General features: G+C 55.3%; 42 protein-coding genes and 3 tRNA genes (1 of these 45 running past the window's edge). 18 read left to right on the top strand and 27 right to left on the bottom strand.

The features are described from left to right. Nucleotides 1-189, top strand: partial view of an alpha/beta fold hydrolase gene (locus ACM3N8_RS15920; RefSeq protein WP_241326125.1) — the 3' end only. Its footprint begins 609 nt before the window's first position; 189 of the gene's 798 nt are visible here — the last part of the coding sequence; the start codon falls outside the window, past its left edge; the stop codon is at nt 187-189. A 232-nt stretch (nt 190-421) separates the two neighbouring features. On the opposite strand, the gene ACM3N8_RS15915 is transcribed toward ACM3N8_RS15920, so the two are convergent. Then, complete coding sequence (locus tag ACM3N8_RS15915) at nt 422-1072, bottom strand: hypothetical protein (protein WP_241326126.1); 651 nt, start codon at nt 1070-1072, stop codon at nt 422-424. Nucleotides 1073-1076: 4 nt separating this feature from the next. After that, nucleotides 1077-1277, bottom strand: coding sequence for a hypothetical protein (locus tag ACM3N8_RS15910; protein ID WP_241326127.1), 201 nt, complete (start codon nt 1275-1277; stop codon nt 1077-1079). A gap of 1742 nt (nt 1278-3019) precedes the next feature. Here ACM3N8_RS15910 and ACM3N8_RS15905 point away from each other — a divergent pair. Continuing rightward, entirely contained in the window at nt 3020-3961 is a 942-nt protein-coding gene (locus ACM3N8_RS15905; protein WP_339385751.1) for a hypothetical protein, read from the top strand. 80 nt (nt 3962-4041) lie between these two features. Here ACM3N8_RS15905 and ACM3N8_RS15900 read toward each other — a convergent pair whose 3' ends face one another. From ACM3N8_RS15900 to ACM3N8_RS15885, 4 genes are all read right to left on the bottom strand, one after another. Then, nucleotides 4042-4407 carry a hypothetical protein gene (locus ACM3N8_RS15900; RefSeq protein ID WP_241279025.1) on the bottom strand — a complete coding sequence of 122 codons (366 nt, stop codon included), beginning with the start codon at nt 4405-4407 and terminating at the stop codon, nt 4042-4044. Nucleotides 4408-4721: 314 nt separating this feature from the next. Beyond that, nucleotides 4722-5801 (bottom strand): lipocalin-like domain-containing protein, encoded by a 1080-nt coding sequence (locus ACM3N8_RS15895; protein WP_290019199.1) that lies wholly within the window; start codon nt 5799-5801, stop codon nt 4722-4724. Continuing rightward, nucleotides 5798-8239: an ABC transporter permease gene (locus ACM3N8_RS15890; RefSeq protein WP_290019198.1), complete on the bottom strand. Its 2442-nt coding sequence runs from the start codon at nt 8237-8239 to the stop codon at nt 5798-5800. Before ACM3N8_RS15890 ends, ACM3N8_RS15895 begins: the two co-directional genes overlap by 4 nt. A 27-nt stretch (nt 8240-8266) precedes the next feature. Continuing rightward, nucleotides 8267-8947: an ABC transporter ATP-binding protein gene (locus ACM3N8_RS15885; RefSeq protein WP_043556134.1), complete on the bottom strand. Its 681-nt coding sequence runs from the start codon at nt 8945-8947 to the stop codon at nt 8267-8269. A 197-nt stretch (nt 8948-9144) separates the two neighbouring features. Between ACM3N8_RS15885 and ACM3N8_RS15880 the strand changes: the two genes are divergently transcribed. Continuing rightward, on the top strand, nt 9145-9612 hold the full coding sequence (locus ACM3N8_RS15880; RefSeq protein WP_043141117.1) for a DUF4357 domain-containing protein: 468 nt from the start codon (nt 9145-9147) through the stop codon (nt 9610-9612). A gap of 111 nt (nt 9613-9723) precedes the next feature. On the opposite strand, the gene ACM3N8_RS15875 is transcribed toward ACM3N8_RS15880, so the two are convergent. The 11 genes from ACM3N8_RS15875 to ACM3N8_RS15825 form a co-directional block, all read right to left on the bottom strand. Then, nucleotides 9724-10914, bottom strand: coding sequence for a Bcr/CflA family multidrug efflux MFS transporter (locus ACM3N8_RS15875; RefSeq protein ID WP_290019197.1), 1191 nt, complete (start codon nt 10912-10914; stop codon nt 9724-9726). A 147-nt stretch (nt 10915-11061) separates the two neighbouring features. Continuing rightward, nucleotides 11062-12708 carry a 6-pyruvoyl-tetrahydropterin synthase-related protein gene (locus ACM3N8_RS15870; RefSeq protein ID WP_290019196.1) on the bottom strand — a complete coding sequence of 549 codons (1647 nt, stop codon included), beginning with the start codon at nt 12706-12708 and terminating at the stop codon, nt 11062-11064. A 158-nt stretch (nt 12709-12866) separates the two neighbouring features. Next, the gene (locus tag ACM3N8_RS15865) at nt 12867-14138 is read right to left on the bottom strand and encodes a hypothetical protein (RefSeq protein WP_290019241.1); all 1272 of its coding nucleotides are present in this window, start codon (nt 14136-14138) and stop codon (nt 12867-12869) included. Nucleotides 14139-14338: 200 nt separating this feature from the next. Further along, nucleotides 14339-14911, bottom strand: a complete 573-nt coding sequence (locus ACM3N8_RS15860) for a hypothetical protein (RefSeq protein ID WP_290019195.1) — start codon at nt 14909-14911, stop codon at nt 14339-14341. A gap of 223 nt (nt 14912-15134) precedes the next feature. Next, nucleotides 15135-16553 carry an NAD(P)/FAD-dependent oxidoreductase gene (locus tag ACM3N8_RS15855; RefSeq protein ID WP_290019194.1) on the bottom strand — a complete coding sequence of 473 codons (1419 nt, stop codon included), beginning with the start codon at nt 16551-16553 and terminating at the stop codon, nt 15135-15137. Between the two features lie 108 nt (nt 16554-16661). Next, complete coding sequence (locus ACM3N8_RS15850) at nt 16662-17486, bottom strand: FTR1 family iron permease (protein ID WP_098983841.1); 825 nt, start codon at nt 17484-17486, stop codon at nt 16662-16664. Then, complete coding sequence (locus tag ACM3N8_RS15845) at nt 17486-20473, bottom strand: YncE family protein (RefSeq protein ID WP_416016330.1); 2988 nt, start codon at nt 20471-20473, stop codon at nt 17486-17488. Before ACM3N8_RS15845 ends, ACM3N8_RS15850 begins: the two co-directional genes overlap by 1 nt. Nucleotides 20474-20477: 4 nt before the next feature. Continuing rightward, a complete protein-coding gene (locus tag ACM3N8_RS15840) occupies nt 20478-20927 on the bottom strand; it encodes a hypothetical protein (protein WP_416016329.1) in 450 nt (149 codons plus the stop codon). Nucleotides 20928-21048: 121 nt separating this feature from the next. Beyond that, nucleotides 21049-21534: a YqhA family protein gene (locus ACM3N8_RS15835; RefSeq protein WP_416016328.1), complete on the bottom strand. Its 486-nt coding sequence runs from the start codon at nt 21532-21534 to the stop codon at nt 21049-21051. A 231-nt stretch (nt 21535-21765) separates the two neighbouring features. Next, on the bottom strand, nt 21766-22230 hold the full coding sequence (locus ACM3N8_RS15830; RefSeq protein WP_416016327.1) for a hypothetical protein: 465 nt from the start codon (nt 22228-22230) through the stop codon (nt 21766-21768). 975 nt (nt 22231-23205) lie between these two features. Continuing rightward, nucleotides 23206-24378 carry a hypothetical protein gene (locus tag ACM3N8_RS15825; RefSeq protein WP_416016326.1) on the bottom strand — a complete coding sequence of 391 codons (1173 nt, stop codon included), beginning with the start codon at nt 24376-24378 and terminating at the stop codon, nt 23206-23208. Nucleotides 24379-24876: 498 nt separating this feature from the next. Between ACM3N8_RS15825 and ACM3N8_RS15820 the strand changes: the two genes are divergently transcribed. From ACM3N8_RS15820 to ACM3N8_RS15785, 8 genes are all read left to right on the top strand, one after another. Continuing rightward, nucleotides 24877-27339, top strand: a complete 2463-nt coding sequence (locus ACM3N8_RS15820) for a type I restriction-modification system subunit M (RefSeq protein ID WP_416016325.1) — start codon at nt 24877-24879, stop codon at nt 27337-27339. Continuing rightward, complete coding sequence (locus ACM3N8_RS15815; RefSeq protein WP_416016324.1) at nt 27339-28610, top strand: restriction endonuclease subunit S; 1272 nt, start codon at nt 27339-27341, stop codon at nt 28608-28610. The genes ACM3N8_RS15820 and ACM3N8_RS15815 overlap by 1 nt, the downstream gene beginning before the upstream one ends. Continuing rightward, nucleotides 28610-30061, top strand: coding sequence for a DUF262 domain-containing protein (locus tag ACM3N8_RS15810; protein ID WP_416016323.1), 1452 nt, complete (start codon nt 28610-28612; stop codon nt 30059-30061). Before ACM3N8_RS15815 ends, ACM3N8_RS15810 begins: the two co-directional genes overlap by 1 nt. Further along, the gene (locus ACM3N8_RS15805; RefSeq protein WP_416016322.1) at nt 30054-32111 is read left to right on the top strand and encodes a DUF262 domain-containing protein; all 2058 of its coding nucleotides are present in this window, start codon (nt 30054-30056) and stop codon (nt 32109-32111) included. The genes ACM3N8_RS15810 and ACM3N8_RS15805 overlap by 8 nt, the downstream gene beginning before the upstream one ends. 170 nt (nt 32112-32281) lie before the next feature. Then, on the top strand, nt 32282-38029 hold the full coding sequence (gene hhe, locus ACM3N8_RS15800; RefSeq protein ID WP_416016321.1) for a DUF4011 domain-containing anti-phage protein Hhe: 5748 nt from the start codon (nt 32282-32284) through the stop codon (nt 38027-38029). Between the two features lie 18 nt (nt 38030-38047). Further along, complete coding sequence (locus ACM3N8_RS15795) at nt 38048-41152, top strand: type I restriction endonuclease subunit R (RefSeq protein WP_416016320.1); 3105 nt, start codon at nt 38048-38050, stop codon at nt 41150-41152. Then, entirely contained in the window at nt 41152-41865 is a 714-nt protein-coding gene (locus tag ACM3N8_RS15790) for a M48 family metallopeptidase (RefSeq protein WP_127005517.1), read from the top strand. The genes ACM3N8_RS15795 and ACM3N8_RS15790 overlap by 1 nt, the downstream gene beginning before the upstream one ends. Beyond that, on the top strand, nt 41866-42930 hold the full coding sequence (locus tag ACM3N8_RS15785) for a hypothetical protein (RefSeq protein WP_416016319.1): 1065 nt from the start codon (nt 41866-41868) through the stop codon (nt 42928-42930). It abuts the gene before it with no gap. A gap of 140 nt (nt 42931-43070) precedes the next feature. Here ACM3N8_RS15785 and ACM3N8_RS15780 read toward each other — a convergent pair whose 3' ends face one another. The 3 genes from ACM3N8_RS15780 to ACM3N8_RS15770 all read right to left on the bottom strand — a co-directional run bounded on the left by ACM3N8_RS15780 (nt 43071) and on the right by ACM3N8_RS15770 (nt 44114). Then, complete coding sequence (locus tag ACM3N8_RS15780; RefSeq protein ID WP_201956133.1) at nt 43071-43226, bottom strand: hypothetical protein; 156 nt, start codon at nt 43224-43226, stop codon at nt 43071-43073. A 244-nt stretch (nt 43227-43470) separates the two neighbouring features. After that, nucleotides 43471-43845 carry a hypothetical protein gene (locus tag ACM3N8_RS15775; RefSeq protein WP_416016318.1) on the bottom strand — a complete coding sequence of 125 codons (375 nt, stop codon included), beginning with the start codon at nt 43843-43845 and terminating at the stop codon, nt 43471-43473. An 80-nt stretch (nt 43846-43925) separates the two neighbouring features. Then, complete coding sequence (locus ACM3N8_RS15770) at nt 43926-44114, bottom strand: DUF3283 family protein (protein ID WP_416016317.1); 189 nt, start codon at nt 44112-44114, stop codon at nt 43926-43928. A 116-nt stretch (nt 44115-44230) separates the two neighbouring features. Here ACM3N8_RS15770 and umuD point away from each other — a divergent pair, with 116 nt between their 5' ends. After that, nucleotides 44231-44674: a translesion error-prone DNA polymerase V autoproteolytic subunit gene (gene umuD / locus ACM3N8_RS15765; protein ID WP_416016316.1), complete on the top strand. Its 444-nt coding sequence runs from the start codon at nt 44231-44233 to the stop codon at nt 44672-44674. Further along, the gene (gene umuC / locus ACM3N8_RS15760) at nt 44655-45914 is read left to right on the top strand and encodes a translesion error-prone DNA polymerase V subunit UmuC (protein WP_416016315.1); all 1260 of its coding nucleotides are present in this window, start codon (nt 44655-44657) and stop codon (nt 45912-45914) included. Before umuD ends, umuC begins: the two co-directional genes overlap by 20 nt. A gap of 25 nt (nt 45915-45939) precedes the next feature. Here umuC and ACM3N8_RS15755 read toward each other — a convergent pair whose 3' ends face one another. Beyond that, nucleotides 45940-46596, bottom strand: a complete 657-nt coding sequence (locus tag ACM3N8_RS15755; protein WP_416016314.1) for a hypothetical protein — start codon at nt 46594-46596, stop codon at nt 45940-45942. Nucleotides 46597-47188: 592 nt separating this feature from the next. Here ACM3N8_RS15755 and ACM3N8_RS15750 point away from each other — a divergent pair. Further along, nucleotides 47189-47695 carry a hypothetical protein gene (locus ACM3N8_RS15750; RefSeq protein WP_416016313.1) on the top strand — a complete coding sequence of 169 codons (507 nt, stop codon included), beginning with the start codon at nt 47189-47191 and terminating at the stop codon, nt 47693-47695. 45 nt (nt 47696-47740) lie between these two features. On the opposite strand, the gene ACM3N8_RS15745 is transcribed toward ACM3N8_RS15750, so the two are convergent. From ACM3N8_RS15745 to ACM3N8_RS15720, 6 genes are all read right to left on the bottom strand, one after another. Further along, nucleotides 47741-49441 (bottom strand): DUF927 domain-containing protein, encoded by a 1701-nt coding sequence (locus ACM3N8_RS15745; RefSeq protein WP_416016312.1) that lies wholly within the window; start codon nt 49439-49441, stop codon nt 47741-47743. 80 nt (nt 49442-49521) lie between these two features. Further along, complete coding sequence (locus tag ACM3N8_RS15740; RefSeq protein WP_416016311.1) at nt 49522-50415, bottom strand: toprim domain-containing protein; 894 nt, start codon at nt 50413-50415, stop codon at nt 49522-49524. A 2-nt stretch (nt 50416-50417) separates the two neighbouring features. Further along, on the bottom strand, nt 50418-50702 hold the full coding sequence (locus ACM3N8_RS15735) for a helix-turn-helix transcriptional regulator (RefSeq protein ID WP_416016310.1): 285 nt from the start codon (nt 50700-50702) through the stop codon (nt 50418-50420). A 276-nt stretch (nt 50703-50978) separates the two neighbouring features. Next, entirely contained in the window at nt 50979-52229 is a 1251-nt protein-coding gene (locus tag ACM3N8_RS15730; RefSeq protein WP_416016309.1) for an integrase domain-containing protein, read from the bottom strand. Nucleotides 52230-52510: 281 nt separating this feature from the next. Further along, nucleotides 52511-52586 (bottom strand) — tRNA-Asn (locus tag ACM3N8_RS15725). Nucleotides 52587-52590: 4 nt separating this feature from the next. Continuing rightward, nucleotides 52591-52666 (bottom strand) — tRNA-Asn (locus ACM3N8_RS15720). A gap of 580 nt (nt 52667-53246) precedes the next feature. Between ACM3N8_RS15720 and dauA the strand changes: the two genes are divergently transcribed. From dauA to tssI, 4 genes are all read left to right on the top strand, one after another. Next, the gene (gene dauA / locus ACM3N8_RS15715; RefSeq protein WP_290019192.1) at nt 53247-54983 is read left to right on the top strand and encodes a C4-dicarboxylic acid transporter DauA; all 1737 of its coding nucleotides are present in this window, start codon (nt 53247-53249) and stop codon (nt 54981-54983) included. A gap of 183 nt (nt 54984-55166) precedes the next feature. Further along, nucleotides 55167-55254, top strand: a tRNA-Ser gene (locus ACM3N8_RS15710). A gap of 729 nt (nt 55255-55983) precedes the next feature. Then, complete coding sequence (gene hcp1, locus ACM3N8_RS15705; protein ID WP_416016308.1) at nt 55984-56502, top strand: type VI secretion system effector Hcp1; 519 nt, start codon at nt 55984-55986, stop codon at nt 56500-56502. Nucleotides 56503-56786: 284 nt separating this feature from the next. After that, the coding region (gene tssI, locus ACM3N8_RS15700; protein ID WP_416016307.1) for a type VI secretion system tip protein TssI/VgrG at nt 56787-57671 on the top strand (885 nt) is incomplete at its 3' end.

The raw sequence follows: 57671 nt of genomic DNA, 5'->3' as shown, positions 1-57671 counted from the left end.
TATGTGATGGGGGAGGAGGATCATATGTTCCTGGCGCCGGTGCGCGAGCAGGTGGCCCGCGATGCCTACAGCCAGCTCGAGATCATAGAAAACTGCGGCCACGTCTGTAACGTGGAGCAGCCTGAGCACTTTAACCGCCAGTCGTTGGCGTTTTTGTCCAGTCAAGCAACTGCGGCGAGCACCATCTAATGAGTCAAGGACGCCGGGGCGGGTCAGTAAATAGATCTGACAAAGTGAGACTTGGTAGCGGGAACCTTAAATATCACTTTCGTTCATCAAGTAATAATAGATAAGTGCCCCTGTGTTATCTCGAAACTGTTCCGTTTCTAGAACTATGAAAATTTGAATATGTATCGAAATTCGAACCTACTAGTCTGTAGACACCATATCATGGCAGCTTGTTTTTGAAGCACTTACTACATTAGATATTAGAGTTCGACAGCTCACTTTTAAGGCGCGTGACTAACTCAACATATTGAGAGGATAGAATAATAAATTTTGCTCTGTCATCATCGCTAACTTGAGGCTCCCAGCCATAAATTGCACCTTTATTATTTATCCATGTGTTTCTTATCTCTCTAGTATCGATATCATGTAACTCCCAATCAACTAGGTGATCATTACCAAAAAAAACTTTAATAAAATCATTTATGTATAGTTCTACCTTGTCACTCCCATAAAGCCTAAGCGTTTGCATATTACTTATTAGATAAGGAAATAGTTTATTTTCAGTATCATACTTGACAAGTGAAGCTATATTGTTTTCGATTTTCTGAATGCTATAGTCAGTATTTGAATATTGAACCATTTGATTTAGTGAAATTAGTTTTATTGAAGCAGATGATACATCATTGCTCATGTTCATCAGAAACTGTGAATATGCATTGGCTTTGTTTTCATAGTTCCTTTGCTCTTTAAATTGAGTAAAAACAATTGGAGCTGATAATTTAACTCCAATAATTGAGCCAACTGATGATAGTAATGCGGTTACTAATACTATTGCTATGGGATGTTTTAACCATTCGCCTCTACTTTTAGGTTTGATATATTTTCGCTTATTGAGTCCACTCATGCTTTCACCTATTTATCACCCTGCAAATAACTCTACCATAAAGTTCTTTTTCATTGTTGTTAAATTCGACATCCATTCCTACTCGAAGCTTACTGACATCGTAATCTAAAACTCTCATCATTATATTTTTTTCTATTCCATTTTCATGAAAACTCACCAAGACAGTATATTTGTCACTTTCTATTTTAGCAATAATACCTTTCATTTATGTCATATCCATTTTTAGCTCGGTAGGTTCGATTAGCGAAGCATAATCGGACTTTCGCAGATTTATCTTGGTCTTCTAAGCCAATGAATCATAGAAACCATATATAACAGGGCAGTTAATGGGCTAGCTGAAGAGGATATCAATTATATGTCAGTTTGTTTAGTGAAAACTCACCCAATGAATGTAATTTAAATTATTTTTTGAAGGCGATCAGATTTACAAGCGATTAATACCCCGTCACTATCCAGATAGCCAAGTCCTTGGTCATCTCCCTTCACAGTTGCAGCCCCCTTCCTAGTAGTCAAGCGCCCCGTTATGGCCTGATTGGGTTGGCGCGCTTGAATGCGTAGCTGGCACACACCAAGTTTTTTAATTGATGTTCAACTCAGCCAATGTGCAATAAATAATAAACCCACAGGAATGGCTATCAGCATTGCTAGAGTGCCAAGGTAACCATTGCCTTGGCTTGATGACGAATAGGGGTTATTACTTGGGGTTTCTAGATTGTGCAACCATTCAGTATGGCAATTTGAACAGTAGAGTTTTAGTGTGCCCATGTTCCATGCGCGTATAGTTCGATTATCAAACGGAACATTGCAGCGGCAACTAGAACAGGTAAATAACTTACTTGAAGGTATTTTGGAATAATTAAAAATAGCAAAAAAATGACTGCAGGTAATGCAATTATCGCCGATATTGTTACAATATTTTTATAGTAATTAAAGCCAGCTAAAGCTATAAACACTATAGTAATGATTAACAATAAAAAATCTAGAGGCGTTTTCCTGACTGGCTCAAGGATGATTTTTCTATCACTTGATTGACTCTTAATGTGAGGGTTTTGTTTGGCGTGCGATTTTATAGAGATAAGTGTCAAGCTTTTATAGTAAACTACAGTGACTCTCATGCATTGTTGACTATCTACTGTAGCTTCAAACCATACATCATCATTAATTTGTGGTTGTTTGAATCGTTGGTTTATAGCGGAGGTATGAAAGAAATTTTTTCTGAATTATCGTCAGATTTAATAAGGCCAAAACCTTTACCGTCATTCCATTGAGTAATTTTACCTTTCATTGAACCCCCATAAGTATCTAATAGCCATTCAACAACTCCTTATATGGAAGGCTTCCATATAGTAAAGGATTTCTGTTACATATATATCCAGGAGTACTTCTGAAGAACTGAAAGGATCATTGATATTTAAATACACTAGGCAACCCCACGTGATCCATGCTGTGGATATATGGAACCTGTTTTACAATCTTATTGTGAGTTTCGCTAGTATCCGTTTGTTACGCTGCATATCAGAAAATTACATGGCTACCGCACGGGGTTTCAGCGCCCCAAATGCTGCTTTTAACCGGATTGAATCGAGGAAATCCATATAGGGCTCCTGGCTGCCTTTGGGGATCAGAGGGCCGGATGAGTAGCCTATCAAACGCAGACTCACTTTGTTGAGTGAAAACATAGCCAACCCGTGGGTTTTGAATGAAATCTTGATGGCGGTCAGATTTTGACGCTTAAGTCACGAGGTAAGTGGGGGAGGGGCGCTGGGCTCACCTTCCTTTCGAGCCGCTTGGGCGGCAAGTCCCGGTTTTGTTCCTTGCCCATCAATGCCTTGTAACAGCTGGTTACAGATCTTGAGTCGACCGGCGAACCCTCCCTCCAGTAAATTCAGCGGCGATTGAATTCACCTCACATAACAAAGCAATTGCAAGGAACAAGCGTCAATGAGAATGCACCACAAAGCCATGCTGGCCATCGCCTGCACCGCCGCCCTGTCCGCCTGTGACAGCGAGAAAGCCGCCAACAGCATTGCCAAGCGCGCGCCGCTGCCACTGCCCGATGCCGGCGTCTATGAGGCGAACCTGCTCAGTCGCGACGGCGATCAGGGGCCGCTCAAGATGATCAAGGGGCCGAGCGGGTTGGCGTTGGTCTACCCCAAGGGCGACAGCGAGCAGCGCTGGGGTGTCTGGGTCGAGAACGATGGCAAGCCGGTCACCATCTCACAATGGACCGGTCAGGCGGCCCGGAAGGAGAACAAGGATGGCATCTATCCGGTGCTGCTGGAGCGCACCTCGGTGCGGGGCAAGCGGCTCGATGCCCAGAGCAACGACCACAACCTCATCAGCTTTCAAGACCAATCGGTCACCGATCTGGCTGGCAAGGAGGTCAAGCGCTGGACCTTTGACTTTACCCGCGTCGGCACCAAGTTCCGGGATCCGGATCAGAGCACAGCCCTCTATCGCGACTGGAGCGGTCACCTTGCCGTGAGCAAGCTGACCACCCGGGTGATCACCAGCGACAGCTGGCTGGTGGAAGATGACGCCGGCCTTGCCGATGCCATGGTGGGCCTGATCCGCAGCACCAACAACGGCGGCTCTCTGACCCTGGATATCGAGTTCCCCAGAGCCGGTTGTACCCTGACCGGCAAGGGCAAGGCCGATCAGCACAATGGTCTGAGCAAGCTCAGTCTGAGCGGGTTTGGCAAGTGCAGCTTCAAGGCATCAAGCGATCTCAGCCCGCTCGAAAACAAGTGGGTGCTGGGTCTGGCCAAGGCCAGGGATGGGGCGCAGGCCTACGCTGCCGCGTTCGAGATGCCGGGTACCCGCAAGGCGACCCTGGTGGTGGGCTTTCCCGAGCAAAACGGCCTGATGGTGATGGGCGAAAAGTTCTGACAGCATTACGTTCTTAATTAAGACCCTAGGATATGCCTAGGGTCTATTTGGCACAATCTTAAAATATTTGAGGGAAGGATTTAGACTTTATCCAGTGCTTTGGTGTCTGAAGCGTATTTGCACATGACTGTTGTGTTATCAGCTGCATAGTTGTAGCTGGTTTCAATATAACTGCCACGATCGCCAGTCAAAATGATATTTACCTTGCTGCCTGGGTTAGGGTAGTGGTTATCACCATCACCACCATACCAGTGTCCTTTATTAAGGTCGTAATAATAGATATTCCCCAGCACTCTGATTTTCAGTATGAATCGTTCAAAACTGGTCGCTACGTTTGCAACCGCAGATTGGCCGTTCTTGATGGTCAGGGTCATGAATTGGTACGGACTTGCTTCGATAATTTCTACATCAACACCCAAGGCATTCACTATGGTTAAACTTCCCATACTATTACCCTCTAAAATTTAGTTATGATGCTATGTATTTGATTTCGCAGTGACCTGATGGAAACCTTAAATCACTATCAAACAAGCTGGTAAAATTAAAAATGCAAAAACCTAGCTATATATCTAATGGCCGATAGATGTTCCACATTTTATATATAAGTATCAACTGCAAAGTTTGACACTTTGCATATTGGAAATCTCTGCTACTTTATCCCATGACTGAAAATAGCTTTGTTATCAGCCTATTGGCTATGGTGAAGCTAAAGTCATCCCAAAACTAGATGCACAATCGCAATGCTAAATATCTGCTCGACTCAATACCCCGTCATCTCCAGATAGCCCAGCCCTTGGGCATCCCCTGATACCGTCACCGCCCCCTCCCAGTAGTCAAAGCGGCCTGTCATGGCCTGATTGGGTTGGCGCGCCTGGATGGTTAGGTTGAGATCCCCGGCGCTTAGCTGCCACTCGATAGGGTAGGGCTGGCCCTTGGGGCCGCGCCAGGTCTTGCCTGGGGTGAGGCGTATGCTGTCGGGGGAGAGCACCCGGCTGCTGCCGTCCTGTTCAATCAGGATGCCGTAGCGGTTTTCGGGCTGGTTTTCGGGATTGGCGCGGCCCGATTTGGTGCGCAGGCGAAACAGCATCAGCTCGCGGCCATCGGCAAGTTGCAGCGAGAACCAGTCCCAACCTGACTGCCAGTCGGCCAACACTGAGCTGCTCCACTCGTGATCAAACCAGCCTTGGCCTGTGACGGTGCGGGCCTCGCCATCGAGGGTCAAAGTGCCGGTGAGCGTCAGCCTGGGGTAGGAGTAGTAAAACGAAGCGTTGCCTGTGCTCTTCTCGCTGTAACCCTGCTTGCCCTGCAGCACCACCGGCTTGGCGGCGCTCACCTTGAGATCAAGATCCCCCGCCTTGCTCTGCACCTTGAGGGTAGCGGGGAAGAGTGCCTTCCCCTGTGAGGTCAGCCCCCATTCCCGCAGCCAATATTCGCCGCCGCTGGCACCCGCGAGCCCCGGTCCCTGGCGGCTGGTGCGCTCATCCTGTTGGTGGCTGCCTTTGCCGAGGTCTGTGATGGCAAACTGGGCCAGCCAGAGCTGAGGGGTGAGCCAGGGGTTGTTCGACGTTATCGCTTGCTCTATGCCTTGCCGAAACAGGGTCCACTGCAGGCCATATTCGCGCCCCTGTTCATCCTTGAGGTTGCCGGTGAGATACCACCACTCGGATCTGTAGTCGGGGTGGGCACTGTGATCGGCGGGCAAGCGGATGGGCTGGCCCGGCAGGGCCTTTTTGAACTGATCGCTGCCGCCGCCGAGGATGGCGCCCAGATCGTTGGCCCAGGCCGCCCCGCCATAAAGGGTGCAGGTGAGCAGCAGTAGCCAGACATTGCGTTTTTTCATACCAGTTTCCTCGCGGCAAACCAGGACGCCAATGCGCCACACACAGGCGCCAGCAACAGAGCTGTGACGGCATGCAAGGGGGCGGCCTCGAAGGCGAGGCGCCAGCCAAAGGCGCGGGGGTTGACCACCTCGATCAGCACCCAGGCCAGCCCATAGCCCACCGGCAGTGCCAGCAGCGCGGTGAGCAGCCCGAGGCCAGCTCCCTGCCACACCAGCAGGCGACGGCAGTGGCGCGGGCTCAATCCCAGACTCTGCAAGGTCTGCAATTCACCGCGCCGGGCCAGCCCCAGCACCATGAAGGCCGAGCCTATGCCGACGAAGGCGATGCCCAAAATCAGCAATTTAAGCAACTCGGTCACCACAAAGGTCTGGTCGAACACCTTGAGGGCGGCGGCATGGATGGCGGGGGCGGGCAAGAGGTTGACCCCCTCGCCAAAACGGGCGCGCAGCCGGTCGGCCAGCTGCTCAGGGTGGGCACTGAACAGGGCGAGGGATTGCACCTTCCCCTCTTCGAAGGCGTGCAGGAGTTGCCCCTTGTCGCTGCCGTAATCCTGATAGACGCCGGTGACGGTGAGCCGCCTTGGCCCCTGTTCGCTTGTGATGCTGAGCGTCTGGCCCACCTTGACCCCGAGCCGTACCGTCAGCGGTTCGCTTGCCAGTACTTCATCGGGGCCCTCGGGCCAGCGCCCGGCCAGCAGGGGATAGGCGGCTTTAAGCTCGGGGATAAAGTCCATCTGCGCCCACTCGATGGGCTGGCCCTGCCAGCGGGCGGGGTGCACGGCGCGGCGCGATGCTTGCGCCACCTCAGGTTCGGCCAGAATGGCGGCCAGGGTCGCCTCGCTCAGGGCGCCCTTGTTGCCTGCCACCCCCTTGGGGGCCGTGACATAGAGATCGGCGGCCAGACGCTGGCCCAGCCAGATCTCCACGCTCGAGCGGAAGCTCGACACCATGACCCCTATGCCGATGGCTGCGGTTATGGCCAGTTGCAGCGCCATCACGGCGATGGCGGTGCGATCCAGATGATATTGGGTCTCGGCCACCCCGAGTCGGGCGGTCAGGAGGTGGTGGCGATCCGGCGCCCCCATGGCGCAGCGCAGCCGCCCCAGCAGCCAGTGCAGGGCGTCCGGCAGCCAGAGCGCCATGGCCAGCAGCCAGCCCCCGGCCACAAACAGGGCGCCACCCAAGCCGGTTTGTGGCAACCAGAGGCAAAGTGCGCACAGCAGCAGTATGGCGATGGCCAGCCCCCGGCGGCGCCAGGTATGTCGCGGCGGGTGGCTGTTGCCCTCACGAAGATCAAGGGGGGATTGGCGCAGCAGCTGCCACCAGCCGGGCAGGTTGGCGGCAAACGTCCCGGCAAGGCCTATCACCAGCGCCTTGAGCAGGCTCAGAGGGGAGAGGCGCAGCAGATCGATGGGATTGGGGCCATAGAGATCGGCCAGCGCCTGGGTCAGCTGCCCCATGAGCGCCAGGGCCAGCAGGCTGCCGAGCAACAGCCCGAGCAAGGTGCCCAGGGTGGCGAGGATCAGCAGTTCGAGCGCCAGCCAGCGCAGCAGCCGGCTCGGCGGCAGCCCCAGAATGATCAGCTGGGCCAGCTGGGGGCGACGCACGCTCTGCACGAAGCGCTGGGCGTTGAACACCAGAAACAGTCCCACCGCCATGGCGAGCAGGGAGAGGGCGGTGAGGTTGAGCGCCAGGGCATCGCCGAGCTGGCTGGCATCGAGCGCCGGGCTGATGGGCTCGAGCCAGAGCGGCTGATGGGGGCGATAGGTTTGCAGCAGAGCTTGCAGAGCGCGGGCCTCGGCGTCACTGAGCTGGAAGACGATGCGATCGAGTCGACCCTCTTTGCCAAGCAGGGGCTGGGCTAGGCCTATGTCGGTCACCAGCAGCCGCTCCATGGGCACGGCACCTGGCTCGAAGGTGCCCGCCAGAGTGAGGATCAGCGGGCGATCACCCTCGCCACCGCCGCCCAGCACAAAGGTGCGGGATTGGCCCGGTTGCCAGTCAAGCCGCCTGGCCTCCGGCGCCGCCAGCCAGACGCTGTCGGCGCGGTTGAGCGAAAAGGCGGGTTCGCTGGATGGGCCTTCACCAAACAGCCGGCGAAGGGGGCCGGGGTTGAACAGATCCATCCCCAGCAGCTGAAAACTGCGCCCCTGCTCGTCTTTGAGCCAGGCGTGCAGCTGCGGCATGGCATTGAGGCTCGGCTGGCTGCGCACCAGTTTGACGTAAAGCTGCTCATCCAGACCGCCGCTCGGGGCCAGCCGGTAGTTGGCTTCCCCTGCCAGCTGGCTGCGGGCGGCGACAAAGTTGGTGCTGGCACTGTGGTTGAGCAGCTCGATGGCCACCACCAGCGAGACCCCCAGCATGAGCCCGGTCAGGCTCATCAGCAGCAGCCAGGGATGGGTGCGATAGAGGCGCAGCAGCGCCTTCAACGGCAGCATGATGCGGCCTCGCGATCGCGGCTGGCGTCACTCATGGCGTGCGCCCTTGAGCTCGACAAGTTGGCCCCCTTCGAGGCGCAGCACTCTATCGGCCAGGGCGCCATAGGCGGGGTTGTGGCTCACCAGCAAGAGCCCGGCGCCGGTTTCGCGCACCGCCTCCATCATCAGCGCCATCACCTGCTCGGCGTTGTGCTCATCGAGACTGCCGGTGGGCTCATCGGCCAGCAGCCACTTGGGCTGGTGAATGAGGGCGCGGGCCAGGGCCACCCGCTGGCGCTGGCCGCCGGAGAGCTGCTCCGGCCAGGCGTGGCGCTTGTGGACGAGATCGAGCCGGGTGAGCAGGGCGTCAAGGGTTGTCTCATGGCGGGGCAGGCCGTTGATGGCGAGCGGCAGGCAGAGGTTCTCCTCCACGTTCAGGGTCGGCAGCAGATTGAAATCCTGATAGACGATGCCAAAATGCCGGCCGCGCAGGCGGGCCCGATCGTCCGGGGACTGGTTGTCGAGCCGGGTCTGCCCCAGCCAGATCTCCCCCTCATCCGGGGGTATGAGCCCGGCGATCAGATTGAGCAGGGTCGACTTGCCACAGCCGCTCTGCCCCAGCAGCAGGGTGATCTCGCCAGCGGCCAGGGTGAGATCCAGGTGATGGAACAGCGGCAGGCGTTCGCTGCCGTTATCGAAGCTCTTGCAGAGGTTGCGCAGGGTCAGCATGGGATAACCGCTTGATGGTCAATGGCTTTCATCATGCCATCTAGGCTACCACGGGCGGGAATGATCAACACGCCTCACGACGGTTCAAGAGGGCCAGTTAGTGATCAAGCCTGCAAAAGAGGTGAGGATCCTCGCTGGATCCCGCTTGCCAGAGGTGGTTAGAATAGGGGCTTCCATGGGTCACAGGATGAGCAAGGATGTTACACAAGCAAGTCAGTTTTATCATCGATAGCAAGGGCAACAAGCAGGCTGCCGTCGTCCCCATCGAGATTTATAACGAGCTGATGACCCTGCAAAAGGCGCTCTCCGACAACAAGCCGGGGGAGCGCGAGCTGTACCACTTCAACGGCAAGGGCGCCGAGGCCCACGGTTATCCGGTGGGCAAGCGGCAAAATCCGGGCTTCATGGTGCTGGCGGGCTCCACCGCCAATGGCGAGGATGCCGCCTCCCTGCGTGAAGCCGTGATCGAACTGCGTCAGGAGCTGCTGGGCAAGGGGATCCTGGCCCCTCGCAGTGAAGGAGGGTTTGTGTTCACCGCCGATCAGCTGTTCAACAGCCCGAGCCTGGCCGCCAGCCTGGTGGCGGGCAACAACCGCAGCGGCCTGGATGCCTGGCAAAACAGCGCCGGCTACACCCTCAAGCAGTCGGGTTTCGGCAAGAAGTAATTCCCCGGCACGCCAGCTGCGCCTCCCTGCCGCTTGCGGGGACTGCACAACGGACATGAAAACGCCGCCCTCTTTGGTGATCAAGGAGGGCGGCGTTTTTGTGTCAGGCGTTTATTTCTTGCCGGTCAGCAGCCAGTAGCTGATGGCCGAACCAAAGCCGCAGCCGGCGATGGCGATGGCCATGGGCAGCGGCGATTCGGGCGGATTGAGGTTGACCAGAATGCCCACCAGGGCGCCTATGCCAAAGCGCAATGTGCCGGCCAGGGCCGAGGCCGTGCCTGCCGACTGGGGGAAGTGACCCATCAGTCCCGTCATGGCGTTGGCCCCCACCAGGCTGATGTGACCGACGAACAGCACCACAGGGATGACGATGCCCCACAGGCCCCCGGTCTGGCTCCAGGCGTTGTAGATGAGCAAGGCGCCGGCACAGGGCAGCATCAGCAGACCGTATTGCAGCATGCGCTCGGCACCCACTCCCTTCACCAGCCGGCTGTTGACGAAGGTGACCACCATCATCAGCAGGATATTGAGGCCGAACAGCCAGCCATAGTGCTCGGTCGGCACCTTGAAATACTCGATGTAGACGTAGGGCGAGGCGCTGATAAAGGCGAACATGCCCGAGCTCGACAGGGCGCCACACAGCACATAACCCATGGCGCCGCGATGGGAGAGCACGCCCCAGTAGTTGCGCAGCACCTGCCCCAGCCTGAGCGGCTGCCTGTGTTCAGGCTTCAGGGTCTCCTGAATTTTCCACTGCATCACCACGCAGATGAGCAGGCTGATGCCCACCAGCAGCCAGAAGATCACCCGCCAGTCGCTGTGGGCGCTGATGTAACCGCCTATTACGGGGGCCACCAGGGGCGCCAGCGTCATCACCAGGATGACGAACGACATGGCCCGCGAAAACGCATCCTTCTCGAACAGGTCGCGCAGCAGGGCATTGACCACCACTGAGCCGGCCGCACCGCCCGCCGCCTGCAGCATGCGCCAGGCCAGCAATTCGGGCAGGGAGTCCGCCATGGCGCAGCCCACCGAGGCGATGGCAAACATCACCAGACCCGCCAGGATCACCGGCTTGCGGCCATAGCTGTCGGCGAGCGGCCCGTAGAACAGCTGGCCGATGGCGAAGCCGCCGAGGAAGGCGCTGATGGTGAGCTGGGCACCGTCTATGCTGGTGGCGAGATCCCGGGCGATGGCCGGAATGGCGGGCAGGTACATGTCCACCGCCAGCGGGGTCAGGCCCGCCAGGGCGCCGAGCAGGATAAACAGAAAACGGGGAGAGAGGGCTACGGGTTGGGGCATAGGATGTCCGATCGTGAGCAAGTTCGCGTGAAAAAAAGTAACAAGTAGTCAGTCTATCAGTTTTGGCTGGTTTGGGCAGGGCTATGCCGTCCCCCGTCACGCTCTGGCTGTGATGCAAGGCGGCGTATTGCGGTCCAGGCTGCCGGATCACTGCCGTTTCGGCGCCTGACAGCCTCGATAGGCGAGCAGTAGCCAGCAGAGCCAGCCCAGCAGGGAAATCCCGCCTCCCCACCGTTCTGGCCAGCGCGCCGTCAGCCTCAGGCTGAGCCTGTGCTGGCCGGCAGGCACCCAGACTTGCAGCAGCCCCTGCCGGTTTGCGCTGACCGCCAGCGTCAGCGAGTCATCCAGCCTGGCCTGCCAGCCCGGGTAGTCATATTGGTGCAAGATAAGCCTGGTGGGCCTCTGTGTCCTCACCGCCAGTTCCAGCCATCTGGGTTGCCAGCGTACCAGCGTCCACTCGGCGCCTTGCTGCTCAGTGGTGACCGGGGGTTGAAACTCCTCCTTCCAGGCGAGCAGAGTCGGGGTAAACCGGCCACTGGGCACCTGAATGGGGCGGTATTCCCGGGCACTGCGCTTGCTGTCGAACTCGGCATCGATCACCGTCTTGAGCGGTGCCTGGGTGAGGGGGGCGTAATAGACATAGGCGAGGCTGGAGACCAGGGTGATCAGCAGCAGGCTCCACCAGATCCCTTGCCATGGCTGCTTGACCGGGGTTCCCAGCGCGACCACCGCCACCGTGGCCAGGGTGAGGATCAGATTGCACCGCCAGGGAAATTGCAGCCGCTGCAGCGGTGGCAGCAGGTGCCAGATTGGCTGGCTGAGGGGCAGCATCATCAGGAAGGCACCCACCCCCAACACCCCCCAGCACAGGAGCTCGGGGTGGCGTGGCTCACGGGCCGCTGCCCAGGCGAGCAGCAACAACCCCATGGTCAGCAGGCTTTGCCAAGCCAGATGGCCGCGAAAGCGCCAGTCGCCCCAGCCCGAGGGCAAGCGGTCGAGAAAGTTGCGCCTGAAGTCGAACATGCCGCCACGCATCAGCTCCATGGAGATGGCCCCCTGATCTAGCAGGGCGGGTAGCAGCAGGGCCGCGGCCATGGCCAGCCCCAGCACTTGCGCGGCCAGGGTGATCCGAAGCGGAAACGATGTGCGTGAGCGCCAGGTTTGCAGCAGCGCCCGCAGCGTGATCAGCGCCAGCATCAACAGCAGGCTGGGCAGGTGGGTGAATGCCAACAAGGCCAGCGCCAGTGCCAGCAGGAGGAAGCCGCCTCGCCGGCGCTGGCCGGCGAGATCCTGCCCCAGCAGTACCAAAGGAGCCCAGACGAAGGCCCAGAATTCGGCCAGGGCGAAGCGGGCATAGAGATCCATGGCCAGATGATAAGGCAGGGCGAGGTAGAGCAGGCTGGCGGCCAGGGCGCGACCGGGGGCGCTAAAGCGACGAAGCCAGAGGTAGGCGAAGAGACCGGACAGCAGCAGCGCCAGGCTGGCGCTCCATAGCAGGGGGTAGATGGCCTGATGGGCGAGCGGCTGGGGGCCGGCGAACAGAGCACTGACGTAGTAGGGCAAGGGGGGATAAAAGAAGAAGGTAGGGCTGCCAAAGCCGCCGTTCATGGCCATCAGCCAGCGCGGGTAGAGCTCCCCCTGCCACAGTTGCAGCGCAAAATAGTGGCCGGAAAGCAGATGATGAAACAGATCATGCCCCTGGCTGCCCCCCCGCAGCCAGAGCGGCAACAGCAAGACCCCGCAGGCCAGCACCAGCGTCAGAGGGATGAGATACCATTCGCTAGGCTTCTTCATAAACAGACTCACTTGTCTCGGATGCGAAGTGAGTGTAGTCGACGCTGGCCGCCTGGCAGGTGGGTCGAGTGGCTGACTAGGGGGCGACGGGTACCTGTAGCTCGAGCCAGAGGGCGGCTAGGGGGAGACAGGCTCTTGTATCCCGAGCCAGAGGCCGGCTAGGGCGAGACAGGCTCCTGCATCCCGAGCCAGAGGCCCGGTTCGGCGTGAAAGCGGGGGGCAAGCCAGATCTGCCGGTTTGGTGCGGGCAGATCGCCAGCCAGGATGGGCCGTCGGCTGAGGCGGCAAGCCCCTTGCGCCAGTGCGAGGCGGGCATCCCCCTGGTACCAGCCGTCGGTGACGGGCAGGGCCGTGGTCTCTCGCAGTAGCCTCACCCCCCACTGGGTCACCAGCGCCGGGCACACCCGCTCGGCCAGTTGAGTCGCCTTGACCATGGCGGGCGGCAGGGGCGGGGTGAGTGTGGTCATCAGCAGCGCAAGGGCTCCCAGCATGGCCGGCAGCTCGCCCCGGCGCGGCAGCCTGCCCGCCAGCAGCACAAGGCCGAGCAGGGTGAGGGGCGCCAGATGGCGGGGATTGTCCGGGTTCTGGCCAAACAGGGTCCAGAGCAGCAGGGCCAGCCAGCCGAGATACCAGACCTGCTTGGCAGGTGCGGCCTTGCACCGAACCGCAGGCCAGAGCGGTATCAGCAACAGCCCGATTGCCAAGGGCCAAAGCGGGGTCAGTTGATCATTGAAGGTGCGGGCCCAGCTCAAAAGCCGGTCGCCATGGGCCGCCGCCGTGTTGCCCCAGAGGGTAAAGTGGCCGTCGGTAAAGCGCCGCCCTTCGCTGAAATAGGCCAGGCCATCGGCCTGCCAGACAAACAGCAGGCTGGAAAATCCTACCAGCGCAATGGGGAGTATAAATCTGAGTCGTTCCCCCTTGTGTTGCATCCCGAGCCAAAGCGGCAGCAATGCCAGCACGAAATAGGAGGGGCGCAGGGCCAGCAGCAGCCCTACCAGCAGGCCGGCCAGCGTTATCTTGCGATGCTGCAAGGCCAAGAGAGCCCCGAGCCATGCCGCCAGCGCAGGCCCGTCCGAGAGGCCGGAGAGCGCCAGGGTCGGGGTGAGCGGCAGGGCCAATATCAGCAGCCAGACCGGCGTCAGCAGGCTCGGCCGCTGCCACAACCTGACCGCAAGCAGCGCAGCCAGTGGTGCCAGCAGCCCTGTACCCATCAAGCTTGCCCACTGCACCGCGCGGGCCGGTTCGTCTACCAAAAGATTGATAAGCCGCGCCAGCCAGATAAAGGCGGGGTAGCCAGGAAAGTGGGGGGAGAACTCCAGCACGCTGAAGCGCGTCACCCCGTGGGCAAAGTTCAGGGCATCGTCGGAATCGAGCGCCACCGGAAAGGCCAGCAGCCAGCCAAGCCAGGCCAGCTGCAGCAGCGCAAGCAGCCAGAGGGGGGGGGAGCCAGGGGAAGTCCAACGCCGAGACCTTGCCTTCCCCCTCATCCCCAACCCTTCTCCCGCCGGGGGAGAAGGGGGCAAACCGGCGTCCGGGTGCATTTATCGGCAGGCTGTGCGTAGGGTGGGTAGAGCGAAGCGAAACCCACGGTTTGTCACAGCGAGATGGCGCAATGATGGGCAGAGAGTCATCAGAGCGGTGCCAGCACGGCCATCAGCGCTTTTTCAGCCTCGGCAAAGGCGGTGGCATCGGCAGGCTTGGCACCCACCCCGAAGACACCCGGGTTGCCGATGGCATCGAGCACCCTGGCCAGCGCCTGCTCGGCGGCCTTGCGATCCCCTTCACTGAGAGAGGGGAGGATCAAATCCAGGAAGCGCTTGCTCTTGACCACCAGCACCTTGGCGGTCTGGTAGTCGCCGAGGTTCTGGCTGGCCCCCTCGAGGCGACGCTCGATCTCGGCCTTGTAGGCGCGGTTGAGCAGGGCGGCGGTAGCTGCGGCATCTTTGGCCTTGATGGCGGCAGCCAGCGGCGCTTGCAATTCGACCTTGTGGTGCTCTTCCAGATAGGTCAGCTCCTCGGCGATGTCGCTCAAGGTGGCGCTGGCATCTTTGCCGTCAGTAGCGGCGCCGAGCAGCGCTTCGCGTGCATCGATCAGCGGCTCCTTGCCGGCGGCGGCGTAGGAGTAAGCTTGGGCTTGTCCCATGCCGGTCAGCAGCGGGCCCGTCAGCAAAGCGAGGGCGAGTAAACCCGGGCGTATGATCATCCTGTTCTCCTTGTTATGCCAATGGCGCGGCGGTCAGGCCACGCGCTGGGTTTCGATTCCGGTATTGTCGCTGCGATGATTGAAGGTGTTGCGGCGTCTGTCTGCCTGTTGAACACCAGTCATCGTGCTCACGCCACGCTCTGGGTTTCAATCACGGTATTTTCGTTGCGATGATTGAAGGTGTTGCGGCGTCTGTTTGCCGGTTGAACAGCTTTAATCGCTCTCACGCCACGCTCTGGGTTTCGATCACGGTATTTTCGTTGCGATGATTGAAGATGGCGTGGCGTCTGTCCACCCCGTCGATCACCATGTCGGCCGCCATCATGCCCATCTCCATGGCGGTGTCGGTGAAGATGTAGCGAAACGTCCCCTGGCGGCCGGTCATGATGAGATTGCTAATCGGCATCAGCGCCTGGATGGCCGCGTTGCGGCGGGCCTGATAGCCGAGATCCATCAGCGGATAGGCGTACTCGCTGCGCGCCTCGAAGGTCTCGTCCCCCAGCTTGGCGGTATCCACCCCCAGGCTGGCGAGATCGGCGGTGACCCGACCGCGCAGCTCGGCCAGCGGCGCCTGCCAGGTGGCGTCTCCCGGATTGCAGGGGATCTCCAGCATCACGGATGTTTTCCCCACCGGCGCCATAAAGGGGCTGCGCCGGCGCGGCTCCTGCAAGCGGGTGGCCAGGATGTGGGGATCCGAGAGGTACTGCCAGGTGTTGTCCGACAGGTTCTCCTGATTGAGCGGCATGTTGACGAAGCGAAGCGAGCGGTAGTGGAGATCGCACGGCAAGCCCAGATGCTGACAGGTGAGCGGCAGCGGCAGGGTAGAGATCACCTGATCAAAGGATTCGCTTTGCTCAACACCCTCCTGTTGCCAATAAACCCGCTCAATTCGGCCATCAGCCTGCTCAAGGCGAGTGATGGTGGCGCCGGTTTTGAGCTCGACGCCTTCTGCCACCAGCCGCTCACCCAGGGTGGCGAAGATCTGGCCGAAACCATACTTTGGATAGCGATACTTGCGGGCATAGGTACGCACCGAGAGGTTGCCCTTGCGCCTTGGCAGCAGGCGGCGTGCCACGTCTTTGAGATCGATGAGACTGATGCGCTGACCGGCCCAGTCGGCGGAGAGCCGGTCAGGGTTGATGCCCCACAGCTTGCCGGTGTAGCCCTCGAAGAACTGGCGATAGAGGGTGCGGCCGAAGTGGCTCTGGATCCACTCGGCAAAGCTCGCCTTGTCAAAGTCGTCCGGCTTCTTGGCAAAGGGCAACAGCAGCAAGTCTTTCACCGCGCCAGCCATCAGCGGCAGGGGGGCTGTCTTGATCAGATTGGTGAGGTTCAAGGGGTAGTCATAGGTGCGCCCGCCAAAGCGGATCACGCTCTTGCGATCGGCGTGGAGCAGATCGTCCCCCATCAGCTCGTCGATAAAGGCGAGCAGCTCGGGGTTCTTGGTGATGAAGCGGTGACCGCCGTAATCGAAGCGATAGTCGCCATCCTTGCCGGCAAAGGTCTGGGTGGCGCACATGCCGCCCACCACGGGCTCCTGCTCGAACAGGGTGACCGCAAAACCGGCTTGGCAAAGACGCCAGGCGGCCATCAAACCGGCAGGGCCTGCGCCCAGTACTGCAATCTTCTTGCTGTCGCTCATGACTGTGTATCCGAAAAATCTGGCTGAAGAGAAAAGGGGAAGAGGGTGAAAAAAGCGGCCCATCCCGTGAGCCGCCTTGCCGTATTCATATCTCGCAAAGAGGCGGGCTTACCCCTGGACTTTGTGGCGATAGTTGCGATGCCAGATGGTGACGAAGATCACCAGGTAGCTGGCCCAGGTCAGCAACTGCAAGCCGGCCGGTGAGGCATTGTAGCCAAACAGGGCGCGCAGGAAGGTACCGAATACCCCCTGATCGTCGAGAATGTGACTGATGTTGAATACCGGCGTCGTCCAGAGGGTGATGACCCCCGCCGCCTGCAACATGTTGACGGCGGACGACAGCAGGCCTGCGGCTATGATGATGATGAGCAGGCCGGTCCAGCGGAAGAAAGGGGCCAGCGCCACCTTGCGGGTGGAGCGCAGCAGGCCCCAAACCAGCACCACAGAGATCAGCAGTCCGCCCAGCGCCCCCATCAGTCCCTCGTGCAGATCCACCCCTTGCCCTGAGTAGACCAGGGCCGAGAAGAAGAGCACGGTTTCAAAGCCCTCGCGCATCACGGCGAGGAAGGCGAGCAGCACCAGGCCAAAGAGGTTGCCGCCATCGATGGCCGCATCGATGCGCGCCGTCATGGCCCCGACCTGGGACTTGGCCTGCTTCTGCATCCAGACCGCCATGTAGGTGAGCACCAGAGTGGCGAAGATCAGGATCCCCGCCATCAGCAGGTGGTTGTAGCGCTCGCTCTCGAACTGGCTCACCACCACCTGGAACAGGAAGGCCACCACCAGAGAGGCGACGAGGCCCAACCCCACCCCCAGATAGATGAACTTGTTGTAACGGCTCGCCCCCAGCTTGGCGAGATAGGAGAGGCAGATGCCCACCAGCAGAAAGGCTTCCAGCCCCTCGCGCAGGGTAATGAGAAAACTTGCAAACATCAGGATTCAGGCTCCGTGTCAGGCGTAGGGGAGGTGGGTTGCAAGGTGAGTTGCAACCGGTTGAGCAGCACTATGGGTGGCTCCGGGAGGCTCGGCTCGGCGGCGCGCACCGCATCATTGACCCACTTGGGGTAGGTGCGGAAATTGAGTTTGATGTCGGCCTGGAAGGGCCCACGGGCATCCGCCGGCAGAGGCCAGGCTTCATCGCGCCAGCCATCGGCCGGGATGCGGGTATCCGCCAGCAGCTTGGCGTAACGCCAGAACTTGAGCCCCACCGGCTTGCCGTCGGCATCGCCGAACACCTTTCTGAACAGCCGCGCGTCCTCGGGCACGGCGCCAGCCACCGGCTGGCCGCTTTTGAGCACCCGCTTGCCGCTGGCGTCGGTGACGGTCAGCTCCAGCCAGAGCTCGCGAAAATCGGCGACCCCGGTGGGCAGGGCGTGGCCCGCGCCGGTATTGGCAACCCGCACCACCAGTTGGCGGCGATCGGCAGCCCCTTCGATGCGGGCGGAGAGCGTCGCGCTGGATCGCAACAGCGCCAGGCTCTCTTGCTCGAGTTCAGGGTTGCGCAGTCCCACCAGCTGATGCTGGGCGCCGGTGAAGTTGTGGCGATAGAGCCGCTCTTTCACTGTGCCGTTTTCGGTGGACTGGCCGGCCACCGGTGCGCCGCCATTCCCCGGCTCCGGGTTCATGTGACAGTCGATGCAGCTGCGCAGCTTGGCGGGATCGTCCGCCTTGGCGAAGCTGGAATTCTCCCACTCATCCCAGGTGTTGACGATATTGGCGCCTGTGCCCGGGGCAAACTCGTTGTGGCAGGATTTGCACAGGGCCGCATCGCGGTAGAAATCCTTCTGGTAGGAAGCCTTGTGCATGGCGGGGCGCGCGTTGATCTGCCGCTCGGCCAGCCAGTGCTTGAGGCTGCCGCCGGCGGCATCCTCGAACACATAGCTCTCGCGGTCTTTCAAATTCACGGTAAAGGCGCTGTTGCCACCGGCATCCTCGAGCCGGGTGATGCGATGGCAGAGCACGCAGCTTGTGCCTTCTTCCACCACGGGCTCGCCTTTCTGGTGGGCCGCGATCAGCGAGGCGCCGCCCTGCTCGAACATATGGGAGCCCTTGGGCATATCCTGCTGGCCGTTCATCACCTGCTGGGGCATGTGGCAGCCCTGGCACCACTGGCCGAACGCTTCGCCCTCGGTCTGGCGGGCCAACGCCTGCACCACCTTGTAGTAGGGGTGGGAGTTGCCCATCAGCCTGTGGTTGCTCTCGCTCCAATCCTGGAACGCTTGCTGGTGGCAGTTCTGGCAGGAGGCGGAGTTGAGCCACTCCTTGGGATGGGTGGTCGGCGCCTTGGCCGGATCCGTGCGCGGGGCATCGAGCCGCAGCCAGTTGGCGAGATAGGGGAGGTTGCCATCGGCGGTCACGAAGGCGTGCAAGTCTTCCATCATGGCCTTCACCTCGGGCTGGGGCCTGGCGGGGTCAACTGCCTCGGCGCCATCGCGGGTGTCATGGCCCATGCCGCCCTGGGTCTGCTGGGTCATGCGCAGGTATTCGCCGATAAAGTCCCCCGCCACCATGTTGGCGAGGTTGGCGTGACCATTGATGGCGTTATCGCTGCTCTGCTGGCGATGGGCGGCCATCAGATAGCGGTTGGTGAAGTTGAACCCGTCCAGATGGCAGGAGTTGCAGCTCATCCAGTTGTCCCCCGCCATGGGGAAGCGTGAGTTGGAAGCTGTGTTGCCCAAGTTGAACAGCCGCTCGCCGCGCTTGAGCGCCTCGGGGCGGGGATCCGTCTCCACCAGTTTGGCGAAGTGCGGCTGATCGACGGTGACCCGGGCGAAGGGGCCGCTGCCGCCGGTGTTGAGACGGGTGAGATCCTGCCCCATGGCGTTGTGCACCAGTAGGTGGTCGCCATCGATCAGCAGATCCCGCGGATTCTGGCCCGGCAGATGGCGAAGGAGCTGGGTCGCCTTGGCGCCCCCCTGAAACTTCTTGCGGCGGTGGCGGTTGCTGTTCTGCTTGCCGCTGCGCGACAGGTCGAACACCAGCAGATCCTCCGAGCCCGCCAGGGTCAGGTAGATCCGCTTGCCGTCGGCGGCGAAGCGCGCCGCGAACGGGTTGGAGACGATCTGGCTGCGGTTGCCGACGCTCGGCAGGTTGATCTGCAAAAAGAGCTGCTTTCTTTCATCTACCCGCTCTTTCTCCTCATCGAGATTTATGATGGAGACGGCCGGAAAGACGGTGCTCTGAAACTGGAAGGGGTGGTCGAAACTCCACAGCACATGTGGCAGCCAGGCTTCGCTGCCATCGGGGGAGATAGTGATGCCATCGAGCAGGCGCGGCAAGCCCTGGGAGTCGCTCGGCGTATCGCTGTGGGTCTCGGCCAACGTGATCAGGTGCGGCTTGGGCAGGGTGGTGCCGTTGGCTCCGCTCTCGAGCTTGCCGAGATCATAGATGGCGAGCTGGCCCGTCATGGCGTGGGTGAGCAGCAGGCGGTCGTCGTTGGTCAGCGCCAGCCCGCGCGGGGTTTCGGCACTGGCCGCATCCAGCTGCAGTCTGCCTGAGGTGTCGTAGGCCTGCAGGCGAGCTGATTCGAACAGCGTGACCCAGAACCACTGCCGCTTGGCATCGAAGATGATCCCGTAGGGTCTATGGCCGGTGGGAATCACTTTCTCAAGGTCGAGATCTTCGTCCAGCAGCAGCAGGCGATCGCCGCTGTAATCGGTGACCAGCAGGGTGCCGTCATCGGTGCGGGCAATCTGGCGCAGATCGCCCCCCAGCTGCACCTCCTTGAGTCGCTTGCCGCTATCGCGCTCAAGGAGAGTGACCGAGCCTGCGCTCAGGTTGGCGGTGACGAGGCGCGGGCTCTGCCCCTCCTCATAGGCGAGCATCCCGGCGCCCATCTGCTGGGAAAACGCAAAGGGGCTGACCAGCAGCAGGAGGGCCAGCAGGACTGACAAAAATGCACAGAACGATGACTTCAACATGGGATCAGGCGCGCCATTTCAAGATGGTCCAGCGCCAGGCGTGTCGCAGCACCAGAGGAGTTAACGCCAAAGCGCTCAGCCAGTGGGCCCAGCTGGCGAGGCTGCCCATGCTGTCGCCCGGGGTGCCGTACAACAGCAGCAGCAGACCGCTGGCCAGACACACCAGCAGCAGCCCTTCGATGATACGACCAGTGATCCGCAAGAAGGGTTTGTGGCTCTTGTTCAGCAGGCTGCGATGAGAGAGCCAGAAGGCGCCAAACAGCAGGGGGAACAGGGTGAGCGAGAGCATCACATGCAAAAACAGATTCCAGCGCGCCAGGAACCAGAGCGGGGTCAGCGGCTCCCACAGCAGCAGGCCGGAGAAGAACATCAGATAGAGGGAGCCCTCGGCGGCCTGATGGTGATAAGCCAGCCACTGCCAGCAGTGTCGGGGTGAGAGAGAAATGCTTGTCATAGGTGCTCCAGCGCCCGGGCAATACAGCCCGGGGGAGCAAGTTTACAATGGGGTAAAGGTAATGAAAAGAGTTATCAATTCCGGTCTTGATGAATCAATCCTGAATGAAAACAGGGGCTGGCTACTTGTGGTCTGCCAACCTTTCTGTGATTGCATAGATAAGCGCTGCCACCGAGAAGGCCAAAAAGACAATGACTGACCACTTCATCTCGACTTCATTGCCGGTGCCATCGTCCAGAAAGGCCTTGAGCACTTCGATCCCGGCGATAGTCACCAGGGAGTTGATGACGATGAGCTTCAGGGAGGCGAAGTTGATCTTGCTGAGCCAGTTGTTGCCGAGCGCCTCGCGCTGCTCCTGAGTCTGAATAAACTGCACATAGCCGCAGATGGCCACCAGGATCAGCATCTGCGCCACCAGTACGAAGTCCACCAGAGTAAGCACCCCTGTGATGAGGTCAAGATAATGGATGTCGATGATGCCGCGGCACAGCGTATAGAGCTGCATGGCAAACTTCACCATCAAGAGCGCCACGCACACCAGAATGCACACATAAAACGGGAACATCATCAACCGGCTGCCATTGAGCATAAAGTTGAATCGACGCATGAGAACTCCTGAGTAGGGTGAGATTGGGCTGATTATCGCCTGAGTCAGGCGACGAATGCATGTTTTACTGATAAAGCCTGCATGGCCGCTTTCTCGGTAGAAGGTGTCACATTGATGGGGCCTGCCCTGACATTCGATGGGCCACTGTCACAGATGGCAAGCGCTCGGTACTGATGCAATGCAGTCAGAATGCAGAACAGGCGCCCGGTTGCGGGCCGGGCACCTCGGTTATTACTCGATATTGATGGGGCCCTTGGTGCCCGCATCACTGTCGATCCAGACATCTTCCCCCTTCAGACGGCGATCGCCCTGAATGGTAAATGTGATGGTGCCCTGCTTGAACAGCAGTGCACCGTCAGCCCGCTTTGCCTTGACCTGTTTGCCATTGACCCAAACCTGCTCTTTGCCATCGATACGGATGGTGGCAACTGTGGCTCCTTCGTTGCTTTTTGCCCCCCATTGTCCAGCATAGGGTGTGGTATCTGCTGCGGCCTCCGTGCTCGCGGGAGTGGCTGCCTCGCCAAAACCAGCCTTGGCATTTTCGGCCTTGCTCTTGGTGATATCGCACCCTTGCAACTCGGAGGCCTGGGTGCAGCCGGAGTTTTCGAGTTGCTGGCGGTATTTGGCACTGATGGCGTGGGCAGGGGACTGGATCAGCAGGGCCAGCGCTGCCGCCGTAATCATGGTTTTGTGCATCATATTGCTCGCTTCTGTTGTCAGGTTATTCACCTCGTCCACTTTAGTACTGCGCGTGACCAAGGGCTACCTGCTTGCGTCCGTCTCCTGATCGGGAGGCGAGAGCCAGCTTTGCAATGGGGTGCTAGCCGTGATGGAGAGGAAAGGAGGGGGAGTAAGTGGAGGATGTGGCAGACATGAAAAAGCCCAGCCAAAAGGCTGGGCTTTAGAAGATGGCTCCCTCGACATCATCTGAAATAGCAGTGCAACTCATTGTAATTCAACTGTATTTGTGGTTATGAAATTGATTGTTGGTACTGTGCTTGGTACCAACTTTTTAGGTACTTTTCAGGAATCAAATCAGTCCCCAAATAGGTTTCCCGCAAGTTTCAGGCTGCTCTTTCTTGTGTCACGGTGTCATTCTGTCACAGCCTTCAAGTAAATCGCCTTCGAAGTGTAGGCTACGTTGCATATTACTGGTTAAGTTGTTGATTATTAAGGGTGGTGCTTTGGGGTGGTTGAGCTGCTGGCATTTGGGGTCGTGATGCGAGTGACACCGGTCGCGAATGAGAGGGCGTCAGAGTGTCATGTGGTGACAAATGTCCCTTGTTGCATGCCATATCCTCCACCTGGCCTGACGCTGCTCAGTGCCCCAGAGTGCTTGCTGGCCAAGTGATATGGGGGCGTCATTGCCCCTTTTGTTCATAGATTGCGCTATGGGCCTTGGAGGCGCTCTGGGCAAACAGGGGCGGCCAGCTTTGCTGACAAGGGAGGGGGGGTGTAGATGATGAAAACTAACCGGATGTTAGGGCGGCGTGGCATCCTGACCAGCTATCGAGCAAATCAGGTAAGCAAACGAGCTGGAGTGCTGTCTGTATTGAGGCTGGAGTTGACGAAGCCAGCTTGGCCTTCAAACGATGGTCAAGCTGGCCGTTTATTGTGATGCAGATGGGAAGGTGAGTCTTTACAGACTCAACTGCCTATTACCATAATTTGTCAGCGAGCATGGTAGGCATCAAAGATTCTTTTTGCATCAAGCTTGGCCTGTTCATCGAGTGCTGGACTCAAGGCTCTGAGAGCGGAACGTCCTTGCCGATTATTCCAATCGGGAAAGAGGTACGACGCCTGTTCTTCTGTATCGCATTGTAGGAGCAGATAGTCGTGGTATTTATGCTCAATCTTCGGCTCGCAACTGCGCCACCTATTATCTGAAAACAAGCGAGAGAAGTAGGTATTCACGGTAGCTCTATACAGGAGATCGTGTTGGTAACAGGATGATACAAGCCTGTGCTTGATACCGTTATGTTTGGTGGCAGCCAGCCATGCCTGAACTGCGTCATCATGGTAGCTGGACTCCATCAGCATTGGTGCAACCAACGTAAGATTCCTACCACTGATGTACTTGAGGTTTACGCCTTGATCGTCGTGCCTAATCCAATCTGCCAGTAAATCTTTGGTATCTTCATCGTCAAGTGCAATGGCATCGAGCAGCAAATCTATGCGCATGCCTTTTCGCCATCTAGTGTACGCCTCGGATTTTGCAATTTGCAGCTGTTCGCCGTGCAGCTCAGCACCACCAAGGTACAACCGGTAAGCCTCATCACGACGTTCCAGCGTAGCAAAATCCAGGTATGCTTCGGGTTCTTGTAACGGGACAGACAAATGGTCAGACAAGGCCACGAGAAGAGCGGGGATGTACTCTCTCTCAGCTATGCGTCTGACCTGCTTGACCAGACTGTCAACGACCTCGTAATTTTCCCCATTGGGGTGGTCGATGAGGGGGGCCAAGCGTGCTAATTGGTGCAGAGCATAAGCCGGTATATAAGACGGTCTATAAGGTGGATTTTCGTCTTTGTTGACCTCATCTTCTTCGAGGAGGGTCAGCACATGGACTCGATGCTGGCGCATGATGTCAACGATAATGTGGGCTGGTATCTCTTGGCCAAGAATGTCTTTGGCTCGCTCCTGGACACGCTCGATATTGGTAGACATGGGTGTCTCTTGAACGTCGGCATCAACCAGCACGATCGACCTGTGCGTCAGCGCGGCATACGATCCAAAACCCAGAGCTGCAGCTAGCAACTCCAGCGTTTGCTGATGAGTGATTTTGGTACCAGAAAAGAGTTGTAGAGCACTGCGTGCGTCACGAGCGAGATTCGTTAGGTTCATAGTTGCATCCTCGAACCTTGGGTTTTCATGCCGCACGTTTAACCATCCAAGGTCATGATATCAACTACGAGAAGGTTAAGAATCATCAGGCCTGTTTCGACTCGTGCGAAGGTCATGCTGGCGAAGCAAGAATACCCTACAACAGACGGTATGATTTTCGCAAATCCATTTTTTGGGGCTCACAGGGGAGTGTTAGGAAGATCATAACCTCCCATAATGGGTAGTCTTCAGCCCCCATAACATCTGAAAGCCATCGAAGTTCAGGCAACTGATGCTAGGCCAGTCATGCGCCATCAGTGCCCATCTCTGGGTGAGTGGTGTCTTTTAGAGCAAATAGCCAAGTTGAGGGGCCAGTTGTGATGTATGGCATGGCCTCACCGAGCTCAACTGGTTAAACTTCTTGTCAATTTTTTGTGGTGCCAACATGGCGGCGTCACCCATTCACATCGTTTCCATGCGCCCTTGGCGCACACAGACTCTTATCGGAATACCTGACTCATGGCTATCAAGAAGAACGAACTCTACTCCTCCCTCTGGGCTGGCTGCGATGAGCTGCGCGGCGGCATGGATGCCTCCCAGTACAAGGACTATGTGCTGACCCTGCTGTTTGTGAAATACGTGTCCGACAAGGCCAAGGGCAACCCGTACGCCATGATCGAGGTACCTGCCGGGGCGAGCTTTGACGACATGGTGGCGCTCAAGGGCAGCAAGGAGATAGGCGAGGGGATCAACACCATCATCAGTGCGCTGGCGACCGCCAACGATCTGCAAGGGGTGATCACCATTGCCGACTTCAACGACGAGGACAAACTCGGCAAGGGCAAGGAGATGATCGACCGCCTCTCCAAGCTGGTGGCTATCTTCGAGGGGTTGGATCTGTCGGCCAACCGTACCGAAGGGGATGATCTGCTGGGTGATGCCTACGAATACCTGATGCGTCACTTCGCCACCGAGTCGGGCAAGTCCAAGGGACAGTTCTACACCCCGGCCGAAGTGTCGCGCATTCTGGCCAAGGTGATTGGCATCAGCCGTCAGACCCCGCAAGATGCCACCGTCTACGACCCCACCTGTGGTTCGGGCTCCTTGCTGCTCAAGGCCAGTGACGAGGCCGGCCCCAAGGGACTCAGTATTTACGGACAGGAGATGGACAACGCCACCAGTGCGCTGGCGCGGATGAACATGATCCTGCACGATAACCCCACCGCCAAGATCTGGAAGGGCAACACCCTGGCCGCTCCCCAATGGAAGGAGGGTAACAACCAGCTCAAGACCTTTGACTTCGCCGTGGCCAACCCGCCCTTCTCCAACAAGAACTGGACCAGCGGTCTCGATGCCGAACACGACGAGTTCGGCCGCTTTGTCTGGGGCGTGCCGCCAGAGAAAAACGGCGATTACGCCTTCTTGCTGCACATCATCAAGAGCCTGAAGAGCACCGGCAAGGGTGCGGTGATCCTGCCCCACGGCGTGCTGTTTCGCGGCAATGCCGAGGCGCGTATCCGCGAGAACCTGCTCAAGCAGGGCTATATCAAGGGGATCATCGGTCTGCCCGCCAACCTCTTCTACGGCACCAGTATTCCCGCCTGCATCATCGTCATCGACAAAGAGAGCGCCCACTCCCGCGCCTTCAATGCTCTGGCTGGCAATGAGCAAGGGCTGTTTATGATCGATGCCAGCAAAGGCTTTATCAAAGATGGCAACAAGAACCGGCTGCGCGAGCAGGACATCCACAAGATTGTCGATACCTTCACCCGTGGCCTGACCCTGGAGGGTTACAGCCGCTGGGTGCCACTTAGCGAGATCGCCCGCAACGACTACAACCTCAATATCCCGCGCTATATCGATGGCAGCGAAGGGGAAGATCTGCACGATCTGGCTGGGCACCTGCAAGGTGGGATCCCAGAGCGCGATATCGCGGCACTTGGCCCTTACTGGCGAGTATTCCCGACCCTCAAGGCGACCCTGTTTGCACCGCTGCGACCCGGCTACAGTGAGGCGCGGGTCGCCGCCGCCAAGGTCAAGGGCACCATACTGGCCTGTGAGGAGTTTGCCCGCTTCAAACAGGCGGCGCTGGCGCCGTTTGATAAGTGGTTTAGCGAGTGCCAGTTCGGCGAGTTTGCCAAGGGTGACTCGCCCAAGGCGCTGATCGACGAGGTGAGTGAAGCTCTGCTTGAGCGCTACCGCGCGAGCGCCGAGGCGACCGGTGAGCTACTCGACCCCTATGCCATCTATCAGCTGCTGATGGACTACTGGCAGAACCAGCTGCAAGACGATCTCTATGTGCTCTCCCAGGATGGCTGGCCAGCGGGCCGGGTGCTGCGCGAGCTGATTGCCGACAAGGGCGAAAAGATCAAAGAGAGCCCGGATCTGGTGATTGGCAAGGCCAAGTACAAGGCCGAGCTGATCCCGCCCGCCTTGCTGGTGGCCCGCTTCTTTGCCAATGAGCAAAAAGAGCTCGATACCCTGCAAGCCGCACTGGATGAAGCGAGCCAGGCACTGGAGAGCTTTATCGAGGAGCAGAGCGGGGAAGAGGGCGGACTGGTCGAGGCGATGAATGACAAGGAGAAGGTGACCGCTGCCAGCGTCAAAGCGCGTATCAAGGCCGCCACCGACAAGGAGGAGTTGGCTGTGCTCAAGCAGGTGCAGCAGCTGTTTGATGCCGAAACCCGCGCCAAGAAGGCCCACAAAGAGGCCAGCGATGCCCTCGATAAAGCGGTGTTTGCCCACTACCCCAAACTGCAGGATAACGAGATTAAAACCCTGCTGGTGGAAGATAAATGGCAGGCGAGCCAGCGTGCTTTGCTGGAAGCCGAGATTGAGCGGGTTACCCAGCAGCTGGCTAACCGGGTCAAGGAGCTGGAGGAGCGTTATAGCAATTCCCTGCCACAACTCACCAAAAACGTCAGCGAGCTGGAGGCCAAGGTAGCTGCCCATCTTAAGGCGATGGGGTTGGAGTGGGCATAATGGCGGAGCAGATGGTGCAGCATAAAGCAGATGAATTGTCCGCCAAGCAGACTATTCCGGTGGGCTATACGCAGACCGAGGTGGGTGTTATTCCAGAGGATTGGGATGTACGTGAGCTTCAAGAGGCAGTGGAATTTCTTGATGGTCAACGAAGACCGGTCAAGTCTGGTGACCGAGCTAAAATAGCCGGGGTTTATCCTTATTACGGAGCTTCAGGTATTGTCGATTATGTCAATGATTACATATTCGATGAGGAACTGATTCTTCTTGGTGAAGATGGTGAAAATATTTTAAGTCGTAATGTTCCTCTTGCGTTTAAAGTATCAGGGAAGATATGGGTTAATAACCATGCCCACGTTTTGAGGCCTAAAGAAGGTTTCCATGTTGGCTTTTTAACTGAGTATTTGGAAAGCTTAGATTACTCGTTGCTTAATAGCGGAACCGCACAGCCAAAACTCAATAAACAAACTTGCCAGAAGATTAAAATAATAAAACCAAGGCATGAAGAACAAACCGCCATTGCCAATGTGTTGTCGGATAGCGATGCGCTGATCAATGCGCTGGAGCAGTTGATCGCTAAGAAACAGGCCATCAAGACCGCCACCATGCAGCAACTGCTGACCGGCCGTACCCGCCTGCCGCAGTTCGCCCTGCGCCCCGACGGCACCCCAAAAGGTTATAAATCCAGCGAACACGGACAAATACCAGAGGATTGGGAGGTATGTGAGCTTCAAGATGCGGTGATATTCCTTGATGGTCAACGACGACCGATAAAATCAGGTGAACGAGCGAAGATGGCAGGGGGTTATCCTTATTATGGCGCCTCAGGGATTGTTGGATATGTCAATGATTACATTTTCGATGAGGACTTGATTCTCCTAGGTGAGGATGGTGAGAACATTCTAAGTCGTAGCGTTCCTCTTGCATTTCAAGTGTCAGGGAAAATTTGGGTTAATAATCATGCGCATGTTTTGAAGCCGCAAAATGACTTCCATATTTATTTCTTGACGGAGTATTTGGAAAGTCTGGATTACTCGTTATTTAACAGTGGGACGGCACAGCCAAAACTCAATAAAAAAACTTGCCAGAGAATTAAAGTAATAAAGCCTAAATACGAAGAACAAACCGCAATCGCCACCATTCTCTCCGATATGGATAGCGAGCTTACTGCGCTGGCTCAGAAGCTGGCCAAGGCCCGTGATGTGAAGCAGGGAATGATGCAGCAGTTGTTGACCGGCCGTATCCGCCTGCCGCTATCCAAGGAGGCATGATGGAGAGCATCAATAATCAGGTGCGGTCGGTACGCCAGTTGCTGGCCATTCCCCAACTGGCCATCCCAAGCTATCAGCGACCTTACCGCTGGGGTGCCAAGAATATCTCGGATCTCTTCACCGATCTGGCGACTCATCAGGACAAGAGCGCCTACCGGCTGGGCTCAGTGGTGTTTCATCAGCACACCGATAGTGAGCAGGGCGAGATGCTTGATATCGTCGATGGCCAGCAACGCACCCTGACCCTGATGTTGACCGTCAAGGCGCTGATCGAGGTGCTGGATGGCGAAACTCGTAGTGGCAAAGAGAAGAGTATCCGCTTCCAACGTCAGGATCTGCGTGAGCAGTTGCAGGCCTTGCGTGGACCTATCGATGCGTTTATGCAGCGCCAGCGCTTCCCCAGCCGGGATTCGGAGTTCAACCTCAGACGCAACTATCTGGAGCTGCGTCGGCTGGTGGCCCGCCCTGAATTTGACGAGCAGCAAATCGACTTTCTGCTTAACCGCTGTCAGGTAGTCTGCTTTGTGCTGCAGGATATCTCGGAGGCGTTCCAGTTCTTCGATTCGCAAAATGCCCGGGGGCGCGATCTGGCTCCTCACGATCTGCTCAAGGCATTTCACCTGCGCGAGTTTGCCGGTCATGAGGCCAACCTCAAGGCCGAGGCGGTCGCCCATTGGGAGCGCCTGCCAAGCGACGAGCTGGCCAATCTATTCGCCCTCTATCTCTATCGGGTACGTCAGTGGGCCGAGGGCAAGTCGGCCCGCTACTTTGGCAAGGGGGAGGTGGATCTCTTCAAGGGGGTCAATCTCGACCGGGTGGGGCACTTCCCTTACGTGGAGTCGCTGCGTATCGCCCACCACTTTGTCGATGAGTACAACAGCCAGTACCAGCGCAAGATAGATGGTCAGCGCATGACGTTTCCCTTTCATCTCGACCAGATGATCATCAATGGTCGGCGCTTTTTCGAGATGGCCGAGTACTACCAGACGCGGGTCGCCGCCATCGTGGCCGAGGAGTCTGATTCCGGCAAAACGCAATCAGCCACCCTGCTCGGCGAAACGCTGACGCCGATGGCCAGCAAGGTGCTCTCGACCTTGGGCAGCTACGAGCGCCGCCACCGCACCGGGGATCGTTATGTGCGGGCCATGTTCGACTGCGCCCTGATCTTCTATATCGACAAGTTCGGCAGCCAGGGGCTGTCACTGGCCATCGAGAAGTGCTTTATCTGGGCTTATCGCTGCCGCATTCGCCAGCAGGTGGTGCAACTGGCGACCATGGATAACTACGTGCTGGAGCACAATCTGGTCCGTGCTATTCGTGATGCCCGTCTGCCGGGAGACCTGCACGGCTTCCCTTTGCCGAGCATGAGCAGTCGAGAGAACAAGAACAATCGCAACGGCGCCGAAGATGAACTGGTCGGGCTGTTTCGGGAGATGAAATATTATGAGTGATGCAGGCGTTTGCCCCTTTTCCATTCGTGCTCTGCTCGAAGACAGCCCCCGCTATCTGGTGCCCATGTACCAGCGCAACTATGCCTGGGGCGAGGGAGAGATCACCCAACTGCTGCAGGATGTGCTGGATTATCAGCAAAAATTGGTCAGTGGTAAGGGGCCGCAAACCTACTATATCGGCACCCTGGTGGTGTTTGCCCGGGACGATGGCAGTTTCGAGGTAATCGATGGCCAGCAGCGCTTTACTACCCTCTCTTTGCTGGCCAATTGGCTCAAACACCACGCGAAAGATTCGGTGGATATGAGTTGGTATCAGACCATCAACCTCGCTTTTGAGAGTCGCCCGATATCGAGTCATACCTTCGAGCGCTTGTGGCAGGGTGTTGCCCCCCACGATTTGCGGGGGAGTGCCTTCAATGAAGGTCTGGTGAACGGTTTTGAATTGATTGGCAAGGCAATGGCGGATCTTGGTTTGGTGGGGGCTAAACTGGCAGCCTTTTGTGACTACCTCTTCACGCATGTGCAGATCTCTCGTATTGAGGTACCCAAGGATACCGATCTCAATCACTTCTTCGAGGCGATGAACAATCGCGGCGAGCAGTTGGAAAAGCATGAAGTGATCAAGGCGCGGCTGATGGAGACGCTGAACCAGATACCCGAGGAAGAGCATCGTCGCCAAAGTATTCATATCCTGACCCGGGTATGGGATGCCTGCGCCAATATGGAGCGCTATATCCAGTACGGCTTTACCCCGCAAGAGCGCCACCGTCTGTTTGGTGAGAGCGACTGGGGCCAGTTTGTGCCCCGTGATTTTGCCCATCTGCTTGATCTGCTAGGGTCCCCTAACACGGCCGACGCTGCCGATAAAAACGGTGCCACTGCCGGTAGCCAGGGGCGCACCTTGTTGGCCATTTTGCAGGATGACAAGCTCGATGGTGAGCAGACGGTGGAGGAGGAGAGCGCAGGCTCCGAACGCTTTAACAGCGTCATCAACTTCTCCAACTTCTTGCTCCATGTGCTGCGACTCGTTAGCCGCGACCCGGGTGATACGGAGGGGGTGCCGCTTGATGATAAACAACTGGTTGATCAGTTTGAGCTGCGAGTGATAAGGCAACCGGATCCAGTAGCGGCAGTTAAGCGTTTTATCTATGGCCTGTTAAAGAGCAAGTATCTGTTTGATCAGTTCATCATCAAGCGCGAGTTTGCCGATGGCAAGGATGGTTGGAGTCTGAAGCGGCTGCACTGGTATTCGGAAAAGAGCGTCAGTTACATCAATACCTTTGACAAGGATGAAAATGAGAATGGTTTCTCTGGTGTTAACCGGCGGATCCTGATGTTGCTGTCGGCGTTTCATGTGTCGACCCCGACCCTGGTTTACAAACATTGGCTGAATGGTGCACTGAGATATCTGTTCGACAATTGTCACCCTGATCAACCGGTAGAGGCAGGAGCTTATCTGTCCTACCTAGAGAGTCAGGCTCGCCGCTTTGTCTTCCAGCGCTTTTTGGCGCCGGGTGAAGGGGCTTCCTATTACCAGATGCTCTACCTTGATAACGCCCTGTTGCCTGCCATCAATGTGGATGAGAGCTGGCACAAGGTGATTACATCCAAACTTCGCTTCGGTCATATCGAGAACAACTTTGTCTTCAATTTCCTCGACTACCTGCTGTGGGTTACGAATCGAAATCAAGATAAAGATCGTGATATGGAGTTGTATCGCCGTTTCGAGTTTACATTCCGCAGTTCGGTGGAGCACTTCTCACCCCAGCATCCGATGGATGGCTATAAACCGGTTGAGCAGAGTGCACTCCATTCGTTTGGCAACCTTTGCCTTATCAGCCACAGCAAGAACTCGCGCTTGAGTAACTTCCAGCCGCAACAGAAGCAGGAGCACTTTGAAGCGAGCCTTGCCAACAACCAGATTGATAGCCTCAAGTTGCTCGCAATGATCAGGCTTATGAAAGAGAAGGGTCGCTGGCAGGAGGATGAGATAGCTGAGCATCAAAAGCAGATGTTGCAAGTGTTGTTATCCAGCCAGATTGTGCAATAACAGGCTGAATCTATTTATTAAATTTGGCCGACATCAACTAATGACAGTTAAGTTGATAGTATGATGGGTTGACAAGGAAGGGGGGCTAAACGCCCCCCTTCTTTACGGCAGTTTGCCGCTATCCTGTCGTGATACATCAGCGTAAAACGTTTCACCTGTTGACCCTAAGAATGGAGAAGATTATGTCGATTGTAGATACCTCTGCAGCAGAGACGCTCAATCAAGGAGAGCCAGATTTTGTTCTGACTTCCCTCGAGGCTATGCGTAAGAAGTTGCTGGATCTTACGTCTCGGAATCGACTACTGAACTTCCCAATCACACATAAAGGGTCTTCACTGCGCATTGTTGATGAATTACCTGACCAGCTCTATGAAACTCTCGGTTCGGAAACGCCGATGGAGTTTGCTCCCGTTCCAGATCCAACCAGGCAGCAACTGTTAGACCATGGCTATCTCAAAGTTGGGCCGGATGGTAAGGATGTACAGCTAAAGGCAAATCCAAGTGCCAAGGATTGGGCTCAGGTATTGGGGATATGCTCCGATTTTGACTTACCCAGTAGCCACAGAAACCCAGTTTCAGAGTCAAACAGGGGGCTGCTGGAGCAGGCTCATCAGTTTATTTGCCAATATGTGCAGAGGCAAAATGGTAAATTGACTGGGATCCGAACTGAGTATGCCAAGCAAGGCATCAATATATCTGTATTGACGACGGCCTGCCGCTTGGCGGGCTATGAAGGACTTGAGGATTTTGAACGGCAGGCAAAAGCAGGGAATGAGCTCTCTATATCGTCTTCCAATCCCGGTCATGATGATAACCGGATACAGGTCCTGTTATATCCAAATGAACTTGAAGCTTGTTTGCGTGCCATTTACGGTAAGGCCCAAACTGCTTTGGAGGAGAGTGGTGCCAATATCCTGTATTTGGCGTTGGGTTTCCTCGAGTGGTATGAAAGTGACTCATCTGAAAAGGCTCGTTACGCCCCTTTATTCACGATTCCGGTGAGATGTGAGCGTGGCAAATTAGACCCCAAGGATGGGCTTTACAAATTTCAACTCCACTACACGGGCGAAGACATTTTGCCCAATCTCTCCTTGAAGGAGAAGCTACAGGCTGACTTTGGTCTAGCCCTTCCCCTATTCAATGAAGACGCTACACCCGAATCTTATCTCGCAGCGGTGAAGAAGGTAGTCGAGCAGCACAAACCCAAGTGGTCAGTGAAGCGTTATGGCTCACTGAGCTTACTCAATTTTGGCAAGATGATGATGTATCTTGACCTCGATCCGGCTCGTTGGCCTCAGGACAAACGTAACATCTTGTCTCATGACGTGATTCGTCGCTTTTTCACCAGTCAGGACGCTGCTGATAATAGTTCCGGTTCAACCGGCGGCTTCGGTCAACATGAGTATTGTATCGATAGTTATCCCGATATTCATGACAAGATCCCACTCATAGATGATGCTGACAGCTCGCAGCACAGCGCACTGATCGATGCCATCCACGGTCATAATCTTGTCATTGAGGGGCCACCCGGTAGTGGCAAATCACAGACAATTACCAACCTGATTGCCGCGGCCCTGCTCAACGGCAAGAAGGTGTTGTTTGTAGCCGAGAAAATGGCTGCTCTGGAGGTCGTCAAACATCGCTTGGATCGTGCTGGCCTAGGTGATTTTTGCTTGGAGCTGCACAGCCACAAAACGCATAAGCGTAAGGTTCTGGAAGATATTGCTGCACGTATAGCTCACCAGTCCACAATACCTACGACAGAAGAGATCGATGCCCGGATTTTGCGTTATGAAGATCTCAAGCAGAAGCTCAATGAATATGCCGTATTGATTAATACCCAATGGGAAAAAACCGGTAAAACGATCCATCAGATATTGAGTGGTGCAACCCGTTATCGTCACAAATTGGATATCGATGCAAACGCGCTCCATATCGAAAATTTTTCAGGTAAAAAACTGGATGCAGTCACCCGGTTAAGGCTAAGCGAACAAGTTGTCGAGTTCAGTCGTATTTATAAGGAAGTAAGAGAGCAGGTTGGGTCTGATGCAGAAATTTATGATCATCCCTGGAGTGGTGTGAATAACACTAAAATACAGTTGTTTGACCGGGATCGAATAGTCGAACTGCTACAAGCTTGGCAGACATCAATTAGCGAGTTTAACGATGACTATCAAAGATATCTAGACAAGTGGTCTTTGAAAGATGAGAACCTTGATACGATTCAGCATATTGAGCAACTTATAGAAGATCAGGCCCATCTGCCTGCACTCGACGGATCAGAGTTGTTTGCTGCGCTCCCTGAGTTGGATTCATCAGATGCCATCGTGCGGGTGCGTCATTACCTACATAGATTTGATTTGCTACAAGGGCATTATGAGGCCTTGAGCCAAGTCATCGAGCACCAGAAACTGCGTTTGTTAGAGCAAGGGCAGCAGTGTGACTTTCCTCGAGACGAGTTGGCAAAATATGGTGTTGCGGAAGATTTCACCCTTCGTGACTTGGTTAGATGGCTTGAGTCCATTAAGTCTATTCATGCTGAGTTGTCAGCAATTTACGAGCAACTGAGCGAATTCAAAAGTGCCTTACCTAGTGATATCGCATCATACATTGATGATTCACAGGCAGGATTGCTGTTCTGTGCAGAGTTGCTTTCCATTATTGGCGCCTTGCCGACAGAGCTTATCAAGGCTCGTGACCCACTCTTTGATGACGATGATATTGATGCAGTACTGCTTGAGTTAATGCATCAGATCGAAGCATTGCGCCCCTTGAGAGATAACTTATCTGACTTGTATCAACTGGACAGGTTGCCTTCCCATGAAACGCTCGCGCATGCTGTTGCTGTTATCCAGCAAGGAGGCTTCTTTGCATGGTTCAAGAGTGATTGGCGTCATGCCAAGGCTTTGATCATGGGGCTATCTCGCCAACCTGGAACCAAGTTTGCCGAGTTGAAGCGTTGGGCGGCTAATTTGGTCAAGTACTCGGAATTACAGCAGCAGTTCGAGCAAAGGGCATTTGGTGATCACCTAGGTAATGCCTATCGTGGACTGGACACAGACTGTGGACAGCTAATGCAATTGCGTGATTGGTACAAGAAAGTCCGATCTTGTTATGGCATTGGCTTTGGCAAGCGAGTTGCGATAGGAACGGGATTATTTGGTCTGGATGGCGAGATTGTAAAAGGTGTACATCTGTTCGAGAAATCTCAGATCAGCTCGAGATTAAGGGCCTTGGTAAATCAAGCTGAGTGCGAGGCCAAATTGCTGCCGCGTATTTACAGCCTTCTGAGTGAGCCTGCTTCTTGGTTAGGTGATCAAGGTGTATTGAATCAAGCATGCCAGCAGGTGCAAGACACATTGATCGCTTTGCAAGGGTGGTTTGTCAGCCCAGAGATGTCATTGGGGCAGATGACACACTTTGCCGATCTTTTGCAGAAAATAAATGTATTGCAGGCATCCCTTGAAAATGACAAATCTCATTTGGGGGTATTGTCACAATTAAAGCCCTTGGCTTTCGGGGTACATAAAGACAATCAACAAACCTTGAGTATTATCAACAGTACGTTGGAGTTTGCTGGGAAACTGGTTGAGCAGATAAGTTGTGCAGCCTTGGCTACCAGGATCAGGGCACTGGAGAGTGGTAGCGACTACGAATTACTCCGTCGTGATGGTGCGCAAATAGCTATGGTGTGGTGTGAGCAGGTCCAGCATGCTGCGTCATATGCGCAAGAAACGATGCTGGATATAACTCAATGGAGCAAGTCGACAGATGGTTCCCTTCGGACATTATTAGAGAGAAATGCAAGGGCAATACAACAGCCTCTCTGGTTGAATGGATGGGTAAACTTTATCCGTTGTTACGAGCAAATGCATGAAAATGGCTTGCAGCGTATCTGGTCTGCCGTGCTTTCTGGAACACTCCCTATTGAAAAAGTCGAGCTAGGTTTGGCATTGGCACTTTATGACCAATTGGCCCGAGAAGTTATTACTGCTCATCCAGAATTGACGCAGGTTTCAGGCTCCCAGCGTAATGCATTGCAAGAGTCTTTCAAAGAATACGATAAAAAACTGATTGAATTGCAGCGTCTGCGAATTGCAGCAAAGATTGCTTGCCGTCATATACCAGAAGGGAATGCTGGGGGTAAGAAAAGTGAATATACGGAACTTGCCTTGATCAGAAACGAACTGGGTAAAAAGGCCAGACACATTCCAATCAGACAATTGGTTAATCGAGCGTGCAATGCTCTGGTTGCTATTAAGCCTTGTTTTATGATGGGGCCAATGTCAGCTGCTCATTACCTCGAACCTGGACGGATGGAATTTGACTTGGTTGTGATGGATGAAGCATCTCAGGTGAAACCAGAGGATGCGTTGGGCGTCATTGCAAGAGGAAAGCAATTGGTTGTCGTTGGGGACCCTAAGCAGTTGCCGCCAACCAGTTTCTTTGACCGTAGTGCTGATGGTGAAGATGACGATGATGCTGCAGCTTTGAGTGATACCGACAGCATCCTTGATGCGGCCTTACCGCTGTTCCCTATGAGGCGTTTGCGTTGGCATTATCGTTCACGGCACGAAAAGCTGATTGCTTACTCTAACCGACATTTCTATAACAGTGATTTGGTGATATTCCCCTCCCCAAATGCTGAGTCGCCGGAGTATGGGATCAAATTTACTTACGTGTCGAAAGGGCGTTTCTCTAACCAACACAATATCGAAGAAGCCCAGGCAGTTGCTGAAGCGGTACTTCATCATGCGCAACACAGACCCGGTGAGTCACTAGGGGTTGTTGCTATGAGCTCCAAGCAACGCGATCAGATTGAGCGAGCGATCGATGAACTGCGCCGCAACAGGCCTGAATTCAACGATGCAATCGATGGCTTATATGCCATGGAAGAACCGTTGTTTGTTAAAAACCTCGAGAACGTTCAGGGGGATGAGCGTGATGTAATCTTTATTTCGTTTACCTATGGACCCTCTGAACATGGAGGAAAGGTTTATCAACGCTTTGGCCCAATCAATTCTGATGTCGGTTGGCGTCGTTTGAATGTGCTCTTTACTCGTTCGAAGAAGCGGATGCATGTGTTTAGCTCAATGCGCTCTGAGGATGTCGTGACTAGTGAAAGCAGCAAACTCGGGGTTGTTTCGTTGAAAGGCTTCCTTCAGTTTGCCGAAAATGGCAAATTGGATTCAGTAGTTACCCATACAGGGAGAGCTCCTGATAGCGACTTTGAAGTTGCTGTAATGGAGGCACTCAAGCGTGCAGGGTTTGAATGTGAGCCACAGGTGGGAGTTGCCGGATTCTTTATTGACCTGGCAGTGAAAGATCCTGGTTGCCCAGGTCGGTACCTAATGGGCATCGAGTGTGACGGTGCGTCCTATCATTCTGCTAAATCTGCCCGTGACCGTGACCGCTTGCGCCAAGAGGTGTTGGAGCGTTTGGGTTGGAAAATTAGCCGTATCTGGTCCACAGACTGGTTCATTAACCCTGACGAGGTTCTGTCACCGATCATCCGCAAACTCCATGAGCTTAAGACATTGGCTCCCGAAGTGGCCCTACCTTCATACGAGTATGTTGGGACGAGTGAGCAGAATGATGAGGGCTCATTCGAGTTGGTCAATTCCTTTGTGCCAGGCTTGGGACTGAAGGAGCAACTCAGACATTTTGCCAAGCATGTGATTGAGGTTGCGTTCCCCGATGTCGATGAGGATCGTCGTTTATTGCGGCCAGCCATGCTTGAGGCTTTGCTAGAGCATCAGCCTCTATCACGTTCTGAGTTTGTTGAACGCATCCCTCACTATCTGCGGCAAGCGACAGATGTAGATGAAGCACAGCGTTTTCTTGATCGGGTACTGGCATTAATTGATGGTGCAGAGGCGGAAGCGCAAGATGCTGAGTTTGAACCTGAATTGGCATAATCAGAGGTAATAAGAACAGTGACAACTGTCGGCCAACTTGAACGAGCTACCCAGCAGCGAGTAGTGCGATTTTTTATCGAGGCGCTGGGCTATCGCTATCTGGGTGACTGGCACACCCGGCCCAACAATCGTAATGTCGAGCCCGCTTTGCTGACCAGTTGGTTGGCTGGGCGTGGGGTGGATGCCGCGCTTATTCCCCGAGTGTTGCGTCAGCTCGAGCGTGCTGCCAGCTTGGGAGAAGGGCGCCAGCTCTATGATGCCAATAAAGAGGTCTATCGCCTGCTGCGCTACGGTGTAAAGGAAAAGGCCGGGGCAGGTGAGCAGAATCAGACGGTCTGGCTGGTGGACTGGGCCAATCCAGAGGCTAACGACTTTGCTATCGCCGAGGAAGTGACTGTCGCGGGGGAGAATACCAAGCGGCCGGATCTGGTGCTCTACGTTAACGGTATTGCGCTTGGTGTGATCGAACTCAAGCGATCTACTGTCTCTATTGGTGAGGGGATCCGGCAGAACCTGGATAACCAGCAACAAGACTTTATCCGCAACTTTTTCACCACCCAACAGTTGGTTATGGCGGGTAATGACAGCCAAGGCCTGCGCTACGGCACCATCAAAACCCCTGAGAAATACTATCTGGAGTGGAAAGAGGCTGATTCTTCACTGGACGGAAACCCGTTGGATCGCCATCTTGCACAGCTCTGCGACAAGAGGCGCTTTCTTGAGTTAATTCACGACTTTATCGTGTTCGATAGTGGGGTGAAGAAGACCTGCCGCCATAACCAGTATTTTGGTATTACGGCGGCCAAGCGCTTTATTGCACGCCATGAGGGCGGGATCATCTGGCATACCCAGGGCAGCGGTAAAAGCCTGACTATGGTGTGGCTGGCCAAGTGGATCCGAGAAAATGTTGCTGATAGCCGAGTCTTGATCATCACAGACCGTACTGAACTCGATGAGCAGATAGAGAAGGTATTTGCCGGGGTTGAAGAGGAGATCCTGCGTACCAAGAGTGGGGCCGAGCTGGTACGCCGTCTTAATGAAGCACACCCTTGGTTGCTTTGCTCTTTGGTGCACAAATTTGGCCGACACACGGAAGAAGAAGGTGAGACGGCTGAGCGAGATGACGATGAATTTATCGCCGAACTAAAGGCAAGCCTGCCAGCTGATTTTGCTCCCAAGGGCAAACTCTTTGTGTTTGTGGATGAGTGCCATCGTACCCAGTCTGGCAAGTTGCATGGGGCCATGAAGAGCATATTGCCCGAGGCACTTTTTATTGGCTTCACCGGAACCCCCCTGATGAAGAAGGATAAGAAGAAGTCGGTGGAGGTGTTTGGACCCTTCATTCACACCTACAAGTTCGACGAGGCGGTGAGCGATGGGGTGGTGCTGGACTTGCGTTATGAGGCCCGTGACATAGACCAACGGGTCAAGTCTCAGGCCAAGGTTGATGAATGGTTCGAGGTGAAGACCAAGGCGCTCTCCCGGCTTGGTCGCCAGCAGCTTAAAGAGAAGTGGGCCTCGATGCAGAAGTTGCTCTCGAGCCGATCACGGCTTGAGCAGATCGTGGCCGATATCCTGCTCGATTTTGATCGCAAACCGCGTCTGGCTGATGGCCGTGGCAATGCTATGTTGGTGTGTTCCAGTGTTTATCAGGCTTGCAAAAGCTATGAGTTGTTCAGTCAGGCGGGGTTTGCAGACAAGTGTGCCATCATCACCAGCTATCAGCCTAATGCCAGTACCATCAAGGGGGAGGAGACTGGGGAGGGGTTGACCGAGAAGTTGGCCAAATACCACATTTATCGCAAGATGCTGGCGAACTTTTTTGGTCAGAGCGAGGATGAGGCTGGAAAGCGAGTTGAGGAGTTTGAGGCAAAGGTCAAACAGCGTTTCATCGATGAACCTGGTCGAATGCGGTTGCTGATTGTAGTCGACAAACTGTTGACTGGTTTCGATGCGCCTTCGGCTACCTACCTTTATATCGATAAAAAGATGACCGATCACAACCTTTTTCAGGCTATCTGTCGGGTCAACCGGCTCGATGGTGCCGATAAGGAGTATGGCTATATCGTCGATTACAAGGACCTGTTTCGTTCTCTTGAGAAGACCGTCAAGGATTATACCGCCGAGGCGTTTGAAGGTTATGACAAGGAGGATGTGGCTGGGCTACTCAAAGATCGCTTGGCCCAAGGTCGGCAGGATCTTGACGACGCTCTGGAGGCAGTGCGAACACTCTGTGAACCGGTCAAGGCACCTCGTGCAGATTTGGACTACCAGCATTACTTCTGTTGCGACGCAGGTGCAGATGAGGATGAGTTGATCGACAAGGAAGCTCTGCGTCTGACACTTTATCAATATGTCGCCAAGCTTATCCGAGCATTCACAGCCTTGGCTGGTGAGATGGAAGAGGCTGGGTATAGCTCGAGCCAGGCAACTGCCATTCGCAATGAGGTTGAGCATTACACCAAAGTGCGCGACATGATTAAAGTGGCCAGTCATGATCGCGTAGACATGAAGCAGTTCGAGCCCGCGATGAGGCAGATGCTGGATCTCTATATTGATGCCGATCCCAGTGAAACACTGATGGACTTTGAAGAGTTGGGATTGCTGGAGCTGATCATCGAACGGGGAGCCCAGGCGTTGGATGGTGCCCCAGAGGGCTTGCGTAAAGATCCCGAGGCTATGGCTGAGGCGATTGAAAATAACGTGCGACGGACCATCGTCGACGAGAATCCGGTTAACCCCAAGTACTACGAAAAGATGTCGGTGCTCCTCGATGAGCTGATTGAACTACGTCGTTCCCAGGCAATCTCTTACCAGGAGTATCTGGAGAAAGTGCGAGAACTGGCTATGAAGGTGAAACGTCCAGCCAGTGGGGGGGCACAAACCTACCCAGCGAGTGTCGATACATCGGCCAAGCGTGCGCTATATGACAATTTGGGCTGCGATGAAGTGCTGGTGACCAAGATCGATACAGCCGTCAGATATACCAAAAAGGCTGACTGGCTCGGTGATCGCTTCAAAGAGCGGGAGGTTGCCTTTGCTATTGCCGAAGAGATCAAAGAGTACGATGTGACAGTCGCAGATGTGATGACGTTGGTAAAAGCTCAGCCGGAGTACCACTGATGGCGTTGGTTACCTTTGGTGAGCTGACGTTCGAGTTGCAGCGCAAGGGCATCAAAAACCTGCACATCAATGTATTGCCCCCTGATGGACGGGTGCGTGTATCCGCGCCTGCTTCTTTGTCAGATACCGCCATTCGAGTTGCAGTGGTGCGACGACTTGCTTGGATTCGACAGCAGCAGGCTGCGTTTGTTGCACAGCCGCGTCAGAGCGAGCGCAAGATGTGTAGTGGAGAAACCCATTATTTATGGGGACGAGGTTACCGGCTGGATGTGATTCAGACCGATGGGGACCATAGTGTCAAGTTGCAGGGGGGCTGGATCCGTATGCGAGTGCCCGCTCATTACGATGCAGCTCGTCGCGAGGCATTGTTGCTAGAGTGGTATCGTCAACTTTTACGCCAGCGTCTTCCGGTACTTATTACCAAGTGGCGGGAGATGCTCAAGGTTGCACCTTCTTTTGTCGGTATCAAACGCATGAAGACCATGTGGGGTAGCTGCAAAACAGATACTGCTCGTATCTGGATTAACCTCGAATTAGTCAAGAAGCCTCCTGAATGTCTGGAATTTATTGTTGTTCACGAGATGGTGCATCTGTTAGAGCGCAAACATAACCAGCGATTTATCTCCCTGATGGATTTGCACTTGCCAAATTGGAGAGAGCACCGAGAGAAGCTGAATAAGATGCCACTGGCGTTTAACCGATGGGGTTATTAAATGTTTCTTTATGACCCGGAACAGTATATTGAATGGCTTGGTTTTTCTTCACAAGGGGATTTTTTTAGAAGCGTGTTTACTTCCCCTCGCATAAATAAAGAGAAACTGTATCCTCCATGTGCTAAAACACTAAACAAGTATTTTTCATTATCAGGGGATGAGTACCACAGTACTCAGTCAGAAAAGTTCATCCAAAGATTGAAAGGTATCTCAGTTGCTAGGGGGGTTAGTGCGGATTTTTTTGATACGCCATCCGAACCCATACTAATATCGCAATTTGCCATTCGTTATAAATGGCCAAGCATATTCAAAGGCTTTCAAATTACAGGGTATTACCCACAAGCGTGTGCGCAAGCAGAATATTTCCTATGTGAGTTGCAAACTTTATTGGATAGCCTAGATGGTCTTAGTGGGCGAAATCGAATCAAGAAAATTTTAGAGAACGACTGGCTGAGAGCTAGTCTAATGGAGTTGAATGTAGAGTTGAAAGTCAATGATGGCGATTTTAATATAGTGCCTGAACAAAATAGGGCCCTGTTTAGAACGCTACATTATTTAAATATATATCTATTTATTAAGCTGCTAGCGGCGTTTGATGCTGATTTTAATCGCCATGTGTTGATGGAGCACAAACAATCGATATTTCTTAAAATGATGCCCACATTCCCACTGGAGAAATGGGGGCCTCACAGGTCAGGATTGTTTGAACCTCTTTTGGCTCGTTTTGCATCCAAGTCAATAGGCTATCAGGCTTTTGCCAAGTATGCGGGTTGCAATGAAGATTCTATCGCAACCAGTTTACGTCAGTTTTATGCAAGAAAAAGAAATCTAAAATTTAAAAAGATTAGAGAATGGCTACGTGGGGCACTTGAAGAGTTAGCTAGGACAGAAGACTTTGATGTCGAGGAAGTTCTAGAATATTGTGAGCCGATGTGGTGGGTGGCGGATATATTATCTGGATGGATTCATGTAACGGGTGATCAAGAACTGGACCATGACGTAGTCACATGTTTTAGCCATTACAATCGCTTTTATAATGAAGCTATAGGTAGCAGGGAGCCATAGGCTCCCTGAAAAAGTCATTCATCATCTTCATCATCAGGGCGCTCATCGTAGCCCCGACTCTGCCAATAGGCATCATGCTCGGGGTTTAATTGACGCGAACGGTTATCGTCATCATCCTTTTTAGACATGTGATTTCCTTACTATTTCGTTGTTGGTTTTAGCGGGGGAACTGCAACAGTTTTTTGTGCACGAGCGGTGAAGCTATCTTTACTCACCCCACCTCCGTTAGTTCGCGCTTCAGCACTCTGGATACGTGATACAGCTTCTGGGGTCATTGGCTTTTTGTTATTGCTCATGATGGTTCTCCTTGTCATCTCCAGTGGACTTACTGGATAGCGACAATGTATGAAAATAAACGCCATCTGGCAGGGGGCAAAAAATGGAAATTTTTCAGGGTTATGGTGAGTCGCATTAGAAGGTGAATTACGTACCGCTCAACCTATTTAGTCTAAGAGTGGAGCCTGGTGGTCGATAAGTGTCCCGCATCGAAACAAGCTCGGGACACTGTCATTATTTGGGTCAATATATAACCAGGTTGTGCTATCTGAGCATGACCTTGCCTGATGGTATCTGACCTGCGTCTTCAATACTCAAATAGCGTGGGCCTTGTACGCTGGCCAGTGACTTGAATAGCCACGGATGAGGCTTTAGCCAAGCTTTGGTGTCTTCGTAAACGTCTCCACCGACCACGAAGTAACGACCATCACAGCCGTCATCGTGTAGTTCATTGACATCAGGTGTTGAGAGTTTCAGCTGGCAGCCTTCGATGACAACCACGACCTGAGACTTGTACACCCCAATGACGGTGGAGATTTTGTTGGCCATATCACTTGAAACCCGCCAAGCGCTAATGGCGCCCTTGTAAGCGCCTCGGCTGGAGTAGGTCTCTACCAAGTTGACTACCAATACCGTCACAATGCGTACCTCGTTAAGTTGTTTGGAATGCGGTTTGTTGCTAGTGACCTGTATAGCCACCGATGAACGTTTTGATAGGGTCAGCGAGACTTGAAGTAGGCGACCTTTTCAAGGAAGTAGCGGCTCAGTTCACCTTGATGTTGGTTCGCTTCGCTTTCTGCGCTGGCCAAGTAACCGTTGCGCTCCTTCCATACAGCATATGCGGCGGCCTTCTCAACCTCGACCCGTTCTTGCTGCTCTTTCGGTAGGGCACACAGATTGTGACTCATACTGACCTCTTTGTTATTTGTCGGCGCCATGGTACGCCATCACTGGCATGGGGGACTTGCGCTGGTTCAAAGGTGGTGCGCTATAATGCCTGTATATAAATACAGGTGTTGTTGCCATGAAGTTGTTAACCCCAGACCCATCACCCGCCGAGGTGACCATACCGCTGTTCTTGCACCGCGCCTCTTGCGGCTTTCCCAGCCCAGCCAGCGACTATCTGGAAGGGAAGTTGGACCTCAACACCCACTGCGTGCCGCACCCTGCAGCAACCTTCTATCTGCGTGCCGAGGGGGAGAGCATGATTGGGGTCGGCATCTTTCCCGGTGACTTGCTGGTAGTCGATAAGAGCCTGACCCCGCGCCATGGTGATGTGGTGATTGCACTGTTCGATGGCGGCTTCACGGTCAAGACCTTGCAGCTCAAGCCGAGGTTGCGGCTGCTGCCAGCCAATCCGGCGTTCGCGCCTATCGACCCTTGTATGAGCCTCTCCCTGGAGTTGTTCGGAGTGGTCACCCATGTGATTGGCAATCTGAGGCAGCGTGATGGCTATAGCGCTCGTTGATGTAAACAACTTCTACGCCAGCTGTGAGCGGTTGTTTCGCCCTGAGCTGCGTGGCCGCCCGATCGTGGTGCTCTCCAACAACGATGGATGCGTGGTATCGCGCAGCCCCGAAGCCAAGGCGATGGGTATCAAAATGGCCGGGCCCTACTTCAAGATCCGCGAGCAGTTCGAGGCGCATGGCGGTGTGGCATTCAGCTCCAACTACGCGCTCTATGGCGATATGTCTGGCAGGGTGATGAGCACGTTGGAGACCATGGCTCCCGAGCTGGAGGTCTACTCCATCGATGAAGCATTCCTGTCACTGTCGGAGTCGTTTGCCGGGGACCTGACAGCCTATGGACAACAGATCCGGCAGCGAGTGTGGCAGTGGACCGGCCTAACGGTAGGAGTTGGGATCGGCCCTACCAAGACCCTCGCCAAGCTGGCCAACTATGCAGCCAAGAAGTGGCCTGCCACGGGCGGCGTCGTGGACTTGCGTGACGAGCTGCGCCGTGCCCGACTGATGGCTATCACCCCGGTGGATGAGGTGTGGGGCATAGGGCGGCGCTTGGGGGCCAAGTTGGTGGCTCAAGGCATCAACACCGTGGCTGACCTGGTGGCCAGTGATGTCAAAGGGTTACGCGCCCAATACGGCGTGGTGGTCGAGCGGATCGTACAGGAGCTGCGTGGTCTGCCTTGCGCAGAGCTGACCGTTGAACCGGCGGCGAAGCAGCAGATCCTCTCAAGCCGTTCCTTCGGGGAGCGCGTGACTGACCGTGGAGAAATGGCCCAAGCGTTGTCAGGCTTTATGGCTCGCGCAGCCGAGAAACTGCGGGCCGAGGGGATGTGTTGCCAGCGGGTGCACCTGTTCGTGCGAACCAGCCCCTTTGATGAACGAGCCCCTTACTACAGTGAGCAAGCTGGCGTCCGGCTGGTCTGCCCTAGCGATGATACCCGGTTGCTGCTGCAGCAAGTGAACGTGCTGCTACCGCAGATTTGGCGCGATGGTTACCGTTATCAGAAGGGGGGCGTCATGCTGAGTGAGTTCACTCCCAAGGGGCAGCTACAGGCAGATCTGTTTGCCCCGTCCTCCGCTCAATCGGACGCGCTGATGGCAGTGATGGACCAGATCAAAGCCAAGGGATTGGGGCGCGTAGGCTTTGCCAGCCAAGGCACGGGGTCGCCTGAGTGGATGATGCGACAAGAGCACCTGAGCCCCTGTTACACCACACGCTGGGAGGACCTGCCGGTGGCGAGGTAGTGCTATACCCGCGCCCCTGGTGGACTCAGGTTTCAATATCAGGCCAGGGGAAGCGGTGCCACTGCTGGTAGAAGGTGTGATAGAGGTAGTCTAAATCCTCTTTCCACTCTTTCACTGCCACGCTGGTGTCGTGTGGGCTGCGTTGTGCATTGCGGGCAAACGACGCAAGGGAGTTGGCCATTTTTTGCAGGCGGGTTGTTGATTTGGGCTCACCCCATTCGGAGGCATAAGCGGGATCGTCTATGTCATTTAACTCATCTTGCAAGAAAATCCAGTTGAGGATGCTGCGGCGTTCTTTGGTGCTCTTGCCTTCCGTGATGCCGACACTGTAGCCGCTGACTTTGAGTAGACCGACTTCGTACCAGCTCTTGCCAGCAAAACGGCTACCCATCAACTTCTTGCGGGTGGAGGCGATGTTGGTGCTGGGGAACAAAAAGTCGGGCGCAGGTGGCGGTAATGTAGTGGAGGGCTGGGGGAGCTTGGCCGGTTCTGGTTGGTTGATTTTTGCCTGTAGCTTGAGTAGCTGCTCCAACGCCTGGGCTTTGAATGGTTTGTCCATCGTCGAGCGGAACTGAAGTTCATAGACAAACTCGGTGAGGCGTGGGAAGTCAGCCTTGATAGTGGGGTAGAGTGCCAATAATTCTACTTGGGTTAGCTTGAGCAGGGGTCTTGGGCGTGACATGGCGTATCTCAATCAGGTGGTACTCAACGATTAAGCGTGTACAGCACCATATTGGATGCAAAGGAAGCTGACCTGATTTTTGTGATTTTGTTAATTTGATCACAGCAGTCATGTTTTGAAAAAATGCTGCGAATGTAGACGGGTCTCGGTGACTCATTCCACATGCGCGGCGGCGGGGACACCTCCCGCCCCCCCATCTTGATTTGACCCACCCCCACCACCCCGTCGGTACCGGTTTTTCTCCCTTGTGCAACCGATAGCCACACTCACCCTCGACTCATCCTCTGCGGGTGAGTGTGCTGTTATGACCGCTGCTAGGTATGGTAACCAATTGAAATTGCTCGAATGTTCGTTTCCTATAATAGGAAACGAACCCCATCTTTGGTATGACCTAGGGGAGGGGAAGTACGTTCGAGGTCTCGTTGAGCAGGGCAGTATCAATCGACCTGTGGCCCAATATCTTTCATGAACTTATGAAGTTACACCCAACTTTATGGGAATAAATATCAATTGCATTTGGTGGCCATTTGTCCCCCTAAAGGGGGACTTAAATCTTGGGGCGGCAATAGTGCCAAAACCAAAGGACATCATCATGAAAGTGAATCTCGATCTCATAGAGCGACTCTTTGGCAAGTCGGGTCGGTCGATCCAGCGGATGCTGGATAACGGGCAGCTGACCAAGGAGGAGATGTTGGACTTCAGCCTGTTTGTCGCGTCACTGACGGTGGCGACAGGGGGCATTCTGGGCAAGCCGTTGATGGATAGCATCAAGTGGGGATTGAGCGAGCGCATCATCTCCGGTCTGAATCCGTCTCTCCTTGGGCTCCATGTTAGCCACACCCAGCGGGAAGAGAAGGTGAGCGTGAGTGCCAAGCGAAAGGCTCGTCGTGTCTCGCTCAACGGTGATGAGGTGTTGGAGCTGGCCTATCTGATGGCCATCGCGGATGAACATTTCTTTGAGCAACTGCGAGGGCGAGTCGAGACCGACCTGCGGGAGAGGGTATGGTCGCAGGAGGAGCTGGTCGCTCAACTGACACACAAGCGGCAGCATTGGCTTGAAGAGGAGGGGGCTGACGAACCACAATCCCCTCTGCACTAACCACAAACAAGAAAAGGGGCCGCGTCCTGCGGCCCCTGTTGTTTATTATCCTCCTTGTTCCGCCAACAGCCTGTCGTGGGCGTCCGCTATCTTGTCCAACGACAATTGATACACCCTGGATTTCTTGTGTCGGGGCAGGTCGCGGCCGGTGCCATGTGTGAGGATGCCGTGTTTACGCAATACCTTATGGACATAGTTGTCGTTAAAACCGATGAAGGTTTGTTTAAACCCATCCACATAGAGGTGCAGTTCAAGAGAGGTCGTGTAGCCGTAAGTCTCTCCCAGCTTCGTTACATTCGGCCCATCGGCAAGGAACTGCCCTCTGCGGCGTTCGAGTAGCTCGACCAACTGCTCGATAATGTTTGCTTCTTCAAGGGAGCCTCTTGTACCACGCCTTGCAAGCCACTTGCGGAATAGTTGCTCGACAACGGCAGCTACACTACCCGCAGGCCAACCTGTGATCCCGAAGCGGTTGGCCAACTCACCTGCAGCCGATATCAATCCGAATGCATCGGCCACCCTTTGCACTTGGCCATCACACTCTTTGGCTCCAAGCCGTCGCATCATGTCAGCGCGATGCTCGTCAACGAATGCCTGAGCACCATCGATGTCCAAGGTCAGCTCTTCAACAAAAGAGCGGAAGGCAACGCCATGATACCGGGTAGTACGTTCTGCGAGGGTCTTGGAGAGGGAAGCACCACTCGGATGGCCATGCAACTCTTCGAAGATGCCATGGCGGTCGGTATCGGCCTCAATATTGATCATGCGGACATCATGGCCAGCTTTGTGACGCTTACCGACCGAGGCGAGGCTGTGCTCCAAGTCAACTTCCCCGTTGCTGAGGAAGGTTGTTCGCCATTGCAGTTTGGCACGGCGCGACAGATCTGCATTGGCACGAGCTCGTCCTTCACCGTTGGCCAGCATGTAGATGGTGTCGCCCAGAACATGAGGGTCTGCCTGCCCGATCTCGTCCAGAAAGAGGGTGCTGTCGTTGCACAAGTCCGCGGTGGTTTCCAATCCCACCTTGGTGGCATTCCATGTCTGGATCTTGTTGGCAGGCTTGCCGAGCACACTGGCTGCAACCAGCATGGCGGTGCTCTTGCCAATTGAGGATGGCCCCACCAGATGGACGCCAAAGCTGCTCTGATTGGTCAAGCGTAGCAAGGGGCCAGCAAAAGCAAGCGAGGTACTTAATAGCAAGCGGCTGTTACCAAGGCACAGCGCCGCAACTTCATCACGCCATTCGTCCAAGGTGCCTGCCACGTCAGATTGTATTGGGGTATGACCGGTATAGATATACTTGACCGCATTGGCATATCCCACAGCCCCATCTCCAAACATGAAGTTGTTGGTATCAGGGATCCAGCCTAGCCGGTCATGCCGAATGCGCGTGTTGTCGGTGGGCTTCGAGTTGAGATAGTCAATTAGCTGTCTCTTCATACCCAAGTTGAAGCGATAGCCTCCGTCCATCAGCTTCATCAACGCTTCGCGTCCGTCAGATAGCAGGTGAACATCTCGAATAAACGCCTCCTGCGGCCGGCCATCCGGGCTATACCAGTTGACCTGTATGCCCCAGCCTAGACCCGCAGTGTCGCTCCCGCTGGCGATTACCCAGAGTGGAGCACCGATCCTGCTCCAAACATCGTCTTGACCTTTGTCAGTGGTGACACAGTAGAGTCCATCTTGAAACTCAATGGGGCCTAACTGGAAGGGCTCAACCTTCAGCTCGTAACGTCTTGTATTCATGGAATATACCTTTGTATAAAGTTGGTTGAACGATCCGGTCTCGTTGGTGTTTGTGACACAGTGACGCCGTGACACCGGATTTAATGGGCTGGAGGAGCGGCCTCAACACACGCGAGCAGTGCGGCTTTGCCGTTAAGGCAGAAGAGGTCATTGAAGTCGGTTATGCCGGGGATGGTAGGCGGCACAATCAAGCGGCCGTGCAATAGCTTTGCTACTGAAGTTGCTTTTGTTAGACCGAGGTTGACTGGCTTCGTATGATCATTGTCAGCACACACCCACAGCTTGCTGCTGCTATAGAGCGTGCGAATGATACGGCCGACCTCGAGCAGTCTACCGGCAGAAAAAGCAATGGCGACCGGCAGGCCGAGGTTCTCAAACAACGTGGCTCCGGTTGCATAGCCTTCGCAAAGCAATACGGAGGCACCAGGCTTTGGTAAAGGGCCAAGGAGTAAGAACCCGCCCTTGAGTGACAAACCCCGATGGAAACGCTTATTTCCATATTCATCAATGTCTTGCAAGTTCAATAACTGAGCTCGTGTATTGAAGACTGGCACTATCAACCGGTTACCAAACTGACGAGCCCCGACCCCTGAGATTTGCTTGCGTGGAAGGTAAGCGTGTTGGAAAGGGGGCTCGGCGGCCCCCCAGATCTCTTTGGCTTCCTTGAGTGCTTTAGCCTTGGTTGCGGCGAGCCTGTGGGCCTCAGCATCATTTGCTTGCTGGCTGCGTTGGGCACGGATATAGCTCGGTACTGCAGGCACTTGTAGATGATATGTAAATTTATCATCGGTTTTCCAAGACCCGAACGAGATAGACCTGCCATTAGAATTGACTTTGAGCCAACCATTCCAGGTACCAGAACGGTCTCCAGCAATGTGAAAGCGATTGAATCCATAAGGCTTAATGGTGAGAGGGCGTGAGGGGATGACACCCATTGCAGCCATGAAATCCTCCAGGGAAAGGGCTGTGGTCATGGTCAAATCTCCCCGACCAACTTCTTCATCAAGTCTTCGATATCACAACTGCGCCAAGCGACGCTTCGCCCACCGAGGCTGTAGCCTTTCGGGTATATGCCCTTCCTAATACCGTCATACCACGTTGTCTTGCTGACTGGGATGAGTGTCAGCACCTCTCTGATAAGGAGAAAATGGTAGCTACGGGCAGCAGGTGAGCTCGGCTTGGCAGTTGCTGTTGCATCGGGATCTGCGTGGAGGCGCTCGGCGCCTTTGATGTAAGTCGGGCGAGTGGCTTTTTGATTCATACTGAGCTCCTTGCGTAGCGGTTCGTCAAGGTACGGCATGGTCCGGGGCCGTACAGTGCGCTCAGTAAACCACCGACCCGCAAATGCTATCGTCCTACTAGAACACCACTTTTATATGAATTATTTTCATTGAATGGTGATACTTTATTTGTTTTTGGAATGCATTGACGAAGCCAACAAGAAGGCATCCAGCAAGATGCTCAGTCATAAAGGGAGGAATAAAAAATGCCAGTCAAGTTGATGACTGGCATTGGAAGGTAGGGGGGAAGAACGGGGTTAGCGGTGTACAAGACTCACGGTCTTTTTGACAGAGGAGAGGGGCACATGGCCATGACTTGCCTGCTCTATATGCTCACTCCACCACTTCATCATCGTCACCCTTTGGTCAAAGTAATCTGAGCGGTTATAAGCTCGGCGAACCTCGTTCTCGTCAGCATGCGACAAGGCGGCTTCGATGGCATCGGGGTTGAAGCCGTGCTCGTTCAGAATGGTACTCCCTAGAGAGCGTAGGCCATGTGCAACTAGACGTCCCCCATACCCAAGCCGCTTAAGTGCCGCATTTGAAGTTTGTGGGTTGATGTGGCCAAGAGGGTCTCGATCCCCGGGGAATACAAATGGACGATGTCCACTAATGGGCTTCATGAACTCAAGAAGAGCTATAGCTTGATCCGTTAGCGGGACTCGGTGCGGACGAGACATCTTCATCCTGTCGGCCGGAATGTTCCATACCTTGCCGTCAAAATCGATCTCATCCCAGCGAGTACCGGCCGATTCACTCGGGCGTACCAGCGTATGAAGACTCCATTCGATCTGACCACGCGTCGTATTACTCAAGCTGCCATTAGCTATATCAGCCATGAGCTGAGGTAGTTCGGATGGCTTGATGGTTGGCATGTGTTGCCCAGCGGGCTTCTTGAATACTTTGTGTATGGCAGTACATGGGTTCGCATTAAGCAGACCGTGGTTTACGCAGTAGTCGAGAATTTCATTAACTCGTTGGCACAGACGGTGCACTGTTTCGTACTTGCCTTGCGCTTCGAGCGGACGAAGCAACTCAATAACTTGTGGTGCCCGGATCTGATCGATGGGTAGTGAACCAATGTGGGGAAGGATATTAAGTTGCAGAGTTCGCCAGGCATGAGACGCATAGCGAGGGGTAACAGAATGACTTTTGAGTTCGAGCCACTTAGCCGCCATACGCTCGAAGGTTGCTGAGTTTGCTGCCTGTTGGTCAGCCGCAGCCTGAGCTTGTTCATCTCGGTGAGCTTTCGGATCGATGCCTTGAGCTAGAAGGCTGCGGGCGCCTTGCCTTAGTTCTCGAGCCTTGGCGAGGGGAACTTCGGGATAAGAGCCGAAGCTCATATTGGTCCGAGTTTTATCTGCGGGCCGATAGTACTTGAACACCCAAAGTTTGGAACCTTGCACAGAGACTCGCAATTGTAGCCCTTCACCATCTGACAGGGTGTAGTCCTTTTCTTTGGGCTTTGCCGCCTTGATTTTGCTGTCGCTCAGCAGATCTTTAGCCATCTCATTATCCTCCTTGATGATGACTGACTTGGTACCAGCGTTGACTATGTTTGCCTTGTTTTGGTACCACGAGTTGTGCTCGTGGTACCAGCATCAACCATGACACTAATACAACGAGAAGCGCCAATGAAAATTGGCGTTGGTGTTCGCTGGTACCATTCATGGTACCAATGACCCCGGTTCTTGGCGAACTTCGCCGAACTATTTCGGACAACAAAAAACCCGCAAGCCTTTCGGAATGCGGGTTTCTGGTCTTTCTCGTTCCTTCTCGGAACAGTATTTGGCTCCCTCGACAGGACTTGAACCTGTGACATACGGATTAACAGTCCGCCGTTCTACCGACTGAACTACGAGGGAAAAGTGGCTCCTCCTACTGGACTTGAACCAGTGACATACGGATTAACAGTCCGCCGTTCTACCGACTGAACTAAGGAGGAATTGCCTGTCTCATTGAGACGGTGCGGATATTAATAGCCTGTCGCCCGGGTGTCAACCCGCGATCCGGCGCAAAAAATGGAATTTCGCCCTGTTTGTCCAAAACTTGGTCATTGTGGACTATTTTCAGCACAATCAGCAGCTTGAGACGGCGTTTTGCCTGTCACTTTTTCGTTTTGGCACATTAGCGGCTGGCCGGGAGCAGGCCGCCCTCGATGGCGAGTCACACGGCAGGCTTGCTGAACGGCGGGTGACAGTGGCGCCGCACGCCGGAGAACTGGAGCCCTGACTCAGGGAGAGGCGTGACGGATAAGGTGAGCGATGTGGATGCGTCAGGATTTAGTTAGCAGGCGAAGTGAAAGTTCGGCGTAATGGTGAGAAAAGGCGGCGATATGTGGACAATAAACGGCAATTTTGCGTGGTAACGGCCATTCATTGATCCCGCCCATCGAAATATTTCATCGGCTGGGGTATGGTTGCTCAGGATACCATCGCCGTGTCGACAGCTCTGCCGGCCCTTGATGATGATCGGGCGCCGGTTCAATCCGGCCTTTGTCTCCCTCTTCTGGTATTACGATATACATGCACAACCAAGCTCCCTTGCAAAGCGTGAAGCTGGCCATTGCTTTACGCCAATCCTGTATTGATGAACCCTATAGCATCCCTCGCTTTGGCCGTGACCTGATCGCCGGCGTCACGGTCGGCATTATCGCCATTCCGCTGGCCATGGCACTGGCGATTGCCAGCGGCGTGCCACCGCAACATGGTCTCTATACCGCCATCATCGCAGGTATCGTCATTGCCGTGACCGGTGGATCCCGTTTCTCCGTGTCGGGGCCGACCGCCGCCTTCGTGGTGATCCTCTACCCTGTGGCCCAGCAATTCGGGGTCGGTGGCCTGCTGATGGCGACCCTGATCTCGGGCTTCTTTCTGGTCGCCATGGGGATGGCCCGACTTGGGCGCCTGATTGAATACATTCCGCCGTCAGTGACCCTGGGTTTTACCGGCGGGATCGCCATCGTGATAGCCACCTTGCAGATCAAGGACTTCTTCGGGCTCCGGGTGCCCGATATGCCGGAAAATTACATAGGCAAAGTAGAGGCGCTGGTACATGCCCTGCCAAGCTGGCAATGGGGTGACACGTTGGTCGGGATTGCTACCCTGGCCGTGTTATTGCTCTGGCCACGGCTGCGCTTGCCGGTGCCCGGTCACTTACCCGCCGTGCTGGTGGGTGTGGGGCTGGGGTTTGGTCTGCACTACTTTGGTGTCGATGTGGCCACCATTGGCAGCAAGTTCAGTTATACCCTGGCAGATGGGACACAAGGCATGGGGATCCCGCCCATAGCGCCGACTCTGGTAATGCCCTGGGCACTGCCGGGGCCGGATGGTTCACCGGTCGAATGGAACCTGGCGGCCATCGAGCGCTTGCTGCCGGCTGCGTTTTCCATGGCCATGCTGGGGGCCATTGAGTCGCTGCTCTGCGCCGTGGTGCTCGATGGCATGACGGGTCGCAAACACAGCTCCAATGCCGAGCTGGTGGGGCAGGGGTTGGGCAACATATTGGCGCCTTTCTTCGGTGGTATTACGGCAACGGCGGCCATTGCCCGTTCCGCCGCCAACGTACGGGCAGGTGCCACCTCGCCGGTTTCCAGCATAGTGCATGCGCTTGTGGTACTGGCCGCCATTCTGGTGCTGGCCCCCTGGCTCTCCTGGTTGCCGCTCTCGGCCATGGCCGCGCTGTTGCTGATCGTGGCCTGGAACATGAGTGAGGCACACAAGGTGGTGGAGCTGGTGCGTCGCGCGCCCAAGTCCGATGTGCTGGTGTTGGTGGTCTGTCTCTCGCTTACCGTCATCTTCGACATGGTGATTGCCATCACCTTCGGGGTGATCCTCGCCTCCCTGCTGTTCATGCGTGAAATCGCCAAGATGACCAGGCTGCACGATTTGGCCGATCACAAGCGCTATGCCCACGAAGTGCCGGCGAATGCCTTGCTTTACAAGATCAACGGCCCGCTGTTTTTTGCGGCAGCCGAGCGTGTCTTTGGCGAGCTGGTGGCTCAGGTTCAGGGGCACAAGCTGCTGGTATTGCAGATGGAGGCTGTCTCCATCCTGGATGCCGGGGGACTCTCTGCTTTCCTGCAGTTTGAAAAGCAGATGGCCAAGGCTGGAGTGGAGCTGCGGGTGGCCGAGTTGCAGTTTCAGCCGTTGAAGACACTGGCGCGTGCCAAGGTGCGCCCTGTGCCGGGTCAGTTGGAGTTTTATGGCTCTCTGGAAGAGGCATTGAAAGGCGAGCAGAGTCACGAACAGGCCGCCAGTTGATGGTATGGGATGCAGAGGTGGAAAGATTTTGCGCAGTTGGCTCGGTTCTTGAGCAAACAGATTGAAAACCGCAAAATTGCATTGACCCCAACACAATGCATCCCTTACATTACGCCCCGTCGCTGCGGCATGGTTCGCAAGCGATGGTGTAACTCAGGCACCTGAAAATGTGAGAAAAAATTTGGTGAGGTGTCCGAGTGGCTGAAGGAGCACGCCTGGAAAGTGTGTATACGGCAACGTATCGAGGGTTCGAATCCCTCCCTCACCGCCAAATAAAACAAAAAGGCCTGTCGAAAGACAGGCCCTTTTGTTTTTCCTGTACTTGCTGGTGCAACACATCTCCGGGGTCGACAAGCAGATAGGCCCAGCCATGCCGGGCCGCCAAGAGTGCCCCTTGGGCGAGAGCCTGCTGGCGGTGAGCGCATCCCGGCCGAATGCCACCAAAACCGACCCTATGGCCGGTTTTTTTGTTGTCAGGCCAGAGTCTCCTCGCGGGCCGCATTCACCCAGAATCTTTCGTCAGGCGCAATGTCCTTCATCTGGCAGGGCACCACCCAGTGGCAAAGCGCCTTGTCATCTCATGCATGGCAACACCCCGAGCAATCCGAGTGCTCGGGGTGTTTGCTTTGACATGGCATCCATTGCTTTTCTTCCCACTCATCTCTCCTCCTGCCTGAACCCGGACGGCGGTCTTCGGGGGCGCCCATCTTGCTTCATCCTTCAATTCATTTGCGACACTGTGATGGATGAGTGTGCTCTATGACAGGTGTAAGTTCTGTCATGAGCAACAAGTTGCGCCCTATTTAGCTATAAGTGCCAAGGGTGCAATATTTTGTAGGGATATATTCCAATCACGCAACTAATTGCGCTTCGTCGGTGAGAATGGCGTGTGGCTTGTCTTTAACTATATGTTTTATAAGTTAAAAAATGTTTGGCATGGTCACTGCTAAGGGTTTGGTCGAGTGCTATCTCATTTCACCAATCTATCAGGAGCATACCCATGCCAACTCCATGTTATATCAGCATCGAAGGTAAGACTCAGGGCAACATCACCGCCGGTGCCTTCACCTCCGACTCCGTCGGCAACATCTTCGTGCAAGGCCACGAAGACGAGATGCTGGTGCAAGAGTTCCAACACGTCGTCACAGTGCCGACCGATCCGCAATCTGGTCAGCCTGCCGGCCAGCGCGTCCACAAGCCGTTCAAGTTCACCGTCGCCCTGAACAAGTCCGTGCCGCTGATGTACAACTCCCTGGCCTCCGGCGAGATGCTGCCGAAAGTGACCCTGAAGTGGTATCGCACCTCGGTCGAAGGCAAGCAGGAGCACTTCTTCAGCACTGTGCTGACCGACGCCACCATAGTTGACATCGACTGCCAGATGCCCCACTGCCAGGATCCGGCGAAGTCTGACTTCACCCAGCTGATCCAGGTCTCTCTGTCCTATCGCAAGATTGACTGGGAGCACACAGTGGCCGGCACCTCGGGTGCGGACGACTGGCGCGCTCCGATCGAAGCGTAACCGTATACACAAGGGCACTGCTTGCGGTGCCCTTTTGCCATCTGCGTGTTTGACGGGCATCTCCCGCCTGCTATCCATTTTTCCATCCCAGCGATTTTTTCTTGTGTCCGTTTGCTCTGCACAAGCGGACACAAGAAAAAAGACGAGTTCACGTCTTGCCGCACGCCGTCAAGGGCGTGCGGTAGCCATGGTGTCAGCAACGCCGGGGCGATGGCGGATCTCTCACTCGGTTTGAATGGCTCCCGAATATGAGGGGCCGCATGACATCTCAGGGGCGCTCACCGATGGCAGACAGCACAGGATTACAATTTACCGTCAAGGTGGGGGCACTGCTCGAGAGCACCTTCGTTGTGGCCGAGTTTGTGCTGGAAGAGGCGCTGAACGGGCCTTTCCAGCTGCGTTTGGAATTGGCGAGCCCCGAGCCCGATGTCGACTTCGGTGCCGTGCTGGACCAGCCGTGCGAGCTGATAGTGTGGTACAACGGCGAGCTGCAGCGCCGGGTGTGCGGGGTAGTGAGTGATTTTGCACAAGGGGACAGCGGTTTTCGCCGTACCCGCTATCAGCTCATGGTACAGCCGGCGCTGTGGCGGCTCTCGCTTCGCCACAATTCGCGCATCTTCCAGGCGCAAAAGCCTGACGAAATCCTCTCCGTCCTGTTGCAAGAGCACGGCATCACAGACTACGCCTTTGCGCTGAAAAACGAGCACGCCCAGCGGGAATACTGCGTGCAGTACCGCGAGACCGACCTCGATTTCGTCAACCGGCTCGCCGCCGAAGAGGGGCTCTTCTACTTCCATGAATTCGACGCCGGCAAACACCGCATCGTCTTTGCCGACGATGCGGCGGCCTTGACCGCCGGCCCCGCGCTCTTCTTCAACCTCGGCAACCGCTCGCTGGAGCAGGGCCCCTATGTGCGCCAGTTTCACTACCGCGAGGCGGTGCGACCCAGCGACGTGGAGCTCAAAGACTACAGCTTCAAGACCCCGGCCTATGGCCTCTCCCACAAGAAGGTGGGGGCAGAGCTGGAACACCAGCGGGGCACCTATCAGCACTTCGACTTCCCGGGTCGTTACAAGCAGGACGGTAGTGGCAAGGCGTTTGCCCAGCACCGACTCGATGCCCTTCGCAATGATGCCGTGGCGGGCAGTGGCAAGTCCAACAGCGCAGCC

The organism is Aeromonas sp. A04, assembly GCF_047780465.1.
GTDB lineage: Bacteria > Pseudomonadota > Gammaproteobacteria > Enterobacterales > Aeromonadaceae > Aeromonas > Aeromonas bestiarum.
This window is presented reverse-complemented; position numbering and strand designations above follow the sequence as displayed.

Excerpts from the sequence above, each read along its gene's own strand:
- ACM3N8_RS15840 (WP_416016329.1), bottom strand. The coding sequence starts at position 20,927 with ATGACAAGCATTTCTCTCTCACCCCGACACTGCTGGCAGTGGCTGGCT.
- ACM3N8_RS15820 (WP_416016325.1), top strand. The coding sequence starts at position 24,877 with ATGGCTATCAAGAAGAACGAACTCTACTCCTCCCTCTGGGCTGGCTGC.
- ACM3N8_RS15890 (WP_290019198.1), bottom strand. The coding sequence starts at position 8,239 with ATGCTGCCGTTGAAGGCGCTGCTGCGCCTCTATCGCACCCATCCCTGG.
- ACM3N8_RS15770 (WP_416016317.1), bottom strand. The coding sequence starts at position 44,114 with ATGAGTCACAATCTGTGTGCCCTACCGAAAGAGCAGCAAGAACGGGTC.
- ACM3N8_RS15730 (WP_416016309.1), bottom strand. The coding sequence starts at position 52,229 with ATGGCTAAAGATCTGCTGAGCGACAGCAAAATCAAGGCGGCAAAGCCC.
- ACM3N8_RS15870 (WP_290019196.1), bottom strand. The coding sequence starts at position 12,708 with ATGAAGAAGCCTAGCGAATGGTATCTCATCCCTCTGACGCTGGTGCTG.
- ACM3N8_RS15855 (WP_290019194.1), bottom strand. The coding sequence starts at position 16,553 with ATGAGCGACAGCAAGAAGATTGCAGTACTGGGCGCAGGCCCTGCCGGT.
- ACM3N8_RS15895 (WP_290019199.1), bottom strand. The coding sequence starts at position 5,801 with ATGAAAAAACGCAATGTCTGGCTACTGCTGCTCACCTGCACCCTTTAT.
- ACM3N8_RS15745 (WP_416016312.1), bottom strand. The coding sequence starts at position 49,441 with ATGAATACAAGACGTTACGAGCTGAAGGTTGAGCCCTTCCAGTTAGGC.
- ACM3N8_RS15815 (WP_416016324.1), top strand. The coding sequence starts at position 27,339 with ATGGCGGAGCAGATGGTGCAGCATAAAGCAGATGAATTGTCCGCCAAG.
- ACM3N8_RS15740 (WP_416016311.1), bottom strand. The coding sequence starts at position 50,415 with ATGACCACAGCCCTTTCCCTGGAGGATTTCATGGCTGCAATGGGTGTC.
- ACM3N8_RS15810 (WP_416016323.1), top strand. The coding sequence starts at position 28,610 with ATGGAGAGCATCAATAATCAGGTGCGGTCGGTACGCCAGTTGCTGGCC.
- hhe (WP_416016321.1), top strand. The coding sequence starts at position 32,282 with ATGGAGAAGATTATGTCGATTGTAGATACCTCTGCAGCAGAGACGCTC.
- ACM3N8_RS15750 (WP_416016313.1), top strand. The coding sequence starts at position 47,189 with ATGAAAGTGAATCTCGATCTCATAGAGCGACTCTTTGGCAAGTCGGGT.
- ACM3N8_RS15885 (WP_043556134.1), bottom strand. The coding sequence starts at position 8,947 with ATGCTGACCCTGCGCAACCTCTGCAAGAGCTTCGATAACGGCAGCGAA.
- ACM3N8_RS15830 (WP_416016327.1), bottom strand. The coding sequence starts at position 22,230 with ATGCACAAAACCATGATTACGGCGGCAGCGCTGGCCCTGCTGATCCAG.
- umuD (WP_416016316.1), top strand. The coding sequence starts at position 44,231 with ATGAAGTTGTTAACCCCAGACCCATCACCCGCCGAGGTGACCATACCG.
- ACM3N8_RS15825 (WP_416016326.1), bottom strand. The coding sequence starts at position 24,378 with ATGAACCTAACGAATCTCGCTCGTGACGCACGCAGTGCTCTACAACTC.
- ACM3N8_RS15875 (WP_290019197.1), bottom strand. The coding sequence starts at position 10,914 with ATGCCCCAACCCGTAGCCCTCTCTCCCCGTTTTCTGTTTATCCTGCTC.
- ACM3N8_RS15845 (WP_416016330.1), bottom strand. The coding sequence starts at position 20,473 with ATGTTGAAGTCATCGTTCTGTGCATTTTTGTCAGTCCTGCTGGCCCTC.
- ACM3N8_RS15860 (WP_290019195.1), bottom strand. The coding sequence starts at position 14,911 with ATGATCATACGCCCGGGTTTACTCGCCCTCGCTTTGCTGACGGGCCCG.
- hcp1 (WP_416016308.1), top strand. The coding sequence starts at position 55,984 with ATGCCAACTCCATGTTATATCAGCATCGAAGGTAAGACTCAGGGCAAC.
- ACM3N8_RS15850 (WP_098983841.1), bottom strand. The coding sequence starts at position 17,486 with ATGTTTGCAAGTTTTCTCATTACCCTGCGCGAGGGGCTGGAAGCCTTT.
- ACM3N8_RS15780 (WP_201956133.1), bottom strand. The coding sequence starts at position 43,226 with ATGAGCAATAACAAAAAGCCAATGACCCCAGAAGCTGTATCACGTATC.
- ACM3N8_RS15910 (WP_241326127.1), bottom strand. The coding sequence starts at position 1,277 with ATGAAAGGTATTATTGCTAAAATAGAAAGTGACAAATATACTGTCTTG.
- ACM3N8_RS15835 (WP_416016328.1), bottom strand. The coding sequence starts at position 21,534 with ATGCGTCGATTCAACTTTATGCTCAATGGCAGCCGGTTGATGATGTTC.
- ACM3N8_RS15915 (WP_241326126.1), bottom strand. The coding sequence starts at position 1,072 with ATGAGTGGACTCAATAAGCGAAAATATATCAAACCTAAAAGTAGAGGC.
- ACM3N8_RS15755 (WP_416016314.1), bottom strand. The coding sequence starts at position 46,596 with ATGTCACGCCCAAGACCCCTGCTCAAGCTAACCCAAGTAGAATTATTG.
- dauA (WP_290019192.1), top strand. The coding sequence starts at position 53,247 with ATGCACAACCAAGCTCCCTTGCAAAGCGTGAAGCTGGCCATTGCTTTA.
- ACM3N8_RS15880 (WP_043141117.1), top strand. The coding sequence starts at position 9,145 with ATGTTACACAAGCAAGTCAGTTTTATCATCGATAGCAAGGGCAACAAG.
- ACM3N8_RS15900 (WP_241279025.1), bottom strand. The coding sequence starts at position 4,407 with ATGGGAAGTTTAACCATAGTGAATGCCTTGGGTGTTGATGTAGAAATT.
- umuC (WP_416016315.1), top strand. The coding sequence starts at position 44,655 with ATGGCTATAGCGCTCGTTGATGTAAACAACTTCTACGCCAGCTGTGAG.
- ACM3N8_RS15790 (WP_127005517.1), top strand. The coding sequence starts at position 41,152 with ATGGCGTTGGTTACCTTTGGTGAGCTGACGTTCGAGTTGCAGCGCAAG.
- ACM3N8_RS15805 (WP_416016322.1), top strand. The coding sequence starts at position 30,054 with ATGAGTGATGCAGGCGTTTGCCCCTTTTCCATTCGTGCTCTGCTCGAA.
- ACM3N8_RS15905 (WP_339385751.1), top strand. The coding sequence starts at position 3,020 with ATGCACCACAAAGCCATGCTGGCCATCGCCTGCACCGCCGCCCTGTCC.
- ACM3N8_RS15785 (WP_416016319.1), top strand. The coding sequence starts at position 41,866 with ATGTTTCTTTATGACCCGGAACAGTATATTGAATGGCTTGGTTTTTCT.
- ACM3N8_RS15735 (WP_416016310.1), bottom strand. The coding sequence starts at position 50,702 with ATGAATCAAAAAGCCACTCGCCCGACTTACATCAAAGGCGCCGAGCGC.